We start from the raw sequence: 47,815 nt of genomic DNA on the forward strand, positions 1-47,815 counted from the left end.
ACAGCAGGCCGATGCCGGACTCCGGCGTGCCGAACGTCGGCGAGCCCGACTGCATGTCGATGTTGGACAGGAACGAGCCGAACACCGTCGGCGAGCCCGGCCGGATCAGCTGGGAGAGGGCGATGCCCGAGAGCGCCTCGGTGATCTGCTGCACGAGCGCGGCCGGGATGGTCACCGGCGACATCGCGCCCATGAGGATGAACGGGGTGAGCACGACGGCCTGGTTGGCCGCGGAGTACTCGAACTGCGCCTCGAGCATGCGGTCGTCCCAGCGCAGCGGCGAGTTGCAGTTGATCAGCGAGATCGTGGCCGGGGTCTCCTCGATGGCCTCGCGGGAACCGAAGAGGATCGACGACATCGCGATGGTGTCGGCAGCGTTGACGCCGGACACGACGTTGCCCATGTAGATCTTGTCGGTGAGCGTCTGCAGCGCCCGGATCATGTCGAGGTGCCGCGAGTCGAGCGGGGTGTCGTTGGGCTCGCAGACCACGCCGCCGGCGGAGTCGAGCACGGGGAACGACTGCGCGAGCTTGGCGAAGCGCTGGAAGTCGTCGAAGGTAGCGTCGCGGCGTACCTCCCCCTCGCGCACGAACGGCGGGCCGTAGACCGCGCTGAAGGCCATCGCGTCGCCGCCGATGTGCACGTTGTTCTCGGGGTTGCGGGCCTGGATGTCGAACTCGCGCGGCGCCTTGGCGACCTGCTCGAGCACGAAGTCGGGGTCGAGGAAGACCTTGTTGTCCTCGACCTTCTGGCCGTTCTTGCGGAACAGGTCGAGCGCACGGTCGTCCATGAACTCGACGCCGATCTCGGTGATGAGCCGGCGCCAGCCCTTGTCCAGCGTGGCCATCGCGTCCTCGGAGAGGATCTCGTAGCGGGGCATCTTGTTGCGGAACATCAGGGCTTCTCTCTCTCGCGCACTTGACCCTGTTCGATATCGGGCCTCATGATGTGGAACGACAGTTCCGTATCATGGAACGGTACGCTCGATCAGGTCAAGCAAGGTAGGTCACAGGTGAGCACGACGGGTGGAACGCAGGCGGTCGACCGGGCCGCCCTCCTCGTCGCGACCGTAGTCCGCGCCGACGAACCGGTCTCCTTCGCGGTCCTGGCCGAGGAGTGCGCGCTGCCCAAGTCGACGACGTCCCGCCTGCTCACCGCCCTCGAGCGCACCGAGCTGGTCGAGCGGGTCGAGACCGGCAGCTACGTCGCCGGCCGGCTCTTCGACCAGTACGCCGCCCGGCACGACCCCTGGGGCGACCTGACCCACCTGGCCCGCACCGTGCTCGAGACCCTCGGTGACGAGACCGGCGAGACCGTCAACCTCGGCGTCCCCCGCGGCGACCGGGTCCTGCACGTCGCGCAGGTCGACTCCCGCTTCCTGCTAGGGACGCAGGACTGGACCCAGGTCGACGTACCCCCGCACTCCTCCGCACTGGGCAAGGTCCTCTACGCCTTCGGCGCGCTGGAGGTGCCGCGGGTCCTGTCCGCGGTGACCGCGCACACCGAGACCGACGCCGCCCGGTTCGAGGAGGTGCTGGCCATGGTGCGTCGCCGCGGCTACGCCACCACCGTCGACGAGCTCGAGGTCGGCCTCACCGGGATCGCCGCTCCCGTGCGCGACCGGGCGGGGCGGGTCATCGCCGCTCTCGGCGTCTCCGGCCCCACCGCCCGCCTGGAGGAGCGCCTCGCTCCGATGGGCCGGCTGCTCATCACCCAGTCCGACAAACTCTCCACACTCTTAGGGAAGGCAGGAGCAGCATGAACGAGCAGGAGATCCTCCAAGGTCTTTACGACGAGACGTTGCTGGGCAACGCCCCGCGCGTCCTCGAGCTGACCCACGAGGCGCTCGCGTTGAACATGGAGCCCCAGAGCCTGCTCTTCGACGCGCTCATCCCTTCCCTCGAGGAGGTCGGCGCCCGCTTCGAGCGCGGCGACTTCTTCGTGCCCGAGATGCTCATCGCCGGTCGCGCGATGGCCGGCGCGATGGAGGTGCTCCGCCCGCTGCTCGCCGAGACCGGCGTCGAGACCGTCGGCAAGTTCCTCATGGGCACGGTCAAGGGCGACGTCCACGACATCGGCAAGAACCTCGTCAACATCATGCTCGAGGGCGCCGGCTTCGAGGTCATCGACCTCGGCGTGCAGGTCGCTCCCGAGAAGTTCGTCGCCGCGATCGAGGAGCACCAGCCCGACATCGTCGGCTTCTCGGCCTTCCTCACCACGACGATGCCGATGTTCAAGGCCAACATCAACTCGCTCCAGAAGGCCGGTCTGCGCGACCAGGTCATCGTGATGGTGGGCGGCGCCCCCGTCACCCAGGAGTACGCCGACGCCGTGGGCGCCGACGGGTACGCCGCCGACGCGTCGGCCTGCGTCAAGCGCGCCAAGGACCTGCTCTTCCAGAAGCGCTCCCTGGTGAACGCCTGATGGCCGCGTCTTCGGCGGTCGAGCCTGTCGAGACCCTCGAGACGGTCATCCGCTCCGAGACGAAGGAGGTCGTGATCGGCCACAACCGGCCCTTCACGGTCATCGGTGAGCGGATCAACCCCACCGGCCGCCGGATCTTCCAGGAGGCGCTGCGCGCCGGCGACCTGTCGGCGATCGAGAAGGACGTCAAGGCGCAGGTCGAGGGCGGCGCCGACGTCCTCGACTGCAACATGGGCGTGCCGCTGACCGACGAGGCCGAGCTGCTGGCCAAGGCGATCACCATGATCCAGGAGCTCACCGACCTGCCGATCTGCATCGACTCCTCCGTCGTGGAGGCGCTCGAGGCAGGCCTGTCGGTCTACAAGGGCCGCGCGCTGGTCAACTCGATCACCGCCGAGGACGACCGGATGGAGGCGATCCTCCCGCTGGTCAAGAAGTACGACGCCGCGGTGATCGCCCTGCCCAACGACCACGACGAGATCCCCATGGAGGCCGAGAAGCGCCTCCGCCTGGTCCAGAAGATCGTCGACGTGGCGACCAAGGAGTACGGCATCGCGATGGCCGACATCGTGATCGACCCGCTGGCCATGCCGATCGGCGCGGACACCTCGACCTCGCTGGTCACCCTGGAGTGCATGCGGGCCATCCGCGACACCTGGGGCCTGAACATGACGTGCGGCGCGTCCAACGTGTCGTTCGGCATGCCCGGCCGGCACGCCCTCAACGCGACGTACCTCCCGATCGCCATGGCAAACGGCCTGACCAGCGCGATCATGGACGCCCGCACCCCCGAGGTCGTCGAGGCGGTGCGCGCCGCCGACCTGATCCTGAACAACGACGACTGGGGCACGAACTGGATCGCGCGGCACCGGGCGAAGACGGCGGTCGCAGCGAGCTCGTGACCGACGACCTCCGCCGCGAAGGACTCATCGCCCCGGCCCCGGCGGCCCCGGGGTCCGAGGGAGCGGACGGCGCCGACCAGCTCGGCAGTCCGGCTCGCGTCGACCTGACGTTCTCTGTCGCGGGTGCGCCCGCGCCGCGGAGCATCCGCGTGCCACCGGGTGTCACCGTCTTCGACTCCGCGTCGTGGAACGGCATCGCCATCGACTCCACCTGCGGAGGCCACGGCACCTGCCACAAGTGCAAGATCCAGATCGACAACGTGGTCGGCTCCATCAATGGGCAGCGCCACGAGATCCCGGTGAGCCGGCACGACGCCAAGACCTTCACGCCCGACCAGCTCGCGGCGGGTTGGCGGCTGGCCTGCCTGGTCTCCGCGACGCGCGACCTCACCGTCGACGTGCCCCCGCTCACCACCCGGCCCAAGGCCGCCACCGTGGGCGTGGGTCGGCAGGTGATCCTGCGGCCGGGCCTGCAGAAGCGGTACGTCGAGCTCGCCGAGCCCACCCTGGCCGACCAGCGCACCGACCTGGTGCGGCTGCTCGACGCCATCGACGACCTCGAGCTCACCGTCGACCTGGCCGTGCTGCGCACCTTGCCGACCGTGCTGCGTCGCGACGACTTCAAGGTGACCGCCGTCATCAGCGACGAGGCGCTCATCGACGTCGAGGTCGGCGACACCTCCAAGATCCGCTACGCCATCGCCTACGACCTCGGCACCACCACCGTCGTGGCCACCCTGCTCGACCTCGAGACGGGCACGCCCGTCGCCGTCTCGTCGATGCTCAACAAGCAGCAGCCGTTCGGCGGCGACGTCATCACCCGCATCTCCGCCACGATGATGGACCCTGAGGCGCTGCCGCGCCTGCAGGAGGCCGCCGCCGCGACGCTGCGCGAGCTGGCGGCGGAGGTGTGCGCCGAGGGCGGCGTCGACCCCGGCCACGTCTACGAGGTCGCGATCGCCGGCAACGCCACGATGACCGCGCTGCTGCTGGGCATCGACCCCGAGCCGATCGGGGTGGCGCCGTTCGTCATGTCGACGGCCACGTTCCCGCCCGTGCCCGCCACGGAGCTCGGACTCGAGGTGCACCCGGGCGCGCGCGCGTTCCTGTTCCCCTCGCTCGGAGCGTACGTCGGCGGCGACATCGTCGCCGGCATGCTCGCCAGCGGCATCGACCGTGACAAGCGGACGCGGCTCTTCATCGACGTCGGCACCAACTGTGAGATCGTGCTCACCGACGGCGACCGCATCGTCTCCACGGCCGCGCCCGCCGGGCCCGCCTTCGAGGGCGGTGCGATCCGCTGCGGCATGCGGGCGGCCGACGGGGCCATCGAGGTCATCCGGCTGAGTGCCACGGACCTGCCCGACGGCGCCGAACCCGTGACCCTGCAGGTGATCGGCGACGTCGAGCCCAAGGGCCTGTGCGGCTCCGGCCTGGTCGATGCCGTCGCCGAGCTGGTCAAGGTCGGCGTCCTCGACTCCTCGGGCCGCTTCATCCCCGAGGAGCAGGCCAAGGAGGTCGCCCCGGCGTTGGCCGACCGGCTCACCCGGATCGGCGAGGAGCGCGTCTTCGTCCTCTATCGCCCCACGCCCGACGCGGAGCCCGGCGACTGCGTCGTGCTCTCGCAGCGCGACGTGCGCGAGCTGCAGTTCGCCAAGGCCGCGATCTCGACCGGGTGGTCGTTGCTGCTCACCGAGCTCGGCCTGGAGGCCGGTGACGTCCAGCAGGTGCTGCTGGCCGGGTCCTTCGGCTCCTACCTCTCCCCCGCCTCAGCCGTCCGGATCGGTCTGGTCCCCTCACTCCCGGTGCTGCGGATCGTCTCGGCCGGCAACGTCGCCGGCGAGGGCGCCAAGATGGCGCTCCTGTCGGTGCGTGAGCGGGCCGGGGCCATCGCCCTGCTCGAGGAGGTGACCTATGTCGAGCTCTCCGACCGGGCCGACTTCAACGACCGCTTCGTCGAGCAGCTCGCCTTCTGAGGCTGGGGAGCCAGCCCTCGAGTGGATCGCCGCCTCCCCGGTGGTCGAGGAGGTCGCGCAGCGACCGTCGGTTCCTGAGGAACCGAGGGACGAGGCGTCTCGAAGGGCACCAGACCCGGCGCGCAGCAGGACCGCGCTGGTCGCCTGCGGCGCGCTCGCCCAGCCGGCCGCGGAGATCGCGGCCCGGCGAGGCTGGTCGATGGACGTGCATCCGCTGCCGCCGCTGCTGCACAACCAGCCCCAGCTGATCGCCGACGAGGTACGCCGCCTGGTCGCCGAGCTGGGCGGCCGCGAACCGGCGTACGACAAGATCGCGATCGGGTACGCCGACTGCGGCACGTACGGCGCGCTCGACGCGGTCTGCGCCGAGCTCGGCCTCGAGCGGCTGCCGGGGCTGCACTGCTACGACGTCTTCGCCGGGCCCGACCGGCTGGCCAGGTTCTTCGAGGACCAGCCGGGGACCTACGTCTTCACCGACTTCCTGGTGCGGTCCTTCCACCGCACGGTCGTGCGTGAGCTTGGCCTGGACCGCTGGCCGGAGCTGCGGGAGGACTACTTCAAGAGCTACACGCGCGTGGTCTGGCTGGCCCAGGAGCCCGACGACGAGCTGCACGCCCTCGCCGAGCGGGCCGCGGAGATCCTCGGCCTCCCGCTGACCGTCGTCGACACGGGTCACGCCGGGCTCGAGAGAGCCCTGGCCGACCTCGTCAGCTAGCGGTCCTGCAGGCGCTTGATCAGGTCCTGGCGCCAGGTCTCGGTCTCGGCGACCTGGTTGAAGGTGTAGAGGTGCAGTCCCTCGACGAGCGCCTCGGGGTCGCCGAGGGTCGGGGCGCACTTGGCGAGGAAGCTCTCGCCGGTGAAGCCGCCGGGTGCGACCAGGCGGGTCATGAGCCCTTTCTGCTTGGACAGGAACCGCGTGGAGTCGCCGACGCCGATCTTGGTGGCCATGTTGAGCAGCTTGGCGCGGTCGATGGGGCCGGGCAGGCCGAGGTAGAGAGGCATGGTGATGCCGCGCAGGCGCAACCGGTGCAGCCAGTCCTTGATCAGGCCGGCGTCGAAGGTGAGATTGGAGATGACGTGGGTGGCGTGCTTGCGCTTGTCCCACATCGACTGCACGGTCAGGTCGTCGTGGATGGTCGGGTGCGACTCGGGATAGCCGGTGACGCCGACCTGCTCGAACGGCGAGCCGAGCGCGGTCAGGTCCTCGAGCAGGTCGAGGGCCTCCTTGTAGTCGCCGGCGGGAGAGGCGTCGCCGCCCGGCACGAAGATCTTGGTGATACCGGATTCCTTCAGTCGCGCGACGATCTCGCTGAGCTCGCTGCGGCCCGTGACCATCCGCGCGGCGATGTGCGGGATCGCGGTGTAGCCCTCGGCAGTGAACCGCTCGGCGAGGGTGAACGTCTCGTCCAGCGGCTTGGACGGCGACGCGGTCACGGTGACGGTGACGTCCTTGGGGACCGACGCGAGGACCTTCTCCTCGACCGTCTTGGTGGGCAGCACCTCGTAGCGTGCGGCGTCGAGCAGGCGCAGCGCCGTGACGGCGTCCTTCTTGCGGCCGAAGGGCTGGCGGATCAACGTGTTGCGCATCGTGCACCTTGTTTCGTCATACGCACCGGACAGGACGAGCCTAGGCCCCACCAGGGGTTCGGGACAATGGGGGCGTGACTACGTCGTCTGCTGGTTCATGATCTCCCTCGACCTCGCGTCCCGGCTGGCCGTGGCGAGGGCGGCAGCGGGCCAGGACTGGAGCCCGTCCGCCGGCGACCGGTTCCACATCCCCGACCGCGACATCGACCAGGTCTTCGTCATCAGCGACATGACCATCGAGACCGCGCAGCTGCCGTCGGGGTTGCTGATCCGCTTCAACGGCACCACCGAGTGGGCCCTCGACTCCATCGAGGCCGCCGAGGTGGTCTGGCTGCCGCGCGAGGAGCAGCTGCGCGCCATGCTGGGCGACCGGTTCGTCGCGCTCGCTGTCGCCGACGAGGGCTGGGCCGTCACCCTCGCCGACGGGAGCAGGTACGCCGACGCGGACCCCGAGTGCGCCTACGCGCTGGCGGTCCTCGCCGCGGGGTGACCGGCCGAGCTCCTCGCCGGATCCTGGCTCTTCTTGACGGATGCTTCCGCGTAGAACGTCCGGTCTCCCCGCTCAGGCGGGCAGGCTCTCCGGGTCTCCGAGCAGCCTCGGGTTCCTGATGAGCAGCCAGGAGAAGAGGCCACCGGCGGCCAGCATGACCGCGCAGACCAGCATCGCCTTGTCGAAGCCGGCGTCCAGCGCGACGGGGTCGGCGTACTCCTCCCCGGTGAGCCCGACCGCGAGCGGTAGCGCCGCGACGGCGAGGAGCGAGCCCGCGCGGGCGACGGCGTTGTTGACGCCGCTGGCGATGCCGGCGTGCCGGTCGGGTGCGGCCGCGAGCACCGTCGCGGTCAGGGTGGCGACCATCAGGGCGAGCCCGAGCCCGAAGAGGGTCAGGGGCGGCAGCACGTGGGTCCAGTACGACGCGTCGCGGCTCACGACGGTCAGCCAGAGGGCACCGAGCGCCATCATCATCGGACCGACGCTCATGGGGATGCGCGGACCGATCCGGCTGCCGAGCTTGCCGCCCTTGCCCGCCAGGAACAGCATGCAGATCGTGATCGGCAGGGTGCCGACACCGGCGCGGAGCGCGCTGTACCCGAGCCCGGTCTGCAGCTGCAGCACGAGGAAGAAGGAGATCGCGCCGAGGGCGGCGTACACCAGCAGCGTCATCAGGTTGGCGGCGCTGAAGATGCGGTCGCCGAAGAGCGTGAGCGGCAGCATCGGGTGCCGGGTGCGCGCCTCACGCAGCAGGAACGCGACCGCCGCGGCAACACCGACGGCCGCCGACCACCAGGCGGCGGTGCTGCCCCACTCGATGAGGGCGTAGGTCGTGCCGCCGAGGGCGAGGGCGCCGAAGACGGCGCCCAACGTGTCGAGCCCCGGGGTCGTGTCCGGGTTGCGCGTCTCGGGCACCCAACGCCTCGCGACGAGGATCGTCGCGGCCGCGAGCGGCACGTTGACCAGGAAGATCAGGCGCCAGGAGGCGTAGTCGATCAGGGCACCGCCGATGAAGGGGCCGACGGCGAAGAAGATCGAGCCGAGCCCCGACCAGGTGCCGATCGCCTGACCGCGGTCCTCAGGCCGGAACGCGCCCTGGATCATCGCGAGGCTGCCGGGCGTGAGCAGCGCCGACCCCGCGCCCTGCAGCAGGCGGGCGGCGATCAGCGTCTCGGGATTGGGTGCGATGCCGCACAACAGTGACGCCGACGCGAACCAGATCGTGCCGATCACGAAGATCCGCCGTCGCCCGAAGCGGTCGCCGAGCGACCCGCCGAGCAGGATGAAAGAGGCGAGGGTGAGCAGGTAGCCGTTGTTGATCCACACGAGCTCGGCCAGGCTGGCGTCGAGCTCGGTGCCGATGGTCCTGAGCGCGATGTTGACGACGCTGCCGTCGAGCATCGCGAGGCCGGAGCCGAGCACGGCGGCCAGCACGATCATCCGGCCTTGCTGAGTGGAGAGCTCGACGCTGCTCGTCGAACCCGTGGTCGTCACCTGCTCAGGTTAGTGGTGGTCGGCAACCAGTCAGGGCGCCGACGTACGCCGCTCCTCGGAGTCGTTGTGCAGCGTGGTGAGGATCGCGCGCAGGGTCGCCCACTTGCGCGGACCGAGCCGCTCCTGCCAGTCGGCCTCGATCGCGCTGATCACCTTCTCTGCCGCGACCACGGCGGCACGCCCGCGCCTGGTGGGCTTGAGGATGCGCACCCTCCGGTCGGCCGGGTCCCGCAGGCTCTCGACGAGACCGCGGTCCTCGAGGACGTTGGCGAACTCGCCCAGCGCCTGCTTGGTCATGCCGACGCGCTCGGCGAGGTCGGTGACCCTCATGCCGTCGGCCGGCATCAGGGACAGCATCCGGATGTGCGAGGCGCGGAGGCCGCGCGCGGCGGGCGGGCCCTCCCGTCCCGACATGCGGGCGTGCATGTCGCGGCGGAACCCGTCCATCACCAGGCCGAGCAGGCTGATGATGTGGTCGGGGAAATCGCCCTTGACCTCAGTCATAAGGCAACCTTACTATCAACGAGACAGTAAGGAAACCTGACCAACTGCCGACATGACAAGAGGCCCGAGGAGATCCGTTGGGACGGACACCTGACCAGCTCGGCCAGGCCAGGCCGTACTCGCTCGACGAGCTCCTCGGCGACGACCTGGAGCTCGACGAGCTGGTGACGCGGGCCCTCGGCCACGACGGTGCGGGCGCGACGTTCGAGGTCGTGGGCTACAGCTTCGGCTCGCCCGCGACAGGAGGGCTCTACCGGCTGCGCGGTCCCCAGGACCCGGGCTGGTCGATCTTCTGCAAGGTGCTGCAGCACCCGAAGCACTGGCCGGTGCTGCACCTGCTGCCGCCCTCGTCCCAGGAGCAGTTCCTGGCCGAGTTCCCCTGGCGCATCGAGCTCGACCTGTGGGAGCCGGCGGTGCTCGCGTCGCTGCCGGCCGGCGTGCGCGCCCCCGAGCTGCACCGTGTCATCGACCTCGGCGACGACCGGCTCGCCGTCTGGATGGAGGACGTCGAGGAGTCGGCGACGCCGTGGGACCTGGACCGCTACCGCCGGGCCGCCGAGCTGCTCGGCCGGTGGAACGCGCGCTCGCGGACCGCCGAGCTGCTCGGACCGTTCCCTCCCGGCTACGCATTAAGGATGTATGCCCAGGACGCCGTCGTCACACGTGGGCTCGGTCCTCTCGGCGACGACGAGCTGTGGTCCCACGCGTGGCTCGCGGGTCACGCCGACCTGCGGGCACGGCTGGTCGCGCTCGGCCAGCAGATCCCTGAGCTCCTCGACCGCCTCGACGCGCTGCCGCAGGCCATGCCGCACGGCGATGCGTCCCCGCAGAACCTGCTCGTCCCCGCGTCCGACCCGGGCACGTTCGTCGTGATCGACGTTGGCATGCGCACGCCGCACGCGCTGGGCTTCGACCTCGGCCAGCTGCTGGTCGGGCTCGTGCACGCGGGCACCGTCCCCGCGTCCGACCTGCCGGCGATCGCCGACGCGATCCTGCCGGCGTACGTCGCCGGGCTGGCCGCCGAGGGCGACCCGACGACGCCCGAGCAGGTCCGGGAGGGATTCGCGATCTCGGCGATGCTGCGCAGCGGCTTCGACTCGTTCCTCTACGACCTGCTCTCCGACCCGACCCCGGACAACGAGCACTGCTTTGCCGAGCGGGTTGCCCTCTGCCGCTTCCTCGCCGAGCAGCTGGCAGCGACGGAGGAGCTGGCAGCGTCGCGAGGTGAGGTCGAGCAGCCCCGCGACTGAGCCTGCGAAGTCGCGCAAGGGCGTGTCGAGACCCGGTGAGAGGAACGGCAACGGCAGGGACGCCTCAGGGTCTGAGCGCCCGCCCCGCCAGCCAGGCGATGTTCTCGGCGGTCTCCGCGGGAGGTCCGGACGGGTGGATGACGTGCGAGAGCACCGTGCGCACGACCATGTCGATGGCGGCATCGAGGTGGACGGCGTCGACGCCGACGGCGTACGCCGCCAGCCTGCCCGCCACGACCGCGTGAGCGGTGTGCACGAGCGCGTCCGACTCCGTGGTCAGCAGGGGGAGCAGGTCCGACTCGGCGCCGTACGCCGACGACACCACCGCCTGCAACAGCGCGTTGCGCTCCGCTTCGACCAGCACCTCGTTGACGGCGGCGCGGATCGCGTCGACCAGGTCGTCGGGGTGCTGGTCGAAAGCGCGGTCCACCGCGGCGAGGAAGGTCGCCAGCTCGCGCAGCACCATGGCCTCGGCGAGCGCGGGCTTCGAGCCCATCTCGTTGTAGACCGTCTGCCGGCTCACGCCGACCCGGTCGGCGAGCTTGCTCATCGTCACGTTGGCCCAACCGACCTCGCAGGTCAGCTCGGCGGCAGCGGCGACGACGCGTTCGTTCATGGTGCGCATCTGGGGGGAGGCGGTCACGACCTCGATCATATGGAGGCCTCGCTCACGGGCTCACGCGTCCACTCGATCGACGGGCACGAAGTCGCCCTTCTCCCGCACGCCGCAGTCGGGGCAGCACCAGTCGGCGGGCACGTCGGCCCACGCCGTCCCGGCCGCGAAGCCCTCGTGCTCGTCGCCGGCCTCGACCTCGTAGGTGTAGCCGCAGCCGGGACAGCGCGCGGCGAGCACCTCAGCCTCCTCGGTGGTCGAGGTGGCGGCGACCTCCTCGACCACCGGTGAGGTGGCGACCACCGGGGACTTGGCGTACCTCGCGAGCAGCTCCTCGCGCTTGGACGGTTGGAGGTTCGCTCGGGTCACGTCGCCGTCGAAGTGGCGCAGCACCCGCGGGTCCATCACGCGGCGCCACACCGGCGGCAGGATCGCGAGGACGATCATGCCGGCGTACCCGGTCGGCAGCACCGGCGACTCCTCGAAGTCGCGCAACGCCTGGTAGCGCCGGGTCGGGTTGGCGTGATGGTCGCTGTGCCGCTGCAGGTGGTAGAGCAGCACGTTGGTCGCGATGTTGTTGGAGTTCCACGAGTGTGACGGGTCCACGCGCTCGTAGCGCTGCCGGTCACCGACGCCCACCTTCTGCCGCAGCATCCCGTAGTGCTCCATGTAGTTGACGACCTCGAGCAGCGAGAAGCCGACGACCGCCTGGAGCACGAGGTACGGCGCGATGCCGGCGCCGAGCCAGGCGATCAGCGCACCCCACAGCACCGCGGTCATCAGCCAGGCGTTCAGCACGTCGTTGCCGAGGCGCCACGGGTGCTGCTTCCTGCGCGCGTAGCGACGCTTCTCCAGACGCCACGCCGACTTCAGGGAGCCCCACACCGTGCGCGGCCAGAACGCGTAGAAGGTCTCCCCGAGCCGGGCCGACGCGGGGTCCTCGGGTGTGGCGACCCGGACGTGGTGACCGCGGTTGTGCTCGATGTAGAAGTGGCCGTACGCCACTTGCGCCAGCGCGATCTTGGAGAGCCACCGCTCGTTCGCCTCGCGCTTGTGGCCGAGCTCGTGAGCGGTGTTGATGCCGATGCCGCCGATGCAGCCGATCGAGATGGCCAGGCCGAGCTTGTCGACGACGCTCAGGTCGACCCCGGCGGGGTTCTCGGCCAGGAGGTAGAACGCGCCGACGAAGCCGGCGTACTGGATCGGCAGGAAGAGGTAGGTGATCCAGCGGTAGTACTTGTCGTTCTCGAGCGCCTCGATCACGTCGTCGGGCGGGTTGGAGCGGTCGAGCCCGGCGATCAGGTCGATGGCGGGGACGATGCCGAGGATCACGATCGGGCCGAGCCAGAACCACACGCCCCAGCCCGTGACCGCGTGCATCCCGAAACCCACGAACGCCAGGCTGGGCACGACCAGTCCGATCAGCCAGAGGTAGCGCTTCTTGTCGCGCCAGGTGTCGGTCGATCCTGGCGGGACGGTGCTGTTGGCGACGGTGTCCTGGATGAGGGGGTCGGTCATGTGTTCCTCCGAGTAGCCGGTGGTCGAGCGAGGTCTCACCGGTGGTCGAACGAGGGCTCACCGGTGGTCGAGCGCAGTCGAGACCTTTACAACACCGTAGGAGTTGTACACCCACTTGACAAGAGGGTTGCATTTGTCAAGTGGCAGGATGCCGTGTGTGACGGGTCACCCCTTCGGCATCGACTTCGGCGGCACCGGCATCAAGGGCGCGCCGGTGGACCTCGACCAAGGCGACTTCGCCGAGGAGCGGGTGCGCTTCAAGACACCCTCGCCCGCGACGCCCGACGCGGTGGCCGAGGTGTTCGTCGAGCTGATCGGCGCCTTCGCCGACTCCGACGCCCCGGTCGGGGTGACCGTGCCCGGTGTCGTCCAGCACGGCGTCGTACGCTCCGCGGCCAACATCGACGAGGCCTGGATCGGCACCGACGCCGACGCGCTCTTCACCAAGGCCACTGGCCGCGACGTGCACGTCGTCAACGACGCGGACGCGGCGGGGCTGGCCGAGGTGAGGTACGGCGCCGCACGTGGCGTGCCGGGTCTGGTCATCGTGACCACGCTCGGCACCGGCATCGGGTCGGCGATGATCATGGACGGCAGGCTGGTGCCCAACTCCGAGCTCGGCCACCTCGAGATCGACGGCCACGACGCGGAGTCCCGCGCGGCCAACAGCGCCCGCGAGCGCGAGGAGCTCTCGTGGGAGGAGTGGGCGGAGCGGCTCGACCGCTACTACAGCAAGGTCGAGGCGCTCTTCTCCCCCGACCTCTTCGTCGTCGGCGGCGGGGTGAGCAAGCGCTCCGAGGAGTTCCTGCCGCTGCTCGACCTGCGGACCCGGATCATCCCCGCCACCCTGCTCAACCGCGCCGGCGTCGTGGGGGCCGCGCTGTACGCCTCGGAGTCGGCCAGCTAGGCGGTGTGGTCTCGACTCCGCTCGACCACCGGTGGTCGAGCAGCCACCGGTGGTCGAGCAGCGAGCGGAGCGAGCGGCCAGTCGAGACCCACCGGTGGTCGAGCAGCCACCGGTGGTCGAGCAGCGAGCGGAGCGAGCGGCTAGTCGAGACCCACCGGTGGTCGAGCAGCCACCGGTGGTCGAGCAGCGAGCGGAGCGAGCGGCTAGTCGAGACCCACCGGTGGTCGAGCAGCCACCGGTGGTCGAGCAGCCACCGGTGGTCGAGCAGCGAGCGGAGCGAGCGGCTAGTCGAGACCACCGCCCGGATGCGACTAGCTGTTCTCCTTGCGGAAGGTCGACGTCCCCCACCAGAGCGCCAGGACGAAGAGCACGACCGCCCAGCCGGTGCCCCAGAAGAGGCTGTTGCCGGGGAAGTCACCGCCGAAGCCGCCGCGCACGGCGTCGGTGATCCACCGGAACGGCATGAAGTCGCTGACCCGCTGGAGCCACTCGGGGCCGAGCGTCATCGGCAGCATGATCCCGCTGAGCAGCAGCACCGGCATCATCACCATGTTGATGACGGGCGCCATCACGTCCTCGGACTTGGTCGTCAACGCCAGCGCGTTGGAGGCGGCCGCGCACGCACCGCCCACCATGAGGGTCAGCGCCAGGCCGAAGACGATGCCGCCCGCGTCGCCGCGCATGCCCATCACCAGGCCCAGTCCGACCAGGATCAGCGCCTGCACCAGCAGCTGGGCCATGTCGCGCATCAGGCGCCCGGCGAGCAGCGCCACCCGCGACGCCGGCGTCACCCGCTCCGCCTCGACGACGCCCTCGCGCCACTCGGCGATCAGCCCGAAGCCGGCGAAGAACGCCCCGAACATGCCGAGCTGCACCAGCAGACCGGGCACCAGGAAGGTGAACTCGTTGTCCGGCGCCCCGGGGAACTGGCTCACGATCGGCTTGAGCAGCGGCCCGAAGAGGAAGAGGTAGAGCACCGGCTGCATGATCCCGATGAGCACCCACGCGGGGTTGCGGAGGTTCATCCGGATCTGGCGGCGGAAGACGACGAACGTCGACCGCCAGAAGCTCGGCTCGGCCAGGGTGACGCGACTGCGTCCGGTGCCGGCACTGCCGAGGGTGGGGTTGGTCGTCGACGTCGTCATGCCGGCACCCCTGTCTCCATCTCATCAGCCTTCTGCTCGTCGTCGTCCTGGTCACCGGCCTGCTCGGACTCGGCGTCGCGCAGCGACCGGCCGGTCAGGGTGAGGAACACGTCGTCGAGCGTCGGTCGGTGCACCTCGATCGAGTCGAGGGACACCCCGCCGGCCTCCAGGTCGCGCATCAGCCCGGGGATGGCGCGACCGGCACGCTCGACCCGGCCGCGGACGTGCCGACCGTCGACGTCGACGTCACCAGACAGCGTGCGCAGCCGCTCGACAGCCGGGGTCACCTGGTCGTCGCTCGAGACCTCGAGGATGACCAGGTCGCCGGCCACCTGCGACTTGAGGTTGTCACTGGTGTCGGACGCGACGATCCTGCCGCGGTCGATGATGACGATCCGGTCGCTGAGCGCGTCGGCCTCGTCGAGGTAGTGGGTGGTCAGGAAGACCGTCGCGCCGCGCTCGCTGCGCAGCTTGGCGATGTGCTCCCAGAGGTTGGCCCGCGCCTGCGGGTCCAGGCCGGTCGTCGGCTCGTCGAGGAAGACCAGCGTCGGGTCGTGGATCAGCCCCATCGCGATGTCGAGCCGGCGCTTCTGGCCGCCCGACATGTTCTTGGGCATCCGCTCCCACAGGCCCTCGAGCTGCAGCTCGTCGAAGAGCTGCTGGCCGCGGCGTACGGCGTCGGCCTTGGACATCCCGTACAGCATCCCGTGGTCCATGACCTCCTCACCCGCGCGGGCCGACGAGAACGTCGAGCCCGCCTGGGAGACGTAGCCGATCGAGCGGCGTACCTGCACCGCCTCCTCGACGATGTCGTAGCCGTTGACCGTGGCGGTGCCGGCCGTCGGACGCAGCAGCGTCACCAGCATCCGCAGGGTCGTGGTCTTGCCCGCCCCGTTGGGGCCGAGGAAGCCGACCACCTCGCCCTCGGCGACGTCGAGGTCGACGCCGTCGACGGCCTGGACGTCCTTCTTGTTCTTGCCCTGTCCGGTGTGGAAGGTCTGCACGAGTCCTCGTGCGGTGATCATGCGCTCCCCTGTCGTCGTTCCGAAGCATCGAGTGTTCAACGTTGAACACTCCGGTGTCAAACGATCCTCGTCGGATGTTCGTTCCCGGTCTTCGGACTCGCGCCGACAGCGAGAGTCATCGGTGGGGTCAGGACCAGGTGACCGTCGACTGGCTGCGCCACAGGTCGGCGAGGTCGGGGGTTGCCTCGACCTCGTCGGAGCGGTTCCACAGCGCGAGGTAGAGCGCGACCGACGGTGCGCGGAGCACCACGTCCGCCTCGTCGTCGCCGGCTTCGCGAGCGGAGGTACGCCGGGTGGTCACCGCCGGCCGGAGGCTCACGTCGAGGCGCCAGGACTCGTCGGCATCGGTCGGCACGACCAGCACGGTCGTCGGGTCCTCGCACCGCAGGCGCGAGTGGTTGCGGGTCAGGAAGCCGCCGAGCAGCTCGTCGATGCCGTCCCGGGCCAGCAGTGGATCGATCCACGTGTCGGCCGCGCGCGGCCGGCGACCGAGCGACGCGCTCAGGGCGTCGACGGCGTGCATCGTCGTCTCGTGGCACTGGCGCCGGGCCCAGAACCGTCGCGGCGGTGGGGCGTCGTTGAGGAACACGATCGTCCGCACGTCATCGTCGGCCGCCTCGATCGCGGCCACGACGCCCTCCGCGCCGGCGCGCAGCCACCCGATCGGGTCCGGGTGGTCCATCCCCTCGCGCTCGAAGGCCTCCGCCTCCACGCGCTCGCCGCGCAGCGACGCCGCCGCCCAGCGGTGCACCATCCCCTGGTGTGCGAGCAGGCGGCGTACGGTCCACTCCGGGCAGGTCGGCACCTCGGCCTCGAGCCCCGCGCGATCGGCGTGGGCGGCGAAGGCCGACACCGCAGCGCGTAGTCCGGCCAGGTGGTCGGACAAGGTCAGGGACGTGGGCACACCGGCGAGAGTGACACGTCAGCGGCCGAGAAGCGCGCGATATTTCTCCCGGTCCAGTGTCATCTGGTGCCCCGGATCGTCGGCCGGCGGCTGCCAGCCCCAGTCCTCGCCGGCCGCGAAACGCAGCCGTCCGGCCTTGATCTCGTCGATGGTCTCGCGCAGCCAACCCAGCTCGGCGATCGCGAGGTCCAGCCACAGCACCCAACCGCGCCGGGCGTGCGGCGGACCGTTCACCGGGTCGTCCTTGCCGCGCACGAACTCGTCCACCGCGCGCTCCAGCGCCGCCCGCCGGGCCACCAGGGCGCCGAGCACGTCGCGCCTGGGCAGCAGCGGCAGCAGCCCGAAGGCGATCGTGAACGCCGCCCGGTCGTAGGGATCGACCGTCTCCAGCGCCGCCAGCAGCGACCGCTCGAGCAGCGTGCGTCCCTCGGGCGTGACCTCGTAGACCGCAACCTCACGGGTGCCGTCGCGCAGGTCGGTGCGCGCGAGGAAACCTTCCGACGTCAGCGTCCCGAGCCCGTGGTAGATCGACCCGGGGTTGACGTTGGCCCACCTGTCGACCTGCCACGAGAGAAGCTCGCGGCGGATCTGGTAGCCGTTGACCGGCTCGAACATCGCCACGGCCCCGAGCAGGAGCATGCGGGTGTCGTGAGCGGCCATGGCGAGAGAGTACGACGGGCGCTTGACGGGCACTTCTCGCGCTCGGGGGGCAACACCCTGCCCGTCCAGACCGAGATGCCCCGGTCGATCGGGGAATCTCCCCACCCTTCAGTCGGCGGACTTCCCCGAGATCGCGGCCGCGACCCGCTTGGGCACGTCGGGGTGGAAGACGGACGGGATGATGAAGTTGGGGTTGAGCTCGTCGTCGCCGACCACGTGGGCGATGGCGTACGCCGCCCGCAGCAGCATGTCGGTGGTGATCTCGGAGGCGCGGGCGTCGAGCAGGCCGCGGAAGACGCCGGGGAAGGCCAGCACGTTGTTGATCTGGTTGGGGTAGTCGGAGCGGCCGCTGGCCACCACGGCGGCGTACTTCTCGGCCTCGGACGGGTCGACCTCGGGGTCGGGGTTGGCCAGGGCGAAGACGACCGACTGAGGGGCCATCTCCTTGATCCACTCGGGCTCGAGGATCTTGGGGGCCGAGACGCCGATGAAGACGTCGGCGCCCTGGAGGCCGTCGCGCAGCGTCCCGCGGACCTTGCGCGGGTTGGTACGCCGGGCGAGGTCGGCCTTCGCGGGGGCCAGCGACTCGTCGTCAACGCAGAGCAGACCCTCGATGTCGGAGACGACCACGTCGGTGGCGCCGCCCGCCATCAGCAGCGAGACGATCGCGGAGCCGGCGGCACCGCCGCCGGAGACGACGACGCGGGCGTCCTTCAGCTCCTTCTTCACGCAGCGCAGCGCGTTGGTGAGCGCGGCGAGGACGACGATCGCGGTGCCGTGCTGGTCGTCGTGGAAGACGGGGATGTCGAGCGACTTGCGCAGTCGCGCCTCGATCTCGAAGCACCGCGGCGCCGCGATGTCCTCGAGGTTGATGCCGCCGAAGCCCGGCGCGATCATCTCGACGGCCTTGACGATCTCGTCGGTGTCCTGGCTGGCCAGGCAGATCGGCCAGGCGTCGATGTTGGCGAACCGCTTGAACAGCGCCGCCTTGCCCTCCATGACCGGCAGCGCGGCCCCCGGACCGATGTTGCCGAGCCCGAGCACCGCCGACCCGTCGGTGACGACGGCGACGGAGTTGCCCTTGACCGTCAGGCGCGAGACGTCGGCGGGGTTGTTGTACAGCGCCATGCTCACCCGCCCGACGCCGGGCGTGTAGGCCATCGACAGGTCGTCGCGGTTCTTGAGCGGCACCTTGGAGTTGACCTCGATCTTGCCGCCGATGTGCAGCAGGAAGGTCCGATCGCTGACCTTGTAGACCTCGACGCTCGGCACCACGTCGACCGCGGCGACCAGCTTCTCGGAGTGTTCGGAGTCGCTGGCCGAGCAGGTGACGTCGAGGACCAGCCGGTCATGGCGCGACTCGGTGACGTCGATCGCGGTCACGATCCCGCCCGCGTGGCTGATCGCGGTCGCCACGGCCCCGACGATCCCGTGGTCGGGCGCCGTGTGCAGACGCATGGTGATGGAGTACGACGACGCGGTCACCGACATGTCGGCCACCTTGTCCCGGCTGCCGGGTTACGAGCAAGTAATGGTCGAAACGGTCGTGGGTTGCGGTTCGCCCTCGTCTCACTGCTTCGTGACGTCGCGTAGCGGCGCGGTGGGACGACAGCCGACCTCAGCCGGCGAGCGCGGCCTCGACGTCGCCGGCGAGCTTGGCGGGCTCGGTCGTCGGCGCGTAGCGCTTGATGACCTGGCCGTCGCGGCCGACCAGGAACTTGGCGAAGTTCCACTTGATCTTGTCGCCGAGCACGCCGGTCTTCTCGGAGCGCAACCACTGGAACAGCGGGTGGGCGTCGTCGCCGTTGACGTCGATCTTGGCGAACATCGGGAAGGTGACGCCGTAGTTCCGCTCGCAGAAGCTCGCGATCTCCGCCTCGTCGCCCGGCTCCTGATGGCCGAACTGGTCGCACGGGAAGCCGAGGACGGTGAAGCCGCGCGGGGCGAAGGAGTCGTAGAGCTCCTGGAGGCCTTGGTACTGCGGGGTCAGCCCGCACTCCGACGCGGTGTTGACCACCAGGACGACCTGGCCGTCGTAGTCCGCCAGATCGATCTCGCGACCGTCGAGCGAGGTCGCCTTGAAGTCCCCGAGAGTCGTCGGCATGCCTCCATCGTGACATCCGCACGGTGACGGTCCCGAATCCCGGGACCCGGTCCGGCTCAGACCAGCAGCCGCCCGCGGGCGGTCGCGCGCTCGCCGGGACCGGCCAGCACGGCGCGTCCGTCGAGCACCACCACCACCCGGCGGCGACCGGCGAGCAGCAGGACGTCGTGGTCGGTGACCTCGACGACGTCGCCGGTCACCTCGATGACGCCGGTGTCGTCCTCGTCGACGACGGCGGGCTCACCCGACGACGTACGCACGTCGCCGACCGCCTCGAGGCGCAGCAGCTCGGGCCTGCCGAACCGTCCGAACCGCCACAGCACGAAGAGGAAGCCGAGGAGCAGCAGATCGGCAACCAGGGTGAACCACAGCCCGGCGTACGCCGTGACCTGGCCGGCGGCCCGCGAGGTCAGCGGCTGGCCGTCGAGGACCCGGACACCGATCCGTTGCGCGGAGACGGCCTCGTCGTACGCCTCGCGGGTGACCTCACGGTTCTGCTCGAGGAGGGCATCGTCGGTGCCGTCGCGGACCGCGGACTCGGGGAGCCGGTAGCGGATCCAGTAGGCCGGGTCCGACTCGTCGCCGAGCACCTCGTCCTCGACGACCGTGGCCGTGACCTGCTCGCCGCTGCTCTGCACGCGGTAGCGGGTCCAGGTCGAGTGGGCCAGCGGCAAGTTGAGGAAGAGGACGAGCAGCACCAGGACGAGGCGCGACTTGGTCCGGCGGCTCACGCGGCGAACCCTACGGGCCGCAGGTCACGAGCCCGTCACAAAGCGCGTCATGGAGCGCGTCATGCAGCGCGCGTCACAGGCGTAACAGAGATGTCACCCGGGCGACCAGGGATTCCATCGTCTTGGGGAGGGCGTGATCGACGTCGACCTCGAGCGCTGGGAGGCCCGCCGCACCGAGACGACGGTGCGCTTCGCCTCCCGGGTGAGCGCGCTGCTCGCGTCTCGGCCCGACCTGCGCGGCATCTCGCCACTGGCCGACTCGGTCGAGGAAGCCGTGCGCTGGGCGGTCTGACCCCGCGGTGACCCGGTCGTCGAGACCCACCCGCCGGGGTGGAACGATTGCGCCATGACCTCCGGCGGACGCATCGAGATCACGGGTCTGACCAAGCGCTTCGGCTCCTTCGTGGCCGTCGACGACCTGACCTTCACCGTCGAGCCGGGTCGCATCACGGGCTTCCTGGGGCCCAACGGCGCCGGCAAGACGACCACGTTGCGGATGCTGCTCGGGCTGGTCAGTCCGACGTCAGGCAGCGCGACCATCGACGGCACGGCGTACCAGGACCTGGCCGACCCCTTGGGGACCGTCGGGGCCGCCCTCGAGGCGACCAACTTCCACCCGGGCCGCTCGGGTCGCGACCACCTGCGCGTGCTCGCGACCGCCGCCGGCATCCCCATCGCCCGCGTCGACGAGATGCTGGAGATGACCGGTATCCCCGCCTTCGCGCGCCGCCGCGCCGGCACCTACTCGTTGGGCATGCGGCAGCGGCTCGCCCTCGCCGCCGCCCTGCTCGGCGACCCGGGCGTGCTCATCCTCGACGAGCCCGCCAACGGGCTCGATCCCGAGGGCATCCACTGGCTGCGCGGCTTCCTGCGTCACCTGAGCACCGACCAGCACAAGACGATCCTGGTCTCCAGCCACCTCCTCCAGGAAGTCGAGCAGACCGTCGACGACGTCGTGATCATCGCCAACGGCGTCCTGGTCAAGCAGGGCGCGATGGCCGACATGCGCGGCGGCGGTGGTGCGGTCGTGCGCACGCCGGACCCCGCCCGCCTCTCCGAGGCGCTGGCCGGCCGCGGGCTGACGGCCACGCCCGGCAGTGACGGCGAGCTCGTCGTCGGCACCGAAGACCTGCGGCTGGTGGGCGAGGCCGCCCACGAGGCCGGGCTCCCTGTGTGGCAGCTGAGCCGCAAGGCGGCCGACCTCGAGGAGCTCTTCCTCGAGCTCACCTCGGGGACCAACCGCAACCTCGGGCCCGGCCCGACCGAAGGAGTGGCGTGATGCTGGCGAGCGTGCACGCGGAGCTGTTGAAGTTCTTCACCACCCGCCTGTGGTGGGGGATGGCGATCGGCGTCTTCGTGCTCGGCGCGGGGCTGTCGTTGCTGTTCGGCATCCTCTACACCTCCGAGTCGCTGCTGGAGACCGCAAGTGGGCCGGGCGGAGTGCCGACCGGCGACGCGACTCAGATCGCCAACAGCGTCTACACCGGCGGTCTCGGCTTCGCCTACTTGCTGCTCCTGTGCATCGGGGTGCTCAGCATCGGCATGGAGTACCGCCACAAGACGATCACCTCCACGTTCCTCACCGTGCCCAAGCGGGCCCGGGCGATGCTCGCGAAGGTGCTCGCGCTCCTCGTGATCGGCGGCGGCTACGGACTGCTCAGCCTGGTCGGCTCGGTTTCTGTGGGAGCGCTGGTGCTCAACCTGCGCGGCGAGGACCCCTTCCCGTCGACGGAGATCCTGCGCACGCTGGCCCTCTCGCTGCTGGTGCTCGGCCTGTGGGCGCTCATCGGCCTCGGGCTCGGCATCCTGATCCCCAACCAGGTCGCCGCGCTGATGATCGGCGTCGGGGTGGCGTGGATCGTCGAGCCGGTGCTGGGCTTCGCCATCAAGGCCACCGACTTCGGACGTGAGCACGTCGCGCCCTACCTGCCCTCCGAGGCGACGCAGGCGGTGGTCAACACCGTGCGGTCCTCGCCCGACGACGTCCGGTTGTCGTGGTACGCCGCCGCGCTGGTGCTCGCCGGCTGGGCTGCCCTGGCCGCGGGGCCGGGCATCCTGCGCGCCCTCCGCCAGGACGTGTCCTAGTCGGCCCTCGGCGTCAGCCCACGGCGGGCGGACGAGGCTCGGCGGCGTACTCGCCCGGCGTGAGGCCGGTGACCTTGCGGAAGTCGCGGGTCAGGTGCGCCTGGTCGGCGTACCCGAGGTCGGCGGCCACGCCCGCGAGGTCGGGTGTCCCGTCGCGCGCGAGCCGCTCGGCCACCTCCTGGAGCCGCCGCCGCTGGACCAGCCACTTGGGGCCGATGCCGATACGACGGGAGCACAGCCGCTGCAGGGTCCGCTCGCTCATGCCGAGGCCGTCGGCGAGCTGGTCCACCCTCAGCAGGTCGGAGTCGTCCTCGACGCGCTGCAGCAGGTCGTTGACCAGCAGGCCCTCCTCGTCGACCGGCAGCAGCGCCCGGAGCGTCGCCTCGACGAGCGCGACCGCTCGCTGGCGGGCGGCGGCGTCGCCGGGGTCGCGGCCCATGACCTCGCGCAGCGCCGGCACCAGACCGCTGTCGTGCACAGCGGCGACCGTGCTCGCGTCCACGACGGTGTCCAGCAGCTCGCGCACCGGTCGCCCGGTGAGCAGGAAGCCGGCCGCGGGCTGGAAGAGGACGCCGACCGCCCAGCCCGAACCGGCCAGCCGCTGGGTCGAGAGGCCGGTGCGCGGGCCGCTGAGGACGGCGTTCTCCGGACCGACCACGAGGACCGGCACGGGGTACTGCAGCACCCGCTGCACGGTCTCGCGGTCGTCGGCCAGGTCCCAGACCGGCAGCCAGTGCCGGCGTACGAGCGTCGCGAGGTCCTCGGAGGGCTCGTAGCGGTGGATCGGCGGGCTGAAACCCTGCGCGTCCCGCAGGTGGGCGGGCACCTCCGGGTCGATCGGCCGGGCGGGCACGTGTCGGATTCTTTCAATCGCGACCTAGGCCCGCCAGGCAGGGTGGCGGGTGTCGGGGTGGCGGGGTGGCGGGACACGCGGATCGAGACCGAGATGGACGACCTCGAGCGCAGCGTCGACACCCTGGGTGACAACCTCTACTCGCAGGGCGCGTGCAAGCCGGCGATCCCGGCGTCGCCAGGGGCGCCGCGGCAGGAGCGGCTGCTCGCGCGGATGGGGCGTACGCTCGCTGACTAGCCGAGCGAGGGAGCACCCGTGAGCACGACGAACCACCTGCTGGAGCAGCTCGAACCCGTCGTCGCTGAGAACCTCGACCGCCACCTGGGCATGGCGCAGGAGTGGCACCCGCACGACTACGTGCCGTGGAGCGAGGGTCGCGACTTCGCCTTCCTGGGCGGGGAGGACTGGGCGCCGGAGCAGTCGAGGCTGTCCGAGACCGCCAAGGCCGCGATGATCACCAACCTGCTCACCGAGGACAACCTGCCGTCGTACCACCGCGAGATCGCCACCCGGTTCGGTCGCGACGGGGCCTGGGGCACCTGGGTCGGACGCTGGACGGCCGAGGAGAACAGGCACGGCATCGCCATGCGCGACTACCTCGTCGTCACCCGCGGCGTGGACCCGGTCGAGCTCGAGCGCGCCCGGATGGACTACATGACGTCCGGCTACGACTCCGGCGACAAGACGTCGTTGGAGGCCGTGACCTACGTGTCCTTCCAGGAGCTCGCCACCCGGGTCTCGCACCGCAACACCGGCAAGGTGACCCAGGACCCGATCGCCGACCGGATGCTCGCCCGCATCTCCAAGGACGAGAACCTGCACATGGTCTTCTACCGCAACATCGTCGCGGCGGCGTTGGAGATCGCCCCCGACGAGACCATGCGGGCGATCGCCGACGAGGTCATCGGCTTCGAGATGCCCGGCGCGACCATGGCCGGTTTCCGGCGCAGCTCGATGATCATCGCCAAGGCCGGCATCTACGACCTCCGGCTGCACCACGACGACGTGATCATGCCGATCCTGCGGCACTGGGAGATCTTCGACCGCGACAACTTCACCAGCGTGGGCGAGCAGGCCCGCGACGAGCTCGCGGCCTTCTTGGAGGGTCTCGACGCCCAGGCGACGCGCTTCGTGGAGCGCCGGGCCGAGAGCCGCGCCCGCACCGCAGCCAAGTCCGACACGGACGAGACGCCCGACATCGCCTCATGAGGCGCGGCCTGCTCGGCACGCAGACGGGCGCGCCTCAGCTGTTGGTCGACGGCTGCTCGTCGTCCCCGTCGGACATCCCGCCGCCGAAATGGCCACCCATGGGACCGCCGAGGTCGAACGGGCCGCCACCCATCATGAGGCCACCTGGTCCGCCGATGACGCCCTCGTCGTAGGCCTTCAGCACCGACGCCTCGTCGGCCTCGGTGAGCGTGCCGTCCTCGACGGCGGCGTCCAGGCGCTCGACCAGGTCGGCCCTGGCCTCCTCGCGCACGTCGGCGAGACGCTCCTCGAGCGCTGCCTGGAAGTCGGCGTTGATCTCCTCGAGCGCAGCCTCGACGTCGGCCTTGTCGACATCGAGGGCTTCGGCGAGAGCGGTCGCGAAGGCGTCCTGGCGCTCCTCGATCTCGGCCTCGGTCGGCGGGGCGGGCCGCTCGCCTTGCTCCCGGTCCTCGCGGAACCTGTCGCGGAACTTGTCGCGGAACTCAGGGCCGTACTCCTCACGAACGTCGTCGAGCGCGTCCTCGACCTCGTCCTGGTCGACGCCGAGCTCCTCGGCCAACCGCTCGGCCAGGTCTTCGCCGAGGAGCCCGCCGGCCCGGAAGAGCCCGCGCTCACCCGGCCCAGCGCGGCCATCGTCGTCGGCGGTCGCGACCGCGATGCCGCCGGCCGTCAGGCCGAGGGCGGCGATGCCGCCCGCGACGCCGACGCGCACCCACGTCTTGCGCCGGTTGCCGACCGACGGTGGCGGCGCGGCGTAGGAGTAAGCCAGCGGCTCGGGCGTCGCCTGGTTCGGGTCACGGGTCGGCTCGGTGTCCATGACGACACGGTGGACCGCGAACCTGTCAGGAGCCTGTGGCCCGGCAAGGGAGGGCCTGGGTCTTGCAGGATCTTAGTGTTAGTGACTAACATTCACCCGTGACTACTGGCCGCTCAGCCCGCACCCGGGCGCTCCTCCAGGAGACCGCCCTCGGCCTGTTCGCCGAGCAGGGCTACGACGAGACCACGGTCGAGCAGATCGCCCGCGCGGCCGGCGTCAGCCACATGACGTTCTTCCGCCACTTCGCGACCAAGGACGCGGTCGTCCTCGACGACGGCTTCGACCCGGCCATCGCCGGGGCCGTCGCCGCCACGGAGGCCTCACTCCCCCCGCTCACCAGGGTGTGCGACGGACTGCGCGCCGCGCTCGACCACGTCGACGTCCCCGCGGACGACGTACGACGGCGGGTCCGGATCGCCTCGCAGCACCCAACCCTTCGCATGGGCATGTACGCGAACACCGAGGCGACCCGCGAAGCGATCGTCGGAGTGCTGCGCGAGGACGGCGCCGACGAGCTCGCTGCGCGGGTCGCCGCGGCCGCCGTCCTGGCCGCCCTCACCGTGGCCCTGCAGGAGTGGTCCCTCTCCGATGACAAGACGCCGATGAGCTCCCGCTTGCGCGCCGCCCTCGCCGTGGTCGACGGAGAGGCGCTGTGAGCGCGCTGGAGCTCCGCCGACTCAGCCACCGGTTCCGCGACCTGCCGGTGCTCGGCGGCGTCGACCTGCAGGTGGCTCCGGGTGAGGTGCATGCCTTGATCGGTTTCAACGGCGCCGGCAAGTCCACCCTCATGCGCGCGGCCCTGGGCATGCTGCGACCCGACGACGGCACGGTGCGTCTGTTCGGCGTGCCGGTCGCCGACGCCGACGCCGACGTCTGGAGCCGTGTCGGCCACTTCATCGACACGCCCTTCGCCTACCCCGAGCTGACCGTGCGCGAGAACTTGTGGGCGGCGGCCCGACTGCATGGTGTCCCGAGCAGCAGGGTCGGACCGACGGTGGACCACGTCGTCGCCGCGCTCGAGCTCGCGCCCTGGGCCCGGCGACGCGCGGGCACGCTCTCGCTGGGCAACCGGCAGCGGGTCGGACTGGCCAGCGCGTTGGCGCACCGTCCGCGGCTGCTGGTGCTCGACGAGCCGACCAACGCTCTCGACCCGTCAGGCGTGGCGCTGTTGCGGGAGCTGCTGCTCGGCGTCGCGCGCGACGGCGGGGCCGTGCTGGTCTCCAGCCATCACCTCGACGAGGTGGCCAGGATCGCCGACCGCGTCAGCGTCATCCACGCCGGTGCGATCGTCGGGGAGCTCGACCCGCACGGCGTCGACCTGGAGCGCGCGTTCTTCAGGATGGTGCACGCCGCCGACCAGGCCGCGAGAGACGTGGCCGAACCACACAGCAAGGAGGCGGTCACGTGAGCCCGGCGTACGACGTGGAGGTGCTCAAGCTGCGGCGATCGCGCGTGGTGCTCGTCGCCACGCTCGCGCTGGCACTGGTGCCCGCCGCCATGGCGCGGGGGTTCCTCGCTGCGGCCGAGCGCGGCGGCAACGACCCCGCGACCCTGAAGGCCCAGGCCATGCTCCCGGGCGACGGCTGGACGGGATACCTGGGCGGCCTGGTGCAGATCTACGCCACCGCCGGCGTGCTGGGCGTCGGCATCGTGGTCGGGTGGTGCTTCGGACGCGAGTACGCCGACCGCACCGTGGTGTCGCTCTACGCCTCCGCGACGCCCCGCTACGCGGTGACGCGCGCCAAGCTGGTCCTGCTCACCCTCTGGGCGACGGGGGTCGGTCTCGCCGCGGTGTCCTTCACCGGGCTGCTCGGGCTGGCGACCGGGCTCGGGATGCCCAGCGACGGCGAGAGGCAGACGGTCGCCCGGGTGCTGGTCCTGGCCGTGATGTCCGGGCTGCTCGCCCTCCCGGTGGCGCTCGCCGCCAGCATCGGCCGCGGCTACCTGGCAGCCGTCGGCGCGCTGCTCGTCCTCGTCGTGCTGGCCCAGGTCGCCACGATCGTCTCCGCCGGTGGGTGGTGGCCGTGGTCGGTGCCCGCGGTGTGGGCGATGGGTGACCAGGCCGGCATGCCGGCGGTCCCACCAGCCCGCTTGCTCGTCGTGCCGGCCGTCGCGCTCGCCGCCTCCGCCGTCACGGTGCGGTGGTGGCGGCACGCCGAGGTGGTCTGACCCCGGGCGCCGCCCCCTTGCGGCCTCGGCGTGACCGGTCTGCGCCAGGTCGAGTGCTCAGGTGGTCGCCATGGCAGCGACCTGAGCACTCGACCTCCCAAACGGCGAAGGGCCCCGAGGTCGATGACCCGGGGCCCTTCGGCTGGTGCGCGAGGGGGGAGTTGAACCCCCACGTCCTTTCGGACACACGGACCTGAACCGTGCGCGTCTGCCTATTCCGCCACTCGCGCGAGAAGCGGGCTCAGGGTATCCCAGCGACTTCGGGGGTCCCAAGTCGCCGTGGCGGTCGCCTCGCCGGGTCTCGTGACGGCCGTCGCACGACCTCCTCGACCGCCGATCTCGCTCGTCCCCGACCACCGGGGCACCGGTGCGGGTGCCAGGCGGGACGGGGCACCCCCGATAGCATCGGGACGACTCGGGGGAGGGTCCTGCGACGGCACCTGCCGATCGACGTACGGACCCGACCTGGACTGGATCGGACCGGACGAGCGGAGGAGGTGGCGTCGTGGGTGTCCTGCAGAGCTTCGAGCGTCGCCTGGAGAACATGATCTCGGGCGTCTTCGCGAGGGCGTTCCGCAGCGCCGTCCAGCCGGTCGAGATCTCCGCGGCCCTGCAGCGCGAGGTCGACAACAACGCGCAGATCCTCAGCCGTGACCGCCGCCTGGTGCCCAACGACTTCCACGTCGAGCTGTCCCACACCGACCTCGAACGGTTGGCGCCGTACGACAACGCGATGGCCAAGGACATGAGCGCCGCGCTGGAGCAGTACGCCGAGCAGCAGAGCTATGTCTTCCCGGGTCCCGTCGCGATCCACTACGAGGCCGCCGAGGACCTGTCCACCGGCCGGTTCCGCATCCGGAGCAAGGCCACCGCCAGCGTGACCGGCGAAGAGACCTACGACACCGGCATGATCAGGACGACCCGGGCCTACCTCGACGTCAACGGATCCCGCCACCCGCTGCGGCCGCCGGGGATCATCGTCGGCCGCGGCTCCGAGGCGCACGTGCGCATCAACGACCCGGGAGTGAGCCGTCAGCACGCGGAGTTCGCCGTCGCGATGACCCGCGACGGTGCGCTGCGGCTCAACGTGCGTGACCTGGGCTCGACCAACGGCATCACCGTCGACGGCCACCGGGTCACCAACGTCGCCGTCGGCGACGGCAGCCAGGTGACCATCGGCAAGACCACGATGACCGTGGTGGTCACCGAGTCCGGACAGGCAGGCGACGCCGATGTCTGAGCTGACGCTGCTGCTGATCCGCTTCGCCTACCTCGCGATCCTCTGGATCTTCGTCCTCTCCGCGATCTCGGTGATCCGCTCCGACATGTTCGGCGCCCGCGTCCCCGAGGCTGCTCGCGGTGCCGCCGGTCCCGCGCCGCGCAAGGCCGGCAGGGCCGCCAAGCCGGGCCGCCGCCGCGGTGCGCCCACGCACGTCCTGGTGGTCGAGGGCGGCAACGCCGGCGAGCGCGCCGAGCTCGACGAGGCGCCGCTGCTCATCGGCCGCGGCAACGACGCCGCGATCCGGCTGGACGACGACTACGTCTCGACCCGGCACGCCCGCATCGCCGCCTCAGGCGACCAGTGGTTCGTGGAGGACCTCGGCTCGACCAACGGCACGTACGTCGGCACGGCCCGCATCACCCAGCCGACCACCATCTCCCTCGGCACCCAGGTCCGCATCGGCAAGACCATCCTCGAGCTCAGGAAATAGCGTTGCCTGATCTCAAGCTCGTCTTCTCGGCGATCTCGGACGTCGGCCGAGTGCGCAAGGACAACCAGGACTCCGGGTACGCCGGTCCCTGGCTGCTCGCCGTCGCCGACGGGGTGGGCGGTGCGGCGCGCGGCGACCTCGCCTCGGCGACGGCCATCCAGGAGATCCGCAAGCTCGACGCCCCTCCGCCCGAGGCCCACGACGAGGAAGCCGCTTCCGAGGCGGCTCTCGCCCAGGTGGCGGGCTCCCTGCACCGCGCGCACGACCGCATCGGCGAGCTGGTCGACCAGGACTCCTCCCTCAACGGCACCAGCACCACCGCGATCGTGGCGCTCTTCGACGGGCAGCGGCTCGCCTTCGGCCACGTCGGCGACAGCCGGGCCTACCTTCTCCACGAGGGCGTGCTGAACCAGGTCACGACCGACCACACCTTCGTCCAGACCCTCATCGACGACGGGCGGATCACGCCGGAGGAGGCGCGGACCCACCCGCACAAGAACCTCATCCTCAAGGCGATCGACAGCGTCCACGAGGTCGAGCCCGACCTGTTCCACGTCGACCTCGTGCCGGGCGACCGCGTGCTGCTCTGCAGCGACGGCGTGCTCTCCCTCACCGACGCGCGGATCGCCGACATCCTCGGCAGCGGCAACCCCGACTACGCCGCGGTCGAGCTGGTCCGCGCCGCGCTCGAGGCCGGGTCCAACGACAACGTCACCGCCATCGTCGCGGAGGCGGTCCCGGCCGACGCGCCGACCGAGGGCGACGACGACCAGCCGCCCGCCCCGTTGCTCGTCGGCTCCGCAGCCGACCTGCCGCGCCGCGGCCGCAGCAGCCTGGGCGCGGGCGGGCGGGGTGGGCTTGGGGTGGGCAGCTTGTTCCGCGGCCACCGCGCGGGCGACACGGGCGAGCTCGAGCCCGTCCAGGCCGAGATCCCTGAAGGCGTCGGCTACGCCATCGCGGCCGACCCGGTGGACCCCGAGCAGGTGCGCTACGCGCCCCGTCCGCCCGAGCGCTTCGCGTGGCTGCGCCGGTTCCTCGTCCTCGCCGTGCTCGTCGGCCTGGTCTGGATCGGCGCGGCGATCGCGTGGGGATGGAGCCAGGACCAGTACTACGTCGGCTCCGGGACCGACGCCGACGGCAACGACGTGGTGATGATCTACCGCGGCCTCAACGCCGACCTGCCCGGTGTCGACCTCTCGCACCCCTACGAGTCGACCAACGTGTCGCTGGACCTGCTCTCGGAGTACCAGGCCGGCCAGGTGCGCGAAGGCATCGACGCCGACTCCTACGACGACGCCAAGCAGACGGTCGAGAACCTCGCCGACACCCAGGAGACACCGCCGACGGACCCCGCCGGGGAGTCTGTCCAGGACGGCGCCTCATGACCCAGCAGCAGGGCGCGCTGATGGGGTTCGTGCACCGCCGCCGTCGCGGGGCCGAGCTCTTCCTGCTCGTGCTCGCGCTCGCCGTCGGGGTGGGGGCGTACGCCGCGGTCGGGCTCGGCGTCCAGGGTGAGGTGCCGGCCGGCATCGTCGGGTACGGCGGCTGGCTGGCCGCCCTGATCGTCGCCGCGCACATCGTGGTGCGCATCGTGGCGCCGTACGCCGACCCCGTGCTGCTCCCCGTCGTCGCCGCCCTCAACGGGCTCGGGCTCGCGGTCATCCACCGCCTCGACCTGGCCTACGAGAACATCCCCGACAAGCAGCACGATTTCGCCCAGCAGCAGCTCACCTGGATGTCGCTCGGCGTCGTGCTCTTCATCCTCACGCTCATCGTGCTGCGCGACCACCGCACCCTGCAGCGCTTCACCTACACCGCCGGCCTGGGTGCGATCCTCCTGCTCCTGCTGCCGCTCCTGCCGGGACTCGGCACGACCGTCAACGGCGCCCGCATCTGGATCAGCCTGGGGCCCTTCAGCTTCCAGCCCGGCGAGGTCGCCAAGGTGCTCCTCGTCGTCGCCTTCGCCGGCTACCTCGTCGTCCACCGCGACGCCCTCGCGCTCGCGGGACGCCGGCTGCTCTTCATCGACCTGCCCCGCGGCCGTGACCTGGGCCCGATCCTCGCGATGTGGCTGGTCAGCCTGGGCGTCCTGGTCTTCCAGCGCGACCTGGGCTCCTCGCTGCTCTTCTTCGGGCTCTTCCTGGTGATGCTCTACGTCGCCACCGAGCGTCCTGGTTGGCTGCTGGTCGGCTCGCTGCTCTTCGCAGCGGGTGCGTTCCTCGGCTACCTGCAGTTCAGCCACGTCCGGACGCGCGTGGACATCTGGCTCGACCCGATGCGCTACTTCGACGACACGCCCGGCAGCGGCCAGCTGGTCGAGTCGATGTTCGGCATGGGCTGGGGCGGTCTCGTCGGCCGCGGCTTCGGCGGCGGCCAGCCGCAACGGATCCCCTACGCCGAGTCCGACTTCATCATCGGCGCCATCGGCGAGGAGCTCGGCCTCACCGGCGTCATCGCGGTGGTCCTGCTCTACGGCATCATCGTCGAGCGCGCGCTGCGCGCGGCGCTGGTGTGCCGCGACGGGTTCGGCAAGCTCCTGGCCGTCGGTCTCGGCAGCGTCTTCGCCCTCCAGGTCTTCGTTGTCATCGGCGGGGTCACCCGGCTCATCCCGCTGACCGGTCTCACCACGCCGTTCCTCTCCTACGGTGGCTCGTCCCTGGTCGCCAACTGGGTGATCGTCGCCCTGCTGCTGCGCATCTCCGACCAGGCCCGCCGCCCGGTCCCGGCGCTCGACGGCGACGACGCCGACGTCGAGACGACGCAGGTGATCAAGCTGTGAACAAACCCATCCGCACCATCAGCGTCTTCTGCCTGGTCCTCTTCCTGGCACTCATGGCCAACGCCACCTACCTCCAGTACGTCCAGGCCGGCGAGCTCAACGACAACCCACGCAACCGGCGCATCATCGAGGCGGCGTACTCCCGTGAGCGCGGCGCGATCCTCGTCGGTCGCGAGACCATCGCGGAGAGCAGGCCGGTCGACGACCGCTACAAGTTCCAGCGGGTCTACACCCAGCCGTTCAAGTACGCACCGATCACCGGCGCCTTCACCTACTTCACCCAGACCGGCCTCGAGCGCTCCCAGAACTCCGTGCTCTCCGGCGACGACGAGCGGCTCTTCGTGACGCAGCTGGTCGACCTGGCCGGCAACGCCTCCCCCAAGGGCGGGTCGGTGCAGCTCACCATCGACCCCGCTGCCCAGACCGCTGCGTGGGAGGGTCTCCAGGCCCTCGGGGCCGGCACCGAGGGCGCGGTCGTCGCGATCGAGCCGTCCACCGGCAAGATCCTCGCGATGGCGTCGTCGCCGAGCTATGACCCCAACCTGCTGGCCTCGCACGACTTCGCCGCGGTGATCGAGGAGCAGAAGCGCCTCGAGGCCGACGAACGGGAGCCGCTGGTCAACCGGGCGATCCGGACCACGCTGCCTCCTGGCTCCACCTTCAAGCTGGTGACCGCGGCGGCCGCGATCGAGAACGGGCTCTACACCACCGCGGACGCGATGGTGCCCGGCGGCGCGAGCTATCAGCTGCCTGAGAGCGACAGCGTCATCGACAACGGCGGCCGCGACTGCGGCACCCGCAGGATCCCGTTCACCCAGGCCCTCGAGAACTCCTGCAACACCTCGTTCCTGGCCATCGCCGACGAGCTCGGCGCGGAGAAGATGCACGCCCAGGCCGAGGCGTTCGGCTTCAACAGCGTGTACCTCGACGACCTCCCGCTGCAGGCCGAGTCGCGCTACCCCGCCGGCATGGACCGCCCCCAGACCGCGCTGTCGGGCATCGGCCAGTTCGAGGTGGCGGCCACCCCGCTCCAGATGGCCATGGTCGCGGCGGGCATCGCCAACGGCGGCATCGTGATGAAGCCCTACCTCGTCGACGAGGTGACCTCGCCCGAGCTCGACGTGCTCGACAAGACCGAGCCGCGCGAGCTGTCCAAGGCCGTCGAGCCGGCCACCGCCGCCGAGCTCACCCGGATGATGGTCAACACCGTCAACGAGGGCACCGCCACCAACGCGCAGATCCCGGGCATCGCCGTCGCCGGCAAGACCGGCACCGCGGAGAGCGCGGAGGACCGGCCGCCGTACGCCTGGTTCGTGGCGTTCGCGCCCGCGCTCGACCCGGAGGTGGCCGTCGCCGTGCTCGTGGAGGCCAGCGCCAACCCCCAGCCCGAGATCGGCGGCAACCTGCTGGGTGCCCCGATCGCCAAGTCCGTGATGGAGGCGGTTCTTCGATGAGTGACTCCACGAGTGGGCCCACGCAGGGGCGAGGCCCGACCGTGGTCGGTGGACGCTACGAGCTCGGCGAGCTGCTGGGTCGCGGCGGCATGGCCGAGGTGCGCAAGGGGGTCGACAAGCGGCTCGGCCGCGCGGTGGCGGTGAAGCGGCTGCGCACCGACCTCGCCAGCGACGCGACGTTCCAGGCCCGCTTCCGCCGGGAGGCGCAGTCGTCGGCCTCGCTCAACCATCCCGCGATCGTCGCCGTCTACGACACCGGCGAGGAGATGGCGACCGACGGCACCGACGTCGCACAGCCCTACATCGTCATGGAGTACGTCGCCGGGCGCACCCTGCGCGAGATCCTCAAGGAGGGTCGCAAGATCCTCCCCGAGCGTGCCCTCGAGATCACCTCCGGCGTGCTGTCCGCGCTCGACTACAGCCACCGCGCGGGCATCATCCACCGCGACATCAAGCCGGGCAACGTGATGCTGACCCCGTCGGGCGACGTGAAGGTGATGGACTTCGGCATCGCCCGCGCGGTCTCCGACGCCTCGACGTCGATGACGCAGACCGCTGCCGTCGTCGGCACCGCGCAGTACCTCTCCCCCGAGCAGGCCCGTGGCGAGACCGTCGACTCGCGCTCCGACGTCTACTCCACCGGCTGCCTCCTCTACGAGCTGCTCACCGGCCGGCCGCCGTTCGTCGGCGACTCCCCCGTGGCCGTCGCCTACCAGCACGTGCGGGAGCCCGCGCAGCCTCCGTCGGACTACGACACCGAGGTCACGCCCGAGATGGACGCCATCGTGATGAAGGCGCTGGCCAAGCGGGTCGAGGACCGCTACCAGTCGGCCGCGGCGATGCGCAACGACATCGAGCGCTACCTCACCGGCCGCCCGGTGCAGGCGCCGGTCGTGCCGACCTCGATGACGACCGTGTTGCCCACCACGCCGTCCGACGACCGGACCCGCACCTCGACGGGGCCGGCCGTCCCGCCGCCCTACGTGCCGCACGAGGGCGGACCGCGGGGGCAGTACGACGACATCGACGACTACGACCCGCGCGACCAGCGCAGCCGGGCGCCGATGTACTTCCTCGTCGGCTTCCTCGTCGTGGCGCTGCTCGCCGGCGCGGCGTACCTCATGCAGAACTTCCTCTTCGAGCAACCCCCGGAGGAGGTGCGGGTGCCCAACCTGATCGGCCTCACCCAGGCGCAGGCGGAGGACGCGGTCCTCGACGCAGGGCTGATCGTCGGCGACGTGAGCTACGAGCCCAACGAGGACGCCAAGGAGGACGAGGTCATCTCGCAGCAGCCCGACCGCGACTCCTTCGCGGCGCCCGACTCCGAGGTCGACTTCGTGGTCTCCAGCGGCAAGCCGATGGTGGCAGTCCCGTCGGTCGTCGGGCAGCAGCGCGAGGCTGCCCGTGGCGCGCTCACAGGAGCGAACCTGCGGGTGAAGATGCAGCAGGAGGAGTCCGACGAGCCCCAGGGCCAGGTGCTGCGCACCGAGCCGGCAGCAGGCCAGGAGGTGCCGGAGGGCACGGTCGTCACGGTCTTCTTCTCCGACGGCCCCGAGAACGTCCCTGATGTCGTGGGCATGACCCAAGGGGAGGCGACCCGCGCGCTGCGCGACGCCGGCTTCGAGGTGCAGGTCACCAGCACGACCGACACCACCGAGGAGAAGGGCACCGTCGTCCAGCAGAACCCGGCGTCGGGCAACCCCGCCGCGAAGGGCACGTCGGTGCTGATCGTGGTGTCGGCCTACGAGCCCCCGCCGCCGACCGCGAGTCCCACCGAGTCCCCCACGGTCCCCACGGAGTCCCCCTCGCCGGGTGCGTCCCCGTCGATCGGCCAGACACCTTGAGCCGGGCGTCTTCCACACCTGAGGACAATGTTGTGGACGAGTTACACCCGTGTAGTTCTCCACAGACTTATGCACACCTGTGCAAACAGGCCGGCGGTCGGGCAGCGAGCGCCGCCCCCGGTGGTCGAGCCGCGACCGCTGCGGGCCGGTGGTCGAGCAGCGAGCGCCGCCCCCGGTGGTCGAGCAGCGAGCGCAGCGAGCGATCAGTCGAGACCACCCTTGGCGTCCCTGCCGGCGGCGGTCACCTCACCGGGTCTCGACACCGCCCCTGATCGCGGGTTCGCAAGCTCACCCGCGGGGGCTGCTCGACCTGACTGCGCGACGCCGACCGCTCGTTACTCGCGATCGGCTGCTTCGTCACTCCCAGCGGGTCGCGAAGGTGAAGCCCACCGCCATGAAGGCGATGCCGACCACGAGGTTGTAGTTGCCGAGGTCGTTGAGGACCGGGATCGGCGGGTTGGGGTCGTCGCTGACGACGTAGTACGTGCAGATCCAGATCAGCCCGATGAGGAAGCAGCCGAGCATCCCGACCACGACGCCGCGGCCGCGGCCGAGCGGGGTCGAGGGGTGCGCGGTCAGCGCGAGCCCGATGAACACGAGGGCGAAGCCGCCGACGTAGTTCCAGTTGAAGCCCTTCCAGTCGGTCAGGGTCTCGAAGAGCTTCGGACCGCCCGCCTCCGGGGCGGGGATGATCGAGGGGTCGACGCGGACGACGAGGTAGTAGTAGGCGATCCACGCAATGCCAAGGGCCATCAGCACGAGCGCGATCACGAAGCGGACGGAGAAGGTCGGACCCGCCGTGGGGTCGCGGTACTCCTTCGAAGAGTCGGTCCTGGCCACGTGCACTCCTGCATCTCGGTGTGACGCGCCGCCCATCCGTGATCGTGGACGGCGCCGGTCTAGCCTAAGGGTCGTGTCCGTGCCGATGAGTGATGGGCCCGTCGGCGGTCCCGCAGACAACCCGCCCAGCCCAGCCAGCCCGCCCGCTTGGCGCTGGCGGCTGCCCGGCCCGTGGCGCGTCGGCACCGCGCTGGTGCTGCTCATGGGGTCGGTGCTGCTCATCGTCAGCGAGAACAGCAGCGGCGGCACCGACCTGCGGCCCGGCCGCTACAACGACCTCGCCTCCCTGGTGAACAACGAGAGCCGTCGGGTCAAGGCCCAGCAGGAGCAGGTCGCCGCCCTCACCGCCGAGGTCGAGACCCTCACCGCCGGGGTGCAGAACGAGGAGGCCGACGAGACCCGGCGCCAGGCCGACCAGCTCCGCGGGGCGGCCGGCCTCGAGCCGGTGAACGGGCCGGGGGTCACCGTGACGCTGTCCGACGCCCCCATCGAGGACATCAACGCGCTCTCGACCGACGACCTCAACCCGTTCGTCGTGCACCAGCAGGACATCCAGGCGGTCGTCAACGCGCTCTGGAGCGGTGGCGCCACCGCCGTGACGGTGCAGGGTCAGCGGGTGATCAGCACCACCGGCATCAAGTGCGAGGGCAACTCGGTCACGCTGCAGGGAGTGCCCTACCCGCAGCCCTACGTCATCGCCGCCGTCGGTGACCAGACCGCGCTGTTCCAGGCCCTGCAGGACGACCCGGTCGTCCAGGGCTACCAGGTCGACGCGGCCGACCCCGAGATCAGCGTCGGCTGGGAGCTCACCCTCGAGAACCTCGTCCAGGCACCGGCGTACGACGGTCTGCTCGACCTGGCCTACGCCGAGGCGATCAACTAGCCCGGACCAAACCCGTCCCGCTCTGGGGCTAGAGCGTGGCGCTGCGCAGCACGATCGCCAGCACGGTCAGCAGCACCACCGCGCTCACGCCCACCGTCTGCACGAGGGTGCGTCTCTCGCGTGGCGCGTAGACGAGGATCGCGCCGATCACCAGCCCGCCGAGCAGGCCGCCGAGGTGACCCTGCCAGGAGATGCCGGGGAACGTGAACGTGATGACGACGTTGAGGCCGAGCCACATCAGGATGCCGCGGACGTCGCCGCGCACCTTGTAGGCGATGACCAGCAGCGCGCCCATCAGGCCGAAGATGGCACCGGACGCTCCGCGGGTGCCGGCGGCCATGTCGGAGAACCAGTAGACGGTGGCCGACGCGGTCAGCGCCGAGCCGAGGTAGAGGGCAAGGAAGCGGGAGCGGCCCAGCACCGCCTCGAGCTGCGGGCCGAGGAACCACAGGGCCAGCATGTTGAAGCCGATGTGCCAGACCTCGACGTGGGTGAACGCGGACGTGATCAGCTGCCAGTAGGCGCCGTCGTCCACACCGGGGATCCAGTCCAGGGCGGCCCCGCCCGTGCGGCAGACCGCCTCAGTGGTGATGCCCGGGTAGTAGGAGCCGTCCGGCGCCTGGCAACGCCCGTTGGGCGTGAGCGCGAAGGCGTCGAGCAGCCGGCTCCCGTTGCCGCCGGTGACGTTGATGGCCACCCAGACCAGCGCGTTGAGCCCCATCAGCACCATCGAGGTCAGCGCCGGGTTGCCGGACCGGGTGCCGCCGTACGCCGTGCGGCCGGAGCGGGTGGACTTCGCGCCCTCTGCGACGCACTGCGGGCACTGGAAGCCGACCGCCGCGTCACGCATGCAGTCCGGGCAGATCGAACGGCCACAGCGCTGGCAGGCGATGTAGGTCTCGCGGTCGGGGTGCCGGTAGCAGGTGGGCACCCCGGTGGGTGGTCGGCCCGACGGCGTCGCTTCAGTCATCGGCCCGACCCCTCCGAGCAGCCTCCACCGTCGTGCGGGTCAGGCCCGGTCGATCTGGACCGACTCGATGACGACCTCGTCGCGGGGCCGGTCACCGGCAGCGGTGGGCGACGCGGCGATCGCGTCGACGACGTCGCGCGAGGCCTGGTCGGCGACCTCGCCGAAGATGGTGTGCTTGCGGTCGAGCCACGGGGTGGCGCCCACGGTGACGAAGAACTGCGAGCCGTTGGTGCCGGGGCCGGCGTTGGCCATCGCGAGCAGGTAGGGCTTGTCGAAGCGCAGCTCGGGGTGGATCTCGTCGTCGAACGTGTAGCCCGGGCCGCCCATGCCCTTTCCGAGCGGGCAGCCGCCCTGGATCATGAAGCCGCTGATGACCCGGTGGAACACGAGCCCGTCGTAGTAGGGCACACCGGAGCGTCCGGCGTCGTCCTTGTAGTCCTTGGTGCCCTCGGCAAGTCCGACGAAGTTGTCGACGGTCTTGGGGGCGTGGTTCGGGAAGAGGTTGATGACGATGTCTCCCCGGTTGGTCTTCAGGGTCGCCTTGAGGTCCGACATCAGGTGCCTTTCACGTTCGGGGTCACACACGGGGTCACGCACGGATCACGTGTGGGTCAGTGAGCACGCCGATCCTCCCATGCCACCCGAAATCGCCGACGAGGTACGCCGACTCCCGTGGGCGTCCGCCCCACCCCTGCGGGTGGGACCCTGGTCCGGGTGAGTCCGACGTGGTGAGATGGGTACGGAGATGTCGTACGGAGTCCCGTTCAGCCTCCGACCGTTGAGAGGAACCCACCATGCCGAGGCCCTTCGCCAAGAAGAAGACGTTCATCGACCACGCCACCGACTTCGCGGAGTCTGCGCTGGAGTCGCTGGAGTCGGCCTTCGACCAGGCCAAGGAGGCTGCCGGGCCGGCGATCGCCGACGCCCGCGAGCGCGCCGTACCCCTGCTGCAGGACGCGCGCGATCGCGCCGTGCCCTTGCTCCACGACGCGCGTGAGACGGCCGCCGAGAAGGCCCACACCGGCGCTGCTGCCGCGAAGGCCGCCGCCCTCGCAGGCGCTGCTGCTGCCGCCGAGCAGGCCGCCCAGGGCCGGGAGCTGGCCGCAACCAAGCTGGCCGAGGTGAAGGGCGAGCCCGAGCCCAAGGGCGGCGGCAAGCTGAAGAAGCTCTTCTTCTTCGGTGCCCTTGCCGCCATCGGCGGGCTGCTCTTCCGCAAGCTGCGCAACAGCACCGCGGAGGAGGACAACTGGCAGTCGTCCTACGTGCCCCCGCCGCCGCCGACCCCCACGCCCTCCCCGGCCGACGGGCTGGCCGACCCGCTGACCGATCCGCTCCCGGGACAGGCCGAGACCGACGACCAGGGCGGTGCGGGCCCGGACGAGGCCCTCTCCGACGCGACGGACACCCCGCACGAGGCGACCACGCCCGACGAGCCCGCCGAGGTCGTCGAGATCGACGGCGAGGCGTCCAAGAAGTAGCGCCCGACCCTTCGGTAACGCCCCGTCAGGGTTGCTCCCGCCCCGCTATAGCGGGGCAGGAGCGATGCTGGCGGGGCGTTACCCGTGGTCGGCGGGGCGTTACCCGTGGTCAGCGGGGCGTTACCCGTGGTCGGCGGGGCGTTACCCGTGGTCGGGGGGCGTTACCCGTCGTCAGCGCCGACGGGAGCGCGGCGGCAACGGCGTCGGCGCGTGGTCGGTGATCCACGCGTCGATGCGCTCCCACCAGCCGAACAGCCACTCGATCCGCTGCTCGCGATCGTGGGGGATCTCGGCGCGCGGCACCGTCCACCAACGCATGATGATCCGCTTGTCCATCGGGAGCTCGCGCCACAGGTCGCCGACGGTGAGCAGGTGGTCGAGACCGGTGTGCGCGACGAGGACCACGTCCGCGTCGGGGGCCCCGTCCAGGGCGGCGATGAAGCCGCCCGGGCGGGGCGCGAGCACGTTGGTCATCTGCTCGGCCCGCTGGGCCATCCGCTCGAGGCCGAGCTTGCGCAGCCGCTGGATGCCGCGCTCGCGCCGGCCGGGGGTGAAGTTGCCGCCCTCGGGGAAGATGACGAACGCGTCGTTGTGGTCGAGACCACTGGCCAGCCCGGTGATCTGGCTCTCGAGGTCCTCGCCGGCGGCAGGGTTGGGCGAGATGAAGCGCGCCGGGATCCGGTTCAGGATCACGTCGATGGCCGGGTCCCACTGCAGCGTGTCCTTGAGCACCACCCGGGGCTCGCGCGCGTAGTCGTGCATCAGGGCGTACATCAAGATGAACGAGTCGCCCGGCCCGGCGTGCCGGCAGCAGACCAGCAGCGGCCGGCCGGGGTGCGCGTCTGGTGTGGGTCCTGCGGTCTCGATGGCGAGGTTGAGCACCCGCCGGGCCTCGCGGAAGAAGACCGACAACGTGCCCTGCACCAGGTCGTAGTGGATGCCCTCCCAGTACGGCGTCCGGATCCGCCGCCCGAAGCCGGAGGCCAGCCAGTAGCCGAACAGGATCACCAGCAGCACCGACTCGACGGTGAGGTAGCCGATGAGCAGCCACAGCAGGCGCAGCGCCCGCCAGCGTCCCGGGAGCCGCGGCGACAGGGCGGCAGCGGCGATCAACCACAGCGGAGCAGTCACCCAGACCAGTGCGGTGATCAGCAGGACGGCGGGCGCGACCACGATCCTGCGCAGGAGGCGGGGTCCTGTCACGGCGCTCCGCTCTCGGTCGGGCCGGCGTCGAGGTGGGCCAGCGTGGCGGCGTACGTCGCGTCGATCTTGTCCACCACTCGGCTGAAGTCGCGGTAGGCGAAGAGCGAGTCGTCGCGGGCGGACGTGCCGGCCGCCGGCAGCACGTGGACCTCCACGTCGGGGTGGAGCTCTCGGACCTCGGCCAGCTCGCGGTGGAAGCGGTGCCGCCGGGCGATCTCGAAGGACACCCGCGCCACCTGCCAGGGCTTGGTCGGCACGGTGAGCGGCCGGTCGATGCGGCCGACCTGGAGAACGAAGACGCGGGTGGCGCCGAGCAGGACCGCGCGCCCGAGGGGGATCGAGTTCACGATGCCGCCGTCGAGGTAGTGCTCGTCGCCGACCCGGGCCGGCGGGAGCAGACCGGGTACGGCGGCGCTCGCGACGACCGCGTCCACGACCGGACCAGTGTCGAACCAGTGCTCGGCCGCGCGCTCGATGCTGGCCGCACAGACCTGGAAGCGCACCGGCAGGTCCTCGAAGGTGGCGTCGCCGAGCTCGTCGCGCAGCCGGTTCTTCAGGAAGCTGGCCGAGTAGATGTGGGTGCGGGTGGACACCGCCCGGCGTACGGTCTTGAGCGGTCGCTCGCCGTACACCTCGCGGGTCTGGCCCGCCTCGCGCCACAGCTCCACGAGCCGGTCGATCACCGCGGGAGTCGGGTCGCCGGCCACCAGCGCCCCGTTGAGCGCCCCCACGCTGGTGCCGAGGACCAGCTCCGGCGTGATCCCCCGCTCGAAGAGCGCCTTGAGCATGCCGACCTCGACGGCGCCCAGCACGCCGCCTCCCCCGAGCACGAACGCGGTCGTCATGGGTCGATCCAATCGGTAGTTGACCACGAATGGCACCGGTACGCGGGGCTCAACTGGTGCCTTTCGTGGTCAGCTGTCCGGGAACTCGGCGCGGACCCGCTTGGTCGCGCGATGCTCGGCCCAGAAGGACACGATCGGGATGGTGCCGGAGACCAGGGTGACCAACGTGAAGGGCAGGTCCCAGCGGGCCTTGCGCGACAGGATGAAGGCCATCAGCACGAAGATCATGTAGAGCCAGCCGTGCGCGACGCCGAGGTACGCCGAGATGTCGCTGCCGAGCTGCCAGGCGTCGCCACCCTTGGGGAGCGCGTCGGGAAAGAGCAGGTAGCCGTAGTGGAGCGGCAGCCCCACCAGGACCAGCACGATGAGCAGGAGCCCGACGATCGTGGCCATCACGCGATAGCGGAGGAGGGCGCCTTTCACGGCTCCGAGGGTACGGCGTCCTCGGCGGCCCCCTCCTCAGTGGGCTCGTCCGCCGGGGGGTCCGTCTCCGGGTCCGTCTCTGGGTCCGTCTCTGGATCCGTCTCTGGGACTGCCGCCACGTCCCGCACGTGCCGCCACCAGATGAAGGCCGCGAAGAGCCCGAACACCCACCACTCGATCGCGTACAGCAGGTTGCGCAGCGCCGTGAACCGCGACGGCGACGGCAGCTGCTCCACGTCGGCCTCGGTCAGCCCCTCGGTGCCGGGCTGTCCGGCCAGCGCGACGGCGTACCCCGAGTAGAGGTCGCCGTCGACCTCCTGGGCGACCTCGGGGATCGGCACGGTCGCGTCGCTCGGCTGGAGCCGCGCGACCAGGGTGGCGTCGCCCTCGGGCGCCGGGGGGCGCACGGCGTCTCCGGCAAGTGCCCCGCGGACGACGGGGAGCACCGAGCCTGTCTCCCTGTCGACGAACGGTGTCACCACCCACGTGGTCGCGCCCGGCGCTGCCACCAGGAAGGTCTCCGCGGGAAGCCACGTGCCAGTGATCTCGACGGGCCGCCCCAGGGCCCTCTCCGGGAAGGCCTCGTCGGGGCCGAACGCGTCGGCCAGGGGCACGGGGGCGAGCTCGGTGAGGTCCGCGGCCTCCGCGGCCCGCCGCTCCTGCCACGCCTCCAGCTGCCACCAGCCGAGCAGTCCGGCGCTGGCGACCAGCACGACGGCCAGGACGTGCGCCCACCACTCCCGGGGCGCCAGCGCACGCCGGTACGACGAGCTGGCGGCGGACATGCGTCCAGTGTCCCAGTGAGTCAGCCGGGTGCCCTCAGCTCGGGGACAGCGCGGTCTGCTTGATGACCCATTCCCACATCAGCTCGCGCTCGACGTCGCCGGTGCGGGTCGTGGGCAGCAGGTGCGTGGGGCGAGGCCGACGGTCGTGCCAGAGCCGGCCCGTCTCCTCAGGATCGGCTCCGGCCAGCCACACCGTCGTGTCGGCGCCGTCCTCGGCGTCGCGCAGGAACGGGCGGGTCAGCCGGCGGAACGCGGGCAGCGACGAGTCCAGCCCGGGCGTGTCCGCCCAGCCGGGGTGCGTCGCGTCGACCCGGATCCTCTTGTTGCTCCAGCGCCGCAGCAGCACCGGCAGCAACTCGACCTGCGCGCGCTTGCTGCGGGCGTACGCCGTCGTCGGGGAGTACTCGCCCTGGAGGTACTCCGGATCGTCCGCACGCAGGCGCTGGCCGTACATGCCGCCAGACGTCACCAGGACGACTCGCCCGCCGGTCATCCGGGGGCTGAGCAGGTCGGTCATCAGCACCGGCCCGAGCACGTGAAGCGCCATGGTCTGCTCGTGTCCCTGAGCGGACTCGGTCCGCTGCGGCGGCATCGCGCCCGCGTTGTGCACCAGCACGTCCACCCTCTCCACACCGTCGACGTCGAGCTGCTCGGCGAAGCGGCGTACGTCGTCGAGGTCGGAGCCGTCGCAGGTCGCCACCGACACCTGGGCGCCAGGCACGGCCCGCTCGAGCTCGCGGGCGGTGGCCGCGCCCTTGCCGGCGTCGCGCACGACCAGGACGACCCGGGCGCCGAGCCTGGCCAGACCCTCGGCCGTGGCGGTGCCCAGGCCGGAGGAGGCACCTGTCACCAGGCCCGTGCGTCCCACCAGCGCACCGGGCGCGGGGTCGGCCGGCCACGTCGGGAGCCGGCGGCGTACCGCGGAGCCCACCTTGGTGAACCCGGGGGCGACGGTGCGGTCGAGCAGCGTGTCGATCCCCGAGGAGACGGCATCCGGAAGGGGCATGCCGTCCACGCTAGCCAGGCGGGACAATGGCCGACATGGAGCGACCGGCCGTCGGCCAAGTGGTGACCGTCTTCCGCAACCGGCTGCGCGGCGAGGCGCTCGAGGCGTACGCCGCCGAGCTGGAGGTGGTCGCAGCGCTGGCACGCTCGATGCCGGGCTTCGTGGAGACCAAGACCTTCACCGCCGAGGACGGCGAGCGCGCGACGATCGTGACGTTCGCCGACCCCGACTCGCACCGCGGCTGGCGTGACCACCCGCGCCACCAGGAGGCGCAGCGCCACGGCATCGCGGACTACTACTCGACGTACTCCATCGCGGTGGGCGCCACGTCCTACGCCAGCTCGTTCGTCCGCGGGCAGGACCAGGGCGGGCAGGACCAGGGCGGGCAGGACCAGAGCGGGCAGGACTAGGGCGGGCTCGATCCGCGGGCCTCCTCCTGCGCCACCAGCTCGTCGAGGTCGGTCAGCCGGTCGAGTCCCTTGACCGCCCGCGCCATCCGGTGGTTGCCCTCGAGGCGCTCGCGGTGCCGGTCGAGGAACCACCAGTAGCCGGCGGTGAAGGGGCACGCGTCCTCGCCGACCCGCACCCGCGGGTTCAGCTCGCACGACGAGCAGTGGTCGCTCATCTTGTCGATGTAGGCACCACCCGAGGTGTAGGGCTTGGTCGCCAGCATTCCGCCGTCGGCGTGCTGCGACATCCCGATCACGTTGGGCACCATCACCCAGTCGTAGCCGTCGACGAAGCTGCGGTGGAACCAGTCGGTCACCTGGTCGGGGGCCCAGCCGCGCTGGAGCGCATAGCTGCCCAGCACCATCAGTCGCGGGATGTGGTGCACCCAGCCGCGCTCGGCGACCGAGTCCAAGGTGTGGCTCAGGCAGCGGGCCCGGGTCGTCGACCCATCGAGGCCGGCGAACCAGTCCGGCAGCTTGCGGCGGTGGGAGAGGTGGTTGCGCCGCCGGTAGTCCTCGCCGAAGTGCCAGTAGAGGTGCCACACGTAGTCGCGCCAGCCCATCACCTGGCGGACGAAACCCTCGACGGACGCGAGCGGCGCCGAGCCGGATCGGTACGCCGCCTCGGCGCGGTCGACCACCTCGCGCGGGTCCAGCAGCCCGAGGTTCATCGGCGCGCTGATCACCGAGTGCGCCATCCACGGGTCGCCCTCGAGGATCGCGTCCTCGTGCGACCCGAACTGCGGCAGCCGGTGCTCGACGAAGTGGTCGAGCACCGCGAGCGCCTCGGCGCGGGTGGCGGCGAACAGCCGCGGGCCGTCCCTGCCGACGAAAGCCACGTCGCCGTCGGCCTCCCAGCGGTCGAGGTCGTCGCGCACCTGGGAGTCGATCTCGTCCTCGACCGGCCACGGCGGCTCTGCGACTCCCAACTTCGAGGCGCCCTTGGGTGGCGGCTCACGGTTGTCCTTGTCGTAGTTCCACCGTCCCCCGGCAGGCTCGCCGTCGCCCTCCATGAGCACCCCGGTGCGACGGCGCGCGTCGCGGTAGAAGTCCTCCATGAGCAGGCGCTTGCCGTCGCGCCCCTGCGCCCACTGGCCGAAGTCGGCACGGCTGGTGACGAAGCCGCGCGCGGGGAGCCGGTCGACGTCGAGCCCCTCGTCGGCGAGCCGGGTGACCAGGCGGACCGCGGCGTACGACGTCGGCTGCACCACCTCGATCCGGTCCGCCTGGCGACGGCGCGGGCGCCTGCGCAGCACCTCGGCGTACGTCGACGAGTGCACGTAGGTGATCCGCCCAGCACCTTCTCCAGCCAGCTCGGCGGCTCGGTGGCGCATGGCGCTCAGGACCAGGTGCGCCTTCGCGCGATGAAATCGCCTCCTCGCGAAGACGCGCCGCGACTCGACCATGAGGACGGGGCCTTCGTGGTCGTCGAGGAAGTGCGGACCGAGCTGGTCACCGAACAGCCAGCGCGTGGTCATCTAGAGCCCGGTCGGCTCGTCGAAGGGGACGACCTCGTTGCAGACCGCGAACGGCAGCTGACCGGTCAGGGTGAGGGTGGCCGCCGCCTGCGGATCCTCGACCTGGAAGCCCAGCCGGCCCGAGGTCGGCTCGACGGCAGGCTCGGCGGCGTACGCATCGAGCGGTCCGACGCTCCCGGTGACCGGCCAGTCGCGCACCAGGTCGCCGCGCTCGAAGAGGTCGTCGCGATCCGGACCCAGCCAGGCGGTGCCGATCGCGTCGCCGTAGGTGATCGCGAACGCGTCCAGCGCGTCGAGGTCGGTGATGTCGTGCTGGGCGAGCAGCGCGTCCTGGTCCTCGAAGGACGCGTCCGGACCGAGGGCTTCGTCGAGAGGGAGGCAGCCGCGGTGGAGGTACGTCGTCTCCTCGGGCGCCGCAGCCAGGTCCACCAGCGTCGGGTCGCTGGCCCACACCAACCCCTCGACCGTTCCCTCGGTGACCAGGTGCTGGTCCGCGTCGACGGTGGCGCCGGCCAGCTCGCCCACGGCTGCGTCGACGGCGTCCTGCACCGCGGCCATGTCGAGGTCCGGTCTCATCCTCAGGGCGTACCCACTTCCCGCCTCCCCGCTCCAGCGCGCCTCCCAGTCGACGTCGTCCTGGGTGAAGCCGTGGTCGAGCATCAGCGCGCTGTTGTCGTCCAGCAGCAGTCCGTCGGTGAGCAGGACCGCCTCCCGCTCGGCTTTCGTCCAGAACGCGGTCCGGTCGCTCATCAGGTCGGTGCTGGTGAGGTCGGGAACCCCGAACCGGGCCCGGATCGCGTCCCAGTCGGTCACCGTGACCACCTCGGCGCCGCGCGGGACGACGGTCAGCGCCTGCTCGACCGCGCTGCCCTCGGGCAGCTCGTCGGGCACCGGCAGCGTCGGGCTGGGCTGAGCCACGTGCCGCGGCGTCTTGCCATCGTCATCGCCGCGGATCAGCAGCAACACGACCATTGCGGCGGCCAGCACCACGACGGTGCCGACCAGCAGCGGTGCGACTCGGCGGCTCACCCGCACACGCTAGCGAGAGGCGTCAGATCATCCAGATCACACTTGGTGGAGCCTAGGGGACTCGAACCCCTAACCCCCTGCTTGCAAAGCAGGTGCGCTACCAATTGCGCCAAGGCCCCGTGACGGTGCTGCTGGGTGGAGCTGGTGCCGCCAGGTTGTACGCACGTGCGTACGACCTGAAAGGACTAGCGGCCCTCGACCGAGTCCGTCGCCTCTGCCCACAGCGCCTGCTCGGCCTTGCCCTCGTCCATCTTCTTCTTGGCGAAGGCGACACCGGCGGCGGCGAGGGCGACGAGGAGCAGCTTCTTCATGTGGGCCTAAGAGGACTTGAACCTCTGACCTCTTCCTTATCAGGGAAGCGCTCTAACCGTCTGAGCTATAGGCCCGGGTGGTGCAGGGTTGGTGCCGGGCGACCGCGAGGCCGCCGACGGGCGAGATTACCGTAGCGTCGCGGACGCGAACAAAACGAGCGCCGGTGGTCGAGCAGCGAGCGAAGCGAGCGATCACGCCGGTGGTCGAGCAGCGAGCGAAGCGAGCGATCACGCCGGTGGTCGAGCAGCGAGCGAAGCGAGCGATCACGCCGGTGGTCGAGCAGCGAGCGAAGCGAGCGATCAGACGGTATGACGTGACCGCCTCGGAGTGAGGGGGTTGTGGGCCGGGGCCTCTCACATGCATGAACGTGGGTTGTCGGGCAGGAGTGGCCTGCTCGACCTATCCACAGGCATAGGAGGCCCCGGTGTTCACTGAGCGTACGAGCGTTGGACTCGATGTGCACGCACGGTCTGTTGTCGCGACCGCGATCGACACCACGACCGGTGAGCTGTTCAAGGAGCGGCTGATCCCGTCGAACGAGATCGTTCTCGACTGGCTCGCCAGGCTGCCAGGCCCGGTCGCGGTCACCTACGAAGCAGGACCGACCGGATTCGGCCTGGCCCGCGCCCTGACCACGGCAGGGATCCGGTGCGAGGTCGCCGCCCCGTCGAAGCTGGCCCGCCCGGCTGGGGACCGCGTGAAGACCGACGCTCGCGACGCGCTGCAGTTGGCGAAGCTGTTGCGCAACGACGACATCACCAGCGTCCGGGTCCCGACCATCACCCAGGAAGCAGCCCGCGACCTGGTCCGAGCCCGCGAGGATGTCCGCGGTGACCTGATGCGGGCCCGGCACCGGGTCTCGAAGCTGCTGCTGCGCCACGGCCACGTCTACTACGGCGGCAAGACCTGGTCAGCCAAGCACCACGCCTGGCTGCACCGGATCCAGTTCGACGACCTC

Annotated in this window: 51 protein-coding genes, 3 tRNA genes and 1 pseudogene (1 of these 55 only partly in view); 26 read left to right on the forward strand and 29 right to left on the reverse strand. The window is 70.9% G+C overall.

All coding sequences use genetic code 11. The annotated features are described in order from the left end of the window. Positions 1-901: pseudogene (locus tag ABD295_RS19080) on the reverse strand (trimethylamine methyltransferase family protein) (its annotated part extends 545 nt beyond the left edge of the window); the annotation flags it as partial. A 111-nt stretch (positions 902-1,012) separates the two neighbouring features. Between ABD295_RS19080 and ABD295_RS19085 the strand changes: the two are divergent. The 5 genes from ABD295_RS19085 (at position 1,013) to ABD295_RS19105 (ending at position 6,017) form a co-directional block, all read left to right on the forward strand. Continuing rightward, positions 1,013-1,762 (forward strand): IclR family transcriptional regulator, encoded by a 750-nt coding sequence (locus ABD295_RS19085; RefSeq protein ID WP_344305400.1) that lies wholly within the window; start codon positions 1,013-1,015, stop codon positions 1,760-1,762. Then, complete coding sequence (locus ABD295_RS19090) at positions 1,759-2,424, forward strand: corrinoid protein (protein WP_344305401.1); 666 nt, start codon at positions 1,759-1,761, stop codon at positions 2,422-2,424. The genes ABD295_RS19085 and ABD295_RS19090 overlap by 4 nt, the downstream gene beginning before the upstream one ends. Further along, complete coding sequence (locus ABD295_RS19095) at positions 2,424-3,326, forward strand: dihydropteroate synthase (RefSeq protein ID WP_344305402.1); 903 nt, start codon at positions 2,424-2,426, stop codon at positions 3,324-3,326. The genes ABD295_RS19090 and ABD295_RS19095 overlap by 1 nt, the downstream gene beginning before the upstream one ends. Next, on the forward strand, positions 3,323-5,302 hold the full coding sequence (locus ABD295_RS19100; protein WP_344305403.1) for an ASKHA domain-containing protein: 1,980 nt from the start codon (positions 3,323-3,325) through the stop codon (positions 5,300-5,302). The genes ABD295_RS19095 and ABD295_RS19100 overlap by 4 nt, the downstream gene beginning before the upstream one ends. Before the next feature lie 199 nt (positions 5,303-5,501). Continuing rightward, positions 5,502-6,017: a DUF1638 domain-containing protein gene (locus ABD295_RS19105; protein WP_344305404.1), complete on the forward strand. Its 516-nt coding sequence runs from the start codon at positions 5,502-5,504 to the stop codon at positions 6,015-6,017. Here ABD295_RS19105 and ABD295_RS19110 read toward each other — a convergent pair. Then, positions 6,014-6,889 carry a methylenetetrahydrofolate reductase gene (locus ABD295_RS19110; RefSeq protein ID WP_344305405.1) on the reverse strand — a complete coding sequence of 292 codons (876 nt, stop codon included), beginning with the start codon at positions 6,887-6,889 and terminating at the stop codon, positions 6,014-6,016. The genes ABD295_RS19105 and ABD295_RS19110 overlap by 4 nt on opposite strands. A gap of 97 nt (positions 6,890-6,986) precedes the next feature. Between ABD295_RS19110 and ABD295_RS19115 the strand changes: the two genes are divergently transcribed. Continuing rightward, positions 6,987-7,379, forward strand: coding sequence for a pilus assembly protein CpaE (locus tag ABD295_RS19115; RefSeq protein ID WP_344305406.1), 393 nt, complete (start codon positions 6,987-6,989; stop codon positions 7,377-7,379). 72 nt (positions 7,380-7,451) lie between these two features. Here ABD295_RS19115 and ABD295_RS19120 read toward each other — a convergent pair whose 3' ends face one another. Next, the gene (locus ABD295_RS19120; protein ID WP_344305407.1) at positions 7,452-8,873 is read right to left on the reverse strand and encodes an MFS transporter; all 1,422 of its coding nucleotides are present in this window, start codon (positions 8,871-8,873) and stop codon (positions 7,452-7,454) included. Between the two features lie 30 nt (positions 8,874-8,903). Continuing rightward, positions 8,904-9,377, reverse strand: coding sequence for a MarR family winged helix-turn-helix transcriptional regulator (locus tag ABD295_RS19125; protein ID WP_344305408.1), 474 nt, complete (start codon positions 9,375-9,377; stop codon positions 8,904-8,906). Positions 9,378-9,454: 77 nt separating this feature from the next. Between ABD295_RS19125 and ABD295_RS19130 the strand changes: the two genes are divergently transcribed. Continuing rightward, positions 9,455-10,627 (forward strand): aminoglycoside phosphotransferase, encoded by a 1,173-nt coding sequence (locus ABD295_RS19130; RefSeq protein ID WP_344305409.1) that lies wholly within the window; start codon positions 9,455-9,457, stop codon positions 10,625-10,627. 64 nt (positions 10,628-10,691) lie between these two features. On the opposite strand, the gene ABD295_RS19135 is transcribed toward ABD295_RS19130, so the two are convergent. Both ABD295_RS19135 and ABD295_RS19140 read right to left on the reverse strand, forming a co-directional pair. Next, positions 10,692-11,270, reverse strand: coding sequence for a TetR/AcrR family transcriptional regulator (locus ABD295_RS19135; protein ID WP_344305410.1), 579 nt, complete (start codon positions 11,268-11,270; stop codon positions 10,692-10,694). 33 nt (positions 11,271-11,303) lie between these two features. After that, on the reverse strand, positions 11,304-12,758 hold the full coding sequence (locus ABD295_RS19140) for a fatty acid desaturase (protein WP_344305411.1): 1,455 nt from the start codon (positions 12,756-12,758) through the stop codon (positions 11,304-11,306). A gap of 157 nt (positions 12,759-12,915) precedes the next feature. Here ABD295_RS19140 and ppgK point away from each other — a divergent pair, with 157 nt between their 5' ends. Beyond that, positions 12,916-13,665 carry a polyphosphate--glucose phosphotransferase gene (ppgK, locus tag ABD295_RS19145; protein WP_344305412.1) on the forward strand — a complete coding sequence of 250 codons (750 nt, stop codon included), beginning with the start codon at positions 12,916-12,918 and terminating at the stop codon, positions 13,663-13,665. Between the two features lie 311 nt (positions 13,666-13,976). Here ppgK and ABD295_RS19150 read toward each other — a convergent pair whose 3' ends face one another. The 7 genes from ABD295_RS19150 to ABD295_RS19180 form a co-directional block, all read right to left on the reverse strand. After that, a complete protein-coding gene (locus ABD295_RS19150; RefSeq protein ID WP_344305413.1) occupies positions 13,977-14,810 on the reverse strand; it encodes an ABC transporter permease in 834 nt (277 codons plus the stop codon). Beyond that, positions 14,807-15,835, reverse strand: coding sequence for an ATP-binding cassette domain-containing protein (locus ABD295_RS19155; RefSeq protein WP_344305414.1), 1,029 nt, complete (start codon positions 15,833-15,835; stop codon positions 14,807-14,809). Before ABD295_RS19155 ends, ABD295_RS19150 begins: the two co-directional genes overlap by 4 nt. Before the next feature lie 127 nt (positions 15,836-15,962). Then, positions 15,963-16,739, reverse strand: a complete 777-nt coding sequence (locus ABD295_RS19160; RefSeq protein WP_344305415.1) for a maleylpyruvate isomerase family mycothiol-dependent enzyme — start codon at positions 16,737-16,739, stop codon at positions 15,963-15,965. Positions 16,740-16,757: 18 nt separating this feature from the next. Further along, positions 16,758-17,399, reverse strand: a complete 642-nt coding sequence (locus ABD295_RS19165; RefSeq protein ID WP_344305416.1) for a PadR family transcriptional regulator — start codon at positions 17,397-17,399, stop codon at positions 16,758-16,760. Positions 17,400-17,507: 108 nt separating this feature from the next. After that, complete coding sequence (locus ABD295_RS19170) at positions 17,508-18,890, reverse strand: NAD-dependent malic enzyme (protein ID WP_344305417.1); 1,383 nt, start codon at positions 18,888-18,890, stop codon at positions 17,508-17,510. Between the two features lie 127 nt (positions 18,891-19,017). Further along, positions 19,018-19,503, reverse strand: coding sequence for a glutathione peroxidase (locus tag ABD295_RS19175; RefSeq protein ID WP_344305418.1), 486 nt, complete (start codon positions 19,501-19,503; stop codon positions 19,018-19,020). A 56-nt stretch (positions 19,504-19,559) separates the two neighbouring features. Further along, entirely contained in the window at positions 19,560-20,234 is a 675-nt protein-coding gene (locus ABD295_RS19180) for a hypothetical protein (protein ID WP_344305419.1), read from the reverse strand. Positions 20,235-20,367: 133 nt separating this feature from the next. Here ABD295_RS19180 and ABD295_RS19185 point away from each other — a divergent pair, with 133 nt between their 5' ends. From ABD295_RS19185 to ABD295_RS19195, 3 genes are read left to right on the forward strand one after another with little or no spacing between them, the layout of a single operon-like run. Beyond that, positions 20,368-20,526, forward strand: coding sequence for a hypothetical protein (locus ABD295_RS19185; protein WP_344305420.1), 159 nt, complete (start codon positions 20,368-20,370; stop codon positions 20,524-20,526). A 54-nt stretch (positions 20,527-20,580) separates the two neighbouring features. After that, positions 20,581-21,513: an ABC transporter ATP-binding protein gene (locus ABD295_RS19190; RefSeq protein WP_344305421.1), complete on the forward strand. Its 933-nt coding sequence runs from the start codon at positions 20,581-20,583 to the stop codon at positions 21,511-21,513. Next, positions 21,513-22,319, forward strand: coding sequence for a hypothetical protein (locus tag ABD295_RS19195; protein WP_344305422.1), 807 nt, complete (start codon positions 21,513-21,515; stop codon positions 22,317-22,319). Before ABD295_RS19190 ends, ABD295_RS19195 begins: the two co-directional genes overlap by 1 nt. Positions 22,320-22,332: 13 nt before the next feature. Here ABD295_RS19195 and ABD295_RS19200 read toward each other — a convergent pair whose 3' ends face one another. Beyond that, on the reverse strand, positions 22,333-23,172 hold the full coding sequence (locus ABD295_RS19200; RefSeq protein ID WP_344305423.1) for a helix-turn-helix domain-containing protein: 840 nt from the start codon (positions 23,170-23,172) through the stop codon (positions 22,333-22,335). A gap of 57 nt (positions 23,173-23,229) precedes the next feature. On the opposite strand from ABD295_RS19200, the gene ABD295_RS19205 reads away from it, so the two are divergent. Both ABD295_RS19205 and ABD295_RS19210 read left to right on the forward strand, forming a co-directional pair. Continuing rightward, positions 23,230-23,409, forward strand: a complete 180-nt coding sequence (locus ABD295_RS19205; RefSeq protein ID WP_344305424.1) for a hypothetical protein — start codon at positions 23,230-23,232, stop codon at positions 23,407-23,409. Between the two features lie 18 nt (positions 23,410-23,427). Continuing rightward, positions 23,428-24,381, forward strand: a complete 954-nt coding sequence (locus tag ABD295_RS19210; protein WP_344305425.1) for an acyl-ACP desaturase — start codon at positions 23,428-23,430, stop codon at positions 24,379-24,381. 34 nt (positions 24,382-24,415) lie between these two features. Here the strand turns inward: ABD295_RS19210 and ABD295_RS19215 are convergent, their stop codons facing one another. Then, positions 24,416-25,198 (reverse strand): hypothetical protein, encoded by a 783-nt coding sequence (locus ABD295_RS19215; protein WP_344305426.1) that lies wholly within the window; start codon positions 25,196-25,198, stop codon positions 24,416-24,418. Positions 25,199-25,296: 98 nt separating this feature from the next. Here ABD295_RS19215 and ABD295_RS19220 point away from each other — a divergent pair, with 98 nt between their 5' ends. From ABD295_RS19220 to ABD295_RS19230, 3 genes are read left to right on the forward strand one after another with little or no spacing between them, the layout of a single operon-like run. Then, the gene (locus ABD295_RS19220; protein ID WP_344305427.1) at positions 25,297-25,854 is read left to right on the forward strand and encodes a TetR/AcrR family transcriptional regulator; all 558 of its coding nucleotides are present in this window, start codon (positions 25,297-25,299) and stop codon (positions 25,852-25,854) included. Continuing rightward, positions 25,851-26,606: an ABC transporter ATP-binding protein gene (locus ABD295_RS19225; protein ID WP_344305428.1), complete on the forward strand. Its 756-nt coding sequence runs from the start codon at positions 25,851-25,853 to the stop codon at positions 26,604-26,606. The genes ABD295_RS19220 and ABD295_RS19225 overlap by 4 nt, the downstream gene beginning before the upstream one ends. After that, complete coding sequence (locus ABD295_RS19230) at positions 26,603-27,367, forward strand: ABC transporter permease (RefSeq protein WP_344305429.1); 765 nt, start codon at positions 26,603-26,605, stop codon at positions 27,365-27,367. Before ABD295_RS19225 ends, ABD295_RS19230 begins: the two co-directional genes overlap by 4 nt. 143 nt (positions 27,368-27,510) lie before the next feature. On the opposite strand, the gene ABD295_RS19235 is transcribed toward ABD295_RS19230, so the two are convergent. Then, a tRNA-Leu gene (locus tag ABD295_RS19235) sits at positions 27,511-27,597 on the reverse strand. A 275-nt stretch (positions 27,598-27,872) separates the two neighbouring features. On the opposite strand from ABD295_RS19235, the gene ABD295_RS19240 reads away from it, so the two are divergent. From ABD295_RS19240 to pknB, 6 genes are read left to right on the forward strand one after another with little or no spacing between them, the layout of a single operon-like run. Continuing rightward, on the forward strand, positions 27,873-28,607 hold the full coding sequence (locus ABD295_RS19240) for an FHA domain-containing protein (protein WP_344305430.1): 735 nt from the start codon (positions 27,873-27,875) through the stop codon (positions 28,605-28,607). Continuing rightward, entirely contained in the window at positions 28,600-29,079 is a 480-nt protein-coding gene (locus ABD295_RS19245; RefSeq protein WP_344305431.1) for an FHA domain-containing protein FhaB/FipA, read from the forward strand. The genes ABD295_RS19240 and ABD295_RS19245 overlap by 8 nt, the downstream gene beginning before the upstream one ends. 2 nt (positions 29,080-29,081) lie before the next feature. After that, on the forward strand, positions 29,082-30,464 hold the full coding sequence (locus tag ABD295_RS19250; protein WP_344305432.1) for a PP2C family protein-serine/threonine phosphatase: 1,383 nt from the start codon (positions 29,082-29,084) through the stop codon (positions 30,462-30,464). Then, positions 30,461-31,858: an FtsW/RodA/SpoVE family cell cycle protein gene (locus ABD295_RS19255; protein WP_344305433.1), complete on the forward strand. Its 1,398-nt coding sequence runs from the start codon at positions 30,461-30,463 to the stop codon at positions 31,856-31,858. The genes ABD295_RS19250 and ABD295_RS19255 overlap by 4 nt, the downstream gene beginning before the upstream one ends. Further along, entirely contained in the window at positions 31,855-33,312 is a 1,458-nt protein-coding gene (locus tag ABD295_RS19260; protein WP_344305434.1) for a peptidoglycan D,D-transpeptidase FtsI family protein, read from the forward strand. Before ABD295_RS19255 ends, ABD295_RS19260 begins: the two co-directional genes overlap by 4 nt. Further along, positions 33,309-35,156 (forward strand): Stk1 family PASTA domain-containing Ser/Thr kinase, encoded by a 1,848-nt coding sequence (gene pknB / locus ABD295_RS19265; RefSeq protein WP_344305435.1) that lies wholly within the window; start codon positions 33,309-33,311, stop codon positions 35,154-35,156. Before ABD295_RS19260 ends, pknB begins: the two co-directional genes overlap by 4 nt. Positions 35,157-35,513: 357 nt before the next feature. Here pknB and ABD295_RS19270 read toward each other — a convergent pair whose 3' ends face one another. Then, positions 35,514-35,996 carry a cell division protein CrgA gene (locus tag ABD295_RS19270; RefSeq protein ID WP_344305436.1) on the reverse strand — a complete coding sequence of 161 codons (483 nt, stop codon included), beginning with the start codon at positions 35,994-35,996 and terminating at the stop codon, positions 35,514-35,516. A gap of 73 nt (positions 35,997-36,069) precedes the next feature. Between ABD295_RS19270 and ABD295_RS19275 the strand changes: the two genes are divergently transcribed. Then, positions 36,070-36,879: a DUF881 domain-containing protein gene (locus ABD295_RS19275; protein ID WP_344305437.1), complete on the forward strand. Its 810-nt coding sequence runs from the start codon at positions 36,070-36,072 to the stop codon at positions 36,877-36,879. 28 nt (positions 36,880-36,907) lie between these two features. On the opposite strand, the gene ABD295_RS19280 is transcribed toward ABD295_RS19275, so the two are convergent. Further along, the gene (locus ABD295_RS19280) at positions 36,908-37,849 is read right to left on the reverse strand and encodes a rhomboid family intramembrane serine protease (RefSeq protein WP_344305438.1); all 942 of its coding nucleotides are present in this window, start codon (positions 37,847-37,849) and stop codon (positions 36,908-36,910) included. A 39-nt stretch (positions 37,850-37,888) separates the two neighbouring features. Beyond that, positions 37,889-38,404, reverse strand: coding sequence for a peptidylprolyl isomerase (locus ABD295_RS19285; RefSeq protein WP_344305439.1), 516 nt, complete (start codon positions 38,402-38,404; stop codon positions 37,889-37,891). Positions 38,405-38,643: 239 nt separating this feature from the next. Here ABD295_RS19285 and ABD295_RS19290 point away from each other — a divergent pair, with 239 nt between their 5' ends. Continuing rightward, positions 38,644-39,327 (forward strand): hypothetical protein, encoded by a 684-nt coding sequence (locus ABD295_RS19290; protein WP_344305440.1) that lies wholly within the window; start codon positions 38,644-38,646, stop codon positions 39,325-39,327. 171 nt (positions 39,328-39,498) lie between these two features. Here the strand turns inward: ABD295_RS19290 and ABD295_RS19295 are convergent, their stop codons facing one another. From ABD295_RS19295 to ABD295_RS19315, 5 genes are all read right to left on the reverse strand, one after another. Next, positions 39,499-40,530 carry a lysophospholipid acyltransferase family protein gene (locus ABD295_RS19295; RefSeq protein WP_344305441.1) on the reverse strand — a complete coding sequence of 344 codons (1,032 nt, stop codon included), beginning with the start codon at positions 40,528-40,530 and terminating at the stop codon, positions 39,499-39,501. Next, positions 40,527-41,375, reverse strand: a complete 849-nt coding sequence (locus ABD295_RS19300; protein WP_344305442.1) for a patatin-like phospholipase family protein — start codon at positions 41,373-41,375, stop codon at positions 40,527-40,529. Before ABD295_RS19300 ends, ABD295_RS19295 begins: the two co-directional genes overlap by 4 nt. Positions 41,376-41,444: 69 nt before the next feature. After that, entirely contained in the window at positions 41,445-41,798 is a 354-nt protein-coding gene (locus ABD295_RS19305) for a DUF3817 domain-containing protein (protein ID WP_344305443.1), read from the reverse strand. Further along, positions 41,795-42,583, reverse strand: a complete 789-nt coding sequence (locus ABD295_RS19310; protein WP_344305444.1) for an SURF1 family protein — start codon at positions 42,581-42,583, stop codon at positions 41,795-41,797. The genes ABD295_RS19305 and ABD295_RS19310 overlap by 4 nt, the downstream gene beginning before the upstream one ends. A gap of 34 nt (positions 42,584-42,617) precedes the next feature. After that, positions 42,618-43,589: an SDR family NAD(P)-dependent oxidoreductase gene (locus tag ABD295_RS19315; protein ID WP_344305445.1), complete on the reverse strand. Its 972-nt coding sequence runs from the start codon at positions 43,587-43,589 to the stop codon at positions 42,618-42,620. Between the two features lie 35 nt (positions 43,590-43,624). Here ABD295_RS19315 and ABD295_RS19320 point away from each other — a divergent pair, with 35 nt between their 5' ends. Beyond that, positions 43,625-43,999 (forward strand): antibiotic biosynthesis monooxygenase family protein, encoded by a 375-nt coding sequence (locus ABD295_RS19320; RefSeq protein WP_344305446.1) that lies wholly within the window; start codon positions 43,625-43,627, stop codon positions 43,997-43,999. Here the strand turns inward: ABD295_RS19320 and ABD295_RS19325 are convergent. The 5 genes from ABD295_RS19325 to ABD295_RS19345 form a co-directional block, all read right to left on the reverse strand. Beyond that, the gene (locus ABD295_RS19325) at positions 43,996-45,516 is read right to left on the reverse strand and encodes a cryptochrome/photolyase family protein (RefSeq protein WP_344305447.1); all 1,521 of its coding nucleotides are present in this window, start codon (positions 45,514-45,516) and stop codon (positions 43,996-43,998) included. The two genes, ABD295_RS19320 and ABD295_RS19325, sit on opposite strands and share 4 nt — an antisense overlap. Continuing rightward, positions 45,517-46,545 (reverse strand): hypothetical protein, encoded by a 1,029-nt coding sequence (locus ABD295_RS19330; RefSeq protein WP_344305448.1) that lies wholly within the window; start codon positions 46,543-46,545, stop codon positions 45,517-45,519. It lies immediately after the preceding gene. A gap of 43 nt (positions 46,546-46,588) precedes the next feature. Then, a tRNA-Ala gene (locus ABD295_RS19335) sits at positions 46,589-46,664 on the reverse strand. Between the two features lie 66 nt (positions 46,665-46,730). Next, entirely contained in the window at positions 46,731-46,856 is a 126-nt protein-coding gene (locus ABD295_RS19340; protein ID WP_344305449.1) for a DLW-39 family protein, read from the reverse strand. 1 nt (position 46,857) lies between these two features. Continuing rightward, a tRNA-Ile gene (locus tag ABD295_RS19345) sits at positions 46,858-46,931 on the reverse strand. A 350-nt stretch (positions 46,932-47,281) separates the two neighbouring features. On the opposite strand from ABD295_RS19345, the gene ABD295_RS19350 reads away from it, so the two are divergent. Continuing rightward, the coding region (locus tag ABD295_RS19350; RefSeq protein ID WP_344305451.1) for an IS110 family transposase at positions 47,282-47,815 on the forward strand (534 nt) is incomplete at its 3' end.

Origin of the sequence: Nocardioides bigeumensis (genome assembly GCF_039531755.1) — a bacterium.
GTDB lineage: Bacteria > Actinomycetota > Actinomycetes > Propionibacteriales > Nocardioidaceae > Nocardioides > Nocardioides bigeumensis.

What these genes read in the sequence shown, in the direction of transcription:
- ABD295_RS19090 (WP_344305401.1), top strand. Translation starts at nt 1,759, where the DNA reads ATGAACGAGCAGGAGATCCTCCAAGGTCTTTACGACGAGACGTTGCTG.
- ABD295_RS19095 (WP_344305402.1), top strand. Translation starts at nt 2,424, where the DNA reads ATGGCCGCGTCTTCGGCGGTCGAGCCTGTCGAGACCCTCGAGACGGTC.
- ABD295_RS19105 (WP_344305404.1), top strand. Translation starts at nt 5,502, where the DNA reads ATGGACGTGCATCCGCTGCCGCCGCTGCTGCACAACCAGCCCCAGCTG.
- ABD295_RS19110 (WP_344305405.1), bottom strand. Translation starts at nt 6,889, where the DNA reads ATGCGCAACACGTTGATCCGCCAGCCCTTCGGCCGCAAGAAGGACGCC.
- ABD295_RS19115 (WP_344305406.1), top strand. Translation starts at nt 6,987, where the DNA reads ATGATCTCCCTCGACCTCGCGTCCCGGCTGGCCGTGGCGAGGGCGGCA.
- ABD295_RS19125 (WP_344305408.1), bottom strand. Translation starts at nt 9,377, where the DNA reads ATGACTGAGGTCAAGGGCGATTTCCCCGACCACATCATCAGCCTGCTC.
- ABD295_RS19140 (WP_344305411.1), bottom strand. Translation starts at nt 12,758, where the DNA reads ATGACCGACCCCCTCATCCAGGACACCGTCGCCAACAGCACCGTCCCG.
- ABD295_RS19150 (WP_344305413.1), bottom strand. Translation starts at nt 14,810, where the DNA reads ATGACGACGTCGACGACCAACCCCACCCTCGGCAGTGCCGGCACCGGA.
- ABD295_RS19155 (WP_344305414.1), bottom strand. Translation starts at nt 15,835, where the DNA reads ATGATCACCGCACGAGGACTCGTGCAGACCTTCCACACCGGACAGGGC.
- ABD295_RS19165 (WP_344305416.1), bottom strand. Translation starts at nt 17,399, where the DNA reads ATGGCCGCTCACGACACCCGCATGCTCCTGCTCGGGGCCGTGGCGATG.
- ABD295_RS19170 (WP_344305417.1), bottom strand. Translation starts at nt 18,890, where the DNA reads ATGTCGGTGACCGCGTCGTCGTACTCCATCACCATGCGTCTGCACACG.
- ABD295_RS19175 (WP_344305418.1), bottom strand. Translation starts at nt 19,503, where the DNA reads ATGCCGACGACTCTCGGGGACTTCAAGGCGACCTCGCTCGACGGTCGC.
- ABD295_RS19190 (WP_344305421.1), top strand. Translation starts at nt 20,581, where the DNA reads ATGACCTCCGGCGGACGCATCGAGATCACGGGTCTGACCAAGCGCTTC.
- ABD295_RS19195 (WP_344305422.1), top strand. Translation starts at nt 21,513, where the DNA reads ATGCTGGCGAGCGTGCACGCGGAGCTGTTGAAGTTCTTCACCACCCGC.
- ABD295_RS19215 (WP_344305426.1), bottom strand. Translation starts at nt 25,198, where the DNA reads ATGGACACCGAGCCGACCCGTGACCCGAACCAGGCGACGCCCGAGCCG.
- ABD295_RS19245 (WP_344305431.1), top strand. Translation starts at nt 28,600, where the DNA reads ATGTCTGAGCTGACGCTGCTGCTGATCCGCTTCGCCTACCTCGCGATC.
- ABD295_RS19255 (WP_344305433.1), top strand. Translation starts at nt 30,461, where the DNA reads ATGACCCAGCAGCAGGGCGCGCTGATGGGGTTCGTGCACCGCCGCCGT.
- pknB (WP_344305435.1), top strand. Translation starts at nt 33,309, where the DNA reads ATGAGTGACTCCACGAGTGGGCCCACGCAGGGGCGAGGCCCGACCGTG.
- ABD295_RS19280 (WP_344305438.1), bottom strand. Translation starts at nt 37,849, where the DNA reads ATGACTGAAGCGACGCCGTCGGGCCGACCACCCACCGGGGTGCCCACC.
- ABD295_RS19285 (WP_344305439.1), bottom strand. Translation starts at nt 38,404, where the DNA reads ATGTCGGACCTCAAGGCGACCCTGAAGACCAACCGGGGAGACATCGTC.
- ABD295_RS19290 (WP_344305440.1), top strand. Translation starts at nt 38,644, where the DNA reads ATGCCGAGGCCCTTCGCCAAGAAGAAGACGTTCATCGACCACGCCACC.
- ABD295_RS19300 (WP_344305442.1), bottom strand. Translation starts at nt 41,375, where the DNA reads ATGACGACCGCGTTCGTGCTCGGGGGAGGCGGCGTGCTGGGCGCCGTC.
- ABD295_RS19310 (WP_344305444.1), bottom strand. Translation starts at nt 42,583, where the DNA reads ATGTCCGCCGCCAGCTCGTCGTACCGGCGTGCGCTGGCGCCCCGGGAG.
- ABD295_RS19315 (WP_344305445.1), bottom strand. Translation starts at nt 43,589, where the DNA reads ATGCCCCTTCCGGATGCCGTCTCCTCGGGGATCGACACGCTGCTCGAC.
- ABD295_RS19320 (WP_344305446.1), top strand. Translation starts at nt 43,625, where the DNA reads ATGGAGCGACCGGCCGTCGGCCAAGTGGTGACCGTCTTCCGCAACCGG.
- ABD295_RS19325 (WP_344305447.1), bottom strand. Translation starts at nt 45,516, where the DNA reads ATGACCACGCGCTGGCTGTTCGGTGACCAGCTCGGTCCGCACTTCCTC.
- ABD295_RS19340 (WP_344305449.1), bottom strand. Translation starts at nt 46,856, where the DNA reads ATGAAGAAGCTGCTCCTCGTCGCCCTCGCCGCCGCCGGTGTCGCCTTC.